51 protein-coding genes (2 of these 51 cut by a window edge) are annotated in these 57,671 nt (G+C 56.3%); 26 read left to right on the top strand and 25 right to left on the bottom strand.

Annotation, left to right across the window (positions count from 1 at the left end):
- The 5 genes in view from V6N04_RS04835 to V6N04_RS04815 are tightly spaced (at most 11 nt apart) and all read right to left on the bottom strand, a layout consistent with a single transcriptional unit that may run on beyond the window.
- Positions 1-1,241 carry the 5' end (the start) of a phosphoenolpyruvate carboxylase gene (locus V6N04_RS04835; RefSeq protein WP_371169002.1) on the bottom strand. It extends 1,390 nt beyond the left edge of the window, so 1,241 of the gene's 2,631 nt are visible here — the first part of the coding sequence; it begins with the start codon at positions 1,239-1,241; its stop codon lies beyond the left edge, outside the window.
- Positions 1,241-2,212, bottom strand: coding sequence for a 2-hydroxyacid dehydrogenase (locus tag V6N04_RS04830; RefSeq protein ID WP_371169001.1), 972 nt, complete (start codon positions 2,210-2,212; stop codon positions 1,241-1,243). Before V6N04_RS04830 ends, V6N04_RS04835 begins: the two co-directional genes overlap by 1 nt.
- Positions 2,209-3,114, bottom strand: coding sequence for a succinate--CoA ligase subunit alpha (gene sucD, locus V6N04_RS04825; protein ID WP_371169000.1), 906 nt, complete (start codon positions 3,112-3,114; stop codon positions 2,209-2,211). Before sucD ends, V6N04_RS04830 begins: the two co-directional genes overlap by 4 nt.
- Positions 3,111-4,310 (bottom strand): malate--CoA ligase subunit beta, encoded by a 1,200-nt coding sequence (locus V6N04_RS04820; protein ID WP_371168999.1) that lies wholly within the window; start codon positions 4,308-4,310, stop codon positions 3,111-3,113. The genes sucD and V6N04_RS04820 overlap by 4 nt, the downstream gene beginning before the upstream one ends.
- An 11-nt stretch (positions 4,311-4,321) precedes the next feature.
- Positions 4,322-5,566 carry a pyridoxal-phosphate-dependent aminotransferase family protein gene (locus V6N04_RS04815; protein ID WP_371168998.1) on the bottom strand — a complete coding sequence of 415 codons (1,245 nt, stop codon included), beginning with the start codon at positions 5,564-5,566 and terminating at the stop codon, positions 4,322-4,324.
- 212 nt (positions 5,567-5,778) lie between these two features.
- On the opposite strand from V6N04_RS04815, the gene V6N04_RS04810 reads away from it, so the two are divergent.
- The 4 genes from V6N04_RS04810 (at position 5,779) to V6N04_RS04795 (ending at position 10,041) form a co-directional block, all read left to right on the top strand.
- Entirely contained in the window at positions 5,779-6,411 is a 633-nt protein-coding gene (locus V6N04_RS04810; RefSeq protein ID WP_371168997.1) for a response regulator transcription factor, read from the top strand.
- Positions 6,412-6,531: 120 nt separating this feature from the next.
- The gene (locus V6N04_RS04805) at positions 6,532-7,506 is read left to right on the top strand and encodes an HpcH/HpaI aldolase/citrate lyase family protein (RefSeq protein WP_371168996.1); all 975 of its coding nucleotides are present in this window, start codon (positions 6,532-6,534) and stop codon (positions 7,504-7,506) included.
- Positions 7,506-8,768, top strand: coding sequence for a glycerate kinase type-2 family protein (locus V6N04_RS04800; RefSeq protein WP_371168995.1), 1,263 nt, complete (start codon positions 7,506-7,508; stop codon positions 8,766-8,768). Before V6N04_RS04805 ends, V6N04_RS04800 begins: the two co-directional genes overlap by 1 nt.
- Before the next feature lie 250 nt (positions 8,769-9,018).
- Positions 9,019-10,041: a GlxA family transcriptional regulator gene (locus V6N04_RS04795; protein ID WP_371168994.1), complete on the top strand. Its 1,023-nt coding sequence runs from the start codon at positions 9,019-9,021 to the stop codon at positions 10,039-10,041.
- A 107-nt stretch (positions 10,042-10,148) separates the two neighbouring features.
- On the opposite strand, the gene V6N04_RS04790 is transcribed toward V6N04_RS04795, so the two are convergent.
- Positions 10,149-10,994, bottom strand: a complete 846-nt coding sequence (locus V6N04_RS04790) for an EamA family transporter (RefSeq protein WP_371168993.1) — start codon at positions 10,992-10,994, stop codon at positions 10,149-10,151.
- A 144-nt stretch (positions 10,995-11,138) separates the two neighbouring features.
- Between V6N04_RS04790 and V6N04_RS04785 the strand changes: the two genes are divergently transcribed.
- The 8 genes from V6N04_RS04785 to V6N04_RS04750 all read left to right on the top strand — a co-directional run bounded on the left by V6N04_RS04785 (position 11,139) and on the right by V6N04_RS04750 (position 20,091).
- The gene (locus V6N04_RS04785; RefSeq protein ID WP_371168992.1) at positions 11,139-13,523 is read left to right on the top strand and encodes a trimethylamine N-oxide demethylase; all 2,385 of its coding nucleotides are present in this window, start codon (positions 11,139-11,141) and stop codon (positions 13,521-13,523) included.
- On the top strand, positions 13,520-13,921 hold the full coding sequence (locus V6N04_RS04780) for a globin domain-containing protein (protein WP_371168991.1): 402 nt from the start codon (positions 13,520-13,522) through the stop codon (positions 13,919-13,921). Before V6N04_RS04785 ends, V6N04_RS04780 begins: the two co-directional genes overlap by 4 nt.
- 210 nt (positions 13,922-14,131) lie before the next feature.
- Positions 14,132-15,868, top strand: a complete 1,737-nt coding sequence (locus V6N04_RS04775) for an ABC transporter substrate-binding protein (protein WP_371168990.1) — start codon at positions 14,132-14,134, stop codon at positions 15,866-15,868.
- Between the two features lie 111 nt (positions 15,869-15,979).
- The gene (locus tag V6N04_RS04770) at positions 15,980-17,041 is read left to right on the top strand and encodes an ABC transporter ATP-binding protein (protein WP_371168989.1); all 1,062 of its coding nucleotides are present in this window, start codon (positions 15,980-15,982) and stop codon (positions 17,039-17,041) included.
- A 10-nt stretch (positions 17,042-17,051) separates the two neighbouring features.
- Positions 17,052-18,143, top strand: coding sequence for an ABC transporter ATP-binding protein (locus tag V6N04_RS04765; protein WP_371168988.1), 1,092 nt, complete (start codon positions 17,052-17,054; stop codon positions 18,141-18,143).
- A complete protein-coding gene (locus V6N04_RS04760) occupies positions 18,140-19,003 on the top strand; it encodes a carbohydrate ABC transporter permease (RefSeq protein WP_371168987.1) in 864 nt (287 codons plus the stop codon). Before V6N04_RS04765 ends, V6N04_RS04760 begins: the two co-directional genes overlap by 4 nt.
- Before the next feature lie 10 nt (positions 19,004-19,013).
- Positions 19,014-19,811 (top strand): carbohydrate ABC transporter permease, encoded by a 798-nt coding sequence (locus tag V6N04_RS04755; RefSeq protein ID WP_371168986.1) that lies wholly within the window; start codon positions 19,014-19,016, stop codon positions 19,809-19,811.
- A 1-nt stretch (position 19,812) separates the two neighbouring features.
- The gene (locus V6N04_RS04750) at positions 19,813-20,091 is read left to right on the top strand and encodes a DUF2160 domain-containing protein (RefSeq protein ID WP_371168985.1); all 279 of its coding nucleotides are present in this window, start codon (positions 19,813-19,815) and stop codon (positions 20,089-20,091) included.
- Between the two features lie 62 nt (positions 20,092-20,153).
- Here V6N04_RS04750 and V6N04_RS04745 read toward each other — a convergent pair whose 3' ends face one another.
- From V6N04_RS04745 to V6N04_RS04725, 5 genes are all read right to left on the bottom strand, one after another.
- On the bottom strand, positions 20,154-21,266 hold the full coding sequence (locus tag V6N04_RS04745; protein ID WP_371168984.1) for a M56 family metallopeptidase: 1,113 nt from the start codon (positions 21,264-21,266) through the stop codon (positions 20,154-20,156).
- On the bottom strand, positions 21,256-21,648 hold the full coding sequence (locus V6N04_RS04740) for a BlaI/MecI/CopY family transcriptional regulator (protein WP_371168983.1): 393 nt from the start codon (positions 21,646-21,648) through the stop codon (positions 21,256-21,258). Before V6N04_RS04740 ends, V6N04_RS04745 begins: the two co-directional genes overlap by 11 nt.
- A gap of 94 nt (positions 21,649-21,742) precedes the next feature.
- Entirely contained in the window at positions 21,743-23,275 is a 1,533-nt protein-coding gene (locus V6N04_RS04735) for a glutamate synthase-related protein (RefSeq protein ID WP_371168982.1), read from the bottom strand.
- A 113-nt stretch (positions 23,276-23,388) separates the two neighbouring features.
- Positions 23,389-24,231 (bottom strand): nuclear transport factor 2 family protein, encoded by an 843-nt coding sequence (locus tag V6N04_RS04730; protein ID WP_371168981.1) that lies wholly within the window; start codon positions 24,229-24,231, stop codon positions 23,389-23,391.
- A gap of 22 nt (positions 24,232-24,253) precedes the next feature.
- A complete protein-coding gene (locus V6N04_RS04725) occupies positions 24,254-24,538 on the bottom strand; it encodes a DUF2218 domain-containing protein (protein WP_371168980.1) in 285 nt (94 codons plus the stop codon).
- Between the two features lie 97 nt (positions 24,539-24,635).
- On the opposite strand from V6N04_RS04725, the gene V6N04_RS04720 reads away from it, so the two are divergent.
- Positions 24,636-25,514, top strand: coding sequence for a LysR family transcriptional regulator (locus V6N04_RS04720; protein ID WP_371168979.1), 879 nt, complete (start codon positions 24,636-24,638; stop codon positions 25,512-25,514).
- Positions 25,515-25,536: 22 nt separating this feature from the next.
- On the opposite strand, the gene V6N04_RS04715 is transcribed toward V6N04_RS04720, so the two are convergent.
- The 5 genes from V6N04_RS04715 to V6N04_RS04695 all read right to left on the bottom strand — a co-directional run bounded on the left by V6N04_RS04715 (position 25,537) and on the right by V6N04_RS04695 (position 33,815).
- Entirely contained in the window at positions 25,537-28,839 is a 3,303-nt protein-coding gene (locus V6N04_RS04715; RefSeq protein WP_371168978.1) for an error-prone DNA polymerase, read from the bottom strand.
- Between the two features lie 81 nt (positions 28,840-28,920).
- Positions 28,921-30,387, bottom strand: a complete 1,467-nt coding sequence (locus V6N04_RS04710; protein WP_371168977.1) for a Y-family DNA polymerase — start codon at positions 30,385-30,387, stop codon at positions 28,921-28,923.
- Positions 30,356-30,907 carry an ImuA family protein gene (locus tag V6N04_RS04705; RefSeq protein WP_371168976.1) on the bottom strand — a complete coding sequence of 184 codons (552 nt, stop codon included), beginning with the start codon at positions 30,905-30,907 and terminating at the stop codon, positions 30,356-30,358. The genes V6N04_RS04710 and V6N04_RS04705 overlap by 32 nt, the downstream gene beginning before the upstream one ends.
- 378 nt (positions 30,908-31,285) lie before the next feature.
- Positions 31,286-33,064, bottom strand: coding sequence for a beta-N-acetylhexosaminidase (locus tag V6N04_RS04700; RefSeq protein WP_371168975.1), 1,779 nt, complete (start codon positions 33,062-33,064; stop codon positions 31,286-31,288).
- A 1-nt stretch (position 33,065) separates the two neighbouring features.
- The gene (locus V6N04_RS04695) at positions 33,066-33,815 is read right to left on the bottom strand and encodes a GntR family transcriptional regulator (protein WP_371168974.1); all 750 of its coding nucleotides are present in this window, start codon (positions 33,813-33,815) and stop codon (positions 33,066-33,068) included.
- 229 nt (positions 33,816-34,044) lie between these two features.
- Between V6N04_RS04695 and V6N04_RS04690 the strand changes: the two genes are divergently transcribed.
- The 12 genes from V6N04_RS04690 (at position 34,045) to V6N04_RS04635 (ending at position 47,462) form a co-directional block, all read left to right on the top strand.
- Positions 34,045-34,977: a carbohydrate ABC transporter permease gene (locus V6N04_RS04690; protein WP_371168973.1), complete on the top strand. Its 933-nt coding sequence runs from the start codon at positions 34,045-34,047 to the stop codon at positions 34,975-34,977.
- 1 nt (position 34,978) lies between these two features.
- The gene (locus V6N04_RS04685; RefSeq protein WP_371168972.1) at positions 34,979-35,821 is read left to right on the top strand and encodes a carbohydrate ABC transporter permease; all 843 of its coding nucleotides are present in this window, start codon (positions 34,979-34,981) and stop codon (positions 35,819-35,821) included.
- Positions 35,822-35,844: 23 nt separating this feature from the next.
- Positions 35,845-37,047, top strand: a complete 1,203-nt coding sequence (locus V6N04_RS04680) for an ABC transporter substrate-binding protein (protein WP_371168971.1) — start codon at positions 35,845-35,847, stop codon at positions 37,045-37,047.
- Between the two features lie 90 nt (positions 37,048-37,137).
- Positions 37,138-38,238, top strand: a complete 1,101-nt coding sequence (locus tag V6N04_RS04675) for an ABC transporter ATP-binding protein (protein WP_371168970.1) — start codon at positions 37,138-37,140, stop codon at positions 38,236-38,238.
- Positions 38,235-39,371 carry a Gfo/Idh/MocA family protein gene (locus V6N04_RS04670; protein WP_371168969.1) on the top strand — a complete coding sequence of 379 codons (1,137 nt, stop codon included), beginning with the start codon at positions 38,235-38,237 and terminating at the stop codon, positions 39,369-39,371. The genes V6N04_RS04675 and V6N04_RS04670 overlap by 4 nt, the downstream gene beginning before the upstream one ends.
- Positions 39,368-40,372 carry an SIS domain-containing protein gene (locus V6N04_RS04665; protein ID WP_371168968.1) on the top strand — a complete coding sequence of 335 codons (1,005 nt, stop codon included), beginning with the start codon at positions 39,368-39,370 and terminating at the stop codon, positions 40,370-40,372. Before V6N04_RS04670 ends, V6N04_RS04665 begins: the two co-directional genes overlap by 4 nt.
- A complete protein-coding gene (locus V6N04_RS04660) occupies positions 40,369-41,433 on the top strand; it encodes an SIS domain-containing protein (protein WP_371168967.1) in 1,065 nt (354 codons plus the stop codon). The genes V6N04_RS04665 and V6N04_RS04660 overlap by 4 nt, the downstream gene beginning before the upstream one ends.
- Complete coding sequence (locus tag V6N04_RS04655) at positions 41,430-42,341, top strand: ROK family protein (protein ID WP_371168966.1); 912 nt, start codon at positions 41,430-41,432, stop codon at positions 42,339-42,341. The genes V6N04_RS04660 and V6N04_RS04655 overlap by 4 nt, the downstream gene beginning before the upstream one ends.
- Positions 42,334-43,575: a class II D-tagatose-bisphosphate aldolase non-catalytic subunit gene (locus V6N04_RS04650; RefSeq protein WP_371168965.1), complete on the top strand. Its 1,242-nt coding sequence runs from the start codon at positions 42,334-42,336 to the stop codon at positions 43,573-43,575. The genes V6N04_RS04655 and V6N04_RS04650 overlap by 8 nt, the downstream gene beginning before the upstream one ends.
- Positions 43,572-44,711, top strand: coding sequence for an N-acetylglucosamine-6-phosphate deacetylase (nagA, locus tag V6N04_RS04645; RefSeq protein WP_371168964.1), 1,140 nt, complete (start codon positions 43,572-43,574; stop codon positions 44,709-44,711). The genes V6N04_RS04650 and nagA overlap by 4 nt, the downstream gene beginning before the upstream one ends.
- Before the next feature lie 196 nt (positions 44,712-44,907).
- Entirely contained in the window at positions 44,908-45,390 is a 483-nt protein-coding gene (locus tag V6N04_RS04640) for a fasciclin domain-containing protein (protein WP_371168963.1), read from the top strand.
- 188 nt (positions 45,391-45,578) lie between these two features.
- On the top strand, positions 45,579-47,462 hold the full coding sequence (locus V6N04_RS04635; RefSeq protein WP_371168962.1) for an SLC13 family permease: 1,884 nt from the start codon (positions 45,579-45,581) through the stop codon (positions 47,460-47,462).
- 3 nt (positions 47,463-47,465) lie between these two features.
- Here the strand turns inward: V6N04_RS04635 and V6N04_RS04630 are convergent, their stop codons facing one another.
- Genes V6N04_RS04630 through bcoG form a run of 7 tightly spaced genes read right to left on the bottom strand, consistent with a single transcriptional unit; the run spans position 47,466 to position 54,893 of the window.
- Positions 47,466-48,269: a carnitinyl-CoA dehydratase gene (locus V6N04_RS04630; protein ID WP_371168961.1), complete on the bottom strand. Its 804-nt coding sequence runs from the start codon at positions 48,267-48,269 to the stop codon at positions 47,466-47,468.
- Complete coding sequence (locus V6N04_RS04625) at positions 48,266-50,311, bottom strand: acetate--CoA ligase family protein (protein WP_371168960.1); 2,046 nt, start codon at positions 50,309-50,311, stop codon at positions 48,266-48,268. Before V6N04_RS04625 ends, V6N04_RS04630 begins: the two co-directional genes overlap by 4 nt.
- Entirely contained in the window at positions 50,312-50,638 is a 327-nt protein-coding gene (locus V6N04_RS04620) for an Rdx family protein (protein ID WP_371168959.1), read from the bottom strand. It abuts the gene before it with no gap.
- A 3-nt stretch (positions 50,639-50,641) separates the two neighbouring features.
- The gene (locus V6N04_RS04615) at positions 50,642-51,802 is read right to left on the bottom strand and encodes an acyl-CoA dehydrogenase family protein (RefSeq protein ID WP_371168958.1); all 1,161 of its coding nucleotides are present in this window, start codon (positions 51,800-51,802) and stop codon (positions 50,642-50,644) included.
- The gene (locus V6N04_RS04610; protein ID WP_371168957.1) at positions 51,802-53,202 is read right to left on the bottom strand and encodes a carnitine 3-dehydrogenase; all 1,401 of its coding nucleotides are present in this window, start codon (positions 53,200-53,202) and stop codon (positions 51,802-51,804) included. The genes V6N04_RS04615 and V6N04_RS04610 overlap by 1 nt, the downstream gene beginning before the upstream one ends.
- A gap of 6 nt (positions 53,203-53,208) precedes the next feature.
- On the bottom strand, positions 53,209-53,985 hold the full coding sequence (locus tag V6N04_RS04605; RefSeq protein WP_371168956.1) for an SDR family oxidoreductase: 777 nt from the start codon (positions 53,983-53,985) through the stop codon (positions 53,209-53,211).
- A complete protein-coding gene (bcoG, locus tag V6N04_RS04600) occupies positions 53,982-54,893 on the bottom strand; it encodes a 3-dehydrocarnitine:acetyl-CoA trimethylamine transferase BcoG (protein WP_371169167.1) in 912 nt (303 codons plus the stop codon). Before bcoG ends, V6N04_RS04605 begins: the two co-directional genes overlap by 4 nt.
- 83 nt (positions 54,894-54,976) lie before the next feature.
- Here bcoG and V6N04_RS04595 point away from each other — a divergent pair, with 83 nt between their 5' ends.
- On the top strand, positions 54,977-55,978 hold the full coding sequence (locus V6N04_RS04595) for a GlxA family transcriptional regulator (protein WP_371168955.1): 1,002 nt from the start codon (positions 54,977-54,979) through the stop codon (positions 55,976-55,978).
- Here the strand turns inward: V6N04_RS04595 and V6N04_RS04590 are convergent.
- The gene (locus V6N04_RS04590) at positions 55,953-56,690 is read right to left on the bottom strand and encodes an NnrU family protein (RefSeq protein ID WP_371168954.1); all 738 of its coding nucleotides are present in this window, start codon (positions 56,688-56,690) and stop codon (positions 55,953-55,955) included. The genes V6N04_RS04595 and V6N04_RS04590 overlap by 26 nt on opposite strands.
- A gap of 39 nt (positions 56,691-56,729) precedes the next feature.
- A protein-coding gene (locus V6N04_RS04585) for a glucokinase (protein WP_371168953.1) crosses the window boundary here: on the bottom strand, positions 56,730-57,671 show its 3' portion. The gene runs 18 nt beyond the window's last position; only the last 942 of its 960 coding nucleotides appear in the window; its start codon lies off the right edge, out of view — the gene reads right to left on this strand; it ends in the stop codon at positions 56,730-56,732.

Below are 57,671 nucleotides of genomic sequence, written 5' to 3'. Positions count from 1 at the left end.
AGCCGCGCAGACCACTCCGCAGTTCCGTATTCAATCTCGTCCAGCTGTTGGTGGGTCCAGATCTCGGACAGGGCCCGGGTCGTGACCGTGGAATTCTGACGTACATCCAAGGTCACGGTACGAAAACCAAAGACCTCGGCACGCCACCGGATCGGTTGGATAAACGCCTTTGCTAGTGATGTAGCGTTGATCGCCATCAAAGCATCCTCGATGGCCTGGATATCTGCAATGAAATCCCGAACATGGCCGTACGAGCTGATTTCCAAGCGGGTTTTGATGGCTCCGATCGACTTGCGAAGGGTCTCGTCGTTGTTGCGGGGGGACGCGGGAACTGCATTGATGATGGTCGCCAACCGCTCGCGATGCTTGGTCGGCAGCGGGCAGATATGGTCCGAGATGCTGATCTGTGCAGCTGCTACATTTAGAAGATCAAGATACTCTGCTAACACCACTGACCGCGAGCGGCGAAGAGCGAGCGCCGTCATGTCCGTGGTCACATTGGGGTTGCCGTCACGGTCGCCACCGATCCAGCTGTGAAACCGGATACATGGCGTGGTTTGGGTCGATAGGATGTCTGTCGCAGCCTCAAAGCGTTGGTACACCTGCGGGACTGCATCGAAGATACTGTCGCGAAAGAACTGAAGCCCCCAGTCGATTTCATCGGAAAGCGAGGGGCGAGTAAGGCGCAATTCTCCCGTAAGCCAGAGAAGTTCAATCTCGTTCTCGATATCTTGCAGAAGGGCAAAGCGTTCAGTAGCGGTCCATCGGTCTGTCTCTAGTTTAACAAGGCAACGATAGATGCGTCGGTGGATCTCAAGCACAGTGACGCGTTTGGCTTCCGTTGGATGTGCGGTCAGGGTGGGACCAACGGACAAGTCGGAAATTGCTTTTAACAAAAGCGCTTTGTCTGTGCTGGCCGCAGACGAAACTGCTTGGGAAAAACTTCCTGCAACGGAGGCGGTCCCCGCTTTTTTCTCTTGCCCGCGCCGTTTCCTGATTTCAGAGTTTTCATCAACAATGCGGCACAGTTGGAACCAAATGGTCATCGCTTGCAGATACGGCGTTGCGGCGTTCCCATGGGGAACTTCCGCATTGGGTACTTCGACCCAATCAAGAACATGCGGGGCGCGACGTTGAAGAACATTTCGCCATAGCTGCGCAACCGTGTCCCGCAGGTTTGCGGCGTAGTCGCTTTCGCGATCCACCTCTGCCTGCTTCGGGTTTGGTTGTGCCGATGGCATCAGATCACGCGATCCCTTGGGGGACGGCCATGAAAGAAATCATCAAGGTTATCGAGCACGCGGAACCCCATCTGCTCGCGCGCCTCGCGGGTGGCGCTGCCAAGATGCGGCAGCATCACCAGATTGTCGCATTGTAATAGGTCAGGGGAAATCTGTGGCTCGCCGTCGAAAACATCCAAAGCGGCGCCGCCGATGGTGTTGAACATGAGGGCCTGAATAAGAGCGTGTTCATTCACGACTTCACCGCGTGCCGTGTTGATGAGAAACGCGTTGGGTTTCATTAAGTCCATGCGGCGTCCATCGATCAAATGCCGGTTCTCGGCACCCCCAGGGCAATGCAGCGAAATGAAGTCGCAAAGCGGAAGAAGATCGTCGACTGATTCAACTTGCCTCGCGCCATACTCGGCCAGAATGTCTGGGGCCACCTTGCTGCGGTTCTGAACGACGATGTCCATCCCGAACCCGAAATGCGCGCGTCGCGCCATCTCGCGACCGATGCGCCCAAAGCCGATGATTCCAAGTGTTTTGCCGCTGACCTTCGTGCCGACCAGATGTGTTGGCCGCCAACCGGTCCAAGCACCTGCACGCAGCTCGCGTTCACCTTCGCCTGCGCGTCGTGCAGCCATTAACAAAAGGGTCATAGCAATGTCCGCGGTACACTCGCTTAGAACATCGGGCGTATTGGTGACCGTCAGGTTCAAGTCGCGCGCAGCTTTTTCGCAGATATGCGAATACCCAACCCCATAGTTGCCCAAGATTTTGGCTTGAGGGCGCTTCACATCCAAAGCCTCGGCGCTGACGGTATCAGTGACGGTCGGTAGAACGGCGTCGAAATTCTTCATCGCGTCGCGTATCTCGGCAGGGGTGAGAGGCTTGTCCGACGTGTTGAACGTCGCTTCATAGTCTGACGCCAGTTGTGCTTCGACGGCTTCCGGCCAGCGCCGTGTGACAAGAACTGATGGTTTCGTCATGCCGTCGCCTCCAGCACGTGGGCCTCCATCACACGGGCGATGGTTTCGCCGATGACGGCCGGGTTTTCAGCCACCGTCACGCCAGCCGCCTCAAGGATTTCAACTTTCTCGCTCGCACTCTCGCCAAAGGCCGAGATGATCGCACCAGCGTGGCCCATGGTCCGACCTTTAGGGGCGGTCAGACCTGCAACGTAAGCCACCACAGGTTTGGTCACATGCTCGCGCACATATTCAGCGGCTTCCGCTTCTTGCGGCCCGCCAATCTCACCAATCATACAGATCAGGTCAGTGTCCTCATCGTCTTGAAACTGCTGAAGGATGTCTTTGAACGAGGATCCGTTGATCGGATCTCCGCCAATACCAACGGATGTAGATATGCCAATGCCGCGTTCTTTCAGCTGAGCGGCCGCTTCATATCCCAAAGTACCCGACCGACCGATGATCCCGACATTCCCTTGCAGGTAAATGTGGCCTGGCATGATGCCAAGCAGCGCTTTGCCGGGGCTGATCGTGCCTGCACAGTTCGGACCAGTCAAAACCATGCGACGCTCTTTCGGATAGCGATACATGTAGCGCTTTACCCGGATCATATCCTGCGCGGGGATGCCGTCAGTGATGCAAACGCAGTACCGGATGCCTGCATCTGCAGCCTCCATAATACTGTCAGCGGCAAAAGGAGGGGGCACAAAGACCAAGCTGGCTTCCGCCCCGGTCGCAGCAACGGCGTCCTTAACGGTGTCAAACACAGGTACGCCTTCCACGGTTTCACCGCCCTTGCCGGGAACGACGCCGCCCACAACATTGGTTCCGTATTGGATCATGTCCTTGGTGTGAAAACGGGCCATCTTGCCGGTGATGCCTTGCACAATGACTTTCGTATCTCGATCCAGATAGATGCTCATTTTACAGCCCTCATTCTTGTGTCTTGAGTCAGGTCTTGTTGCCATGCACCAACCGCGCGCTCTGCGGCTTCCATCAAGGTGTTGGCGCGAATGATAGGCAGGCCAGATTTCGCGAGGATCTTCTGCCCCTCGTCGACATTGGTTCCGGCCAGACGGACGATTACGGGGACATCGACTTGTACTTCTTTCAATGCGGAAACCACTCCTTCTGCGACCCAATCGCAGCGGTTGATCCCGGCGAAAATGTTCACCAGAACGGCTTGTACGTTGTTGTCCGACATCACCAATCGAAACGCTTTAGCGACGCGCTCTGGTGTTGCCCCTCCACCGATATCCAAGAAGTTTGCAGGCTCTCCACCCGCCAATTTGATCGTGTCCATGGTCGCCATGGCAAGGCCGGCACCATTCACGATGCAGCCGATATTGCCTTCCAGACCGACATAAGACAGCCCGCGATCAGCCGCGCGGCTTTCACGCGGGTCTTCTTGGCTTTTGTCACGTAGCTCACTGATTTGCGGGTGGCGAAACAAGGCGTTGTCGTCAAACGTCATCTTCGCGTCGAGCGCCAGAATGCGACTGTCACCAGTGACCACAAGCGGGTTGATCTCAACCATTGTGGCGTCCAGTTCGGTAAACGCGCGATAGCACCCCTGAAGAGTTCGCACCATCTGGGCATTTAAGGCGGGGTCAAGCCCCAGCGCAAATGCGATCTCTCGGGCCTGAAACTCCTGCAGCCCGACGGCGGGCTCAACAATGGCGCGCACAATTGAGTCTGGTTCGTTTTCCGAGATGTCCTCGATCTCCATACCGCCTTCACCGGATGCAACAATCATCACGCGTTGGCTGGTGCGATCCAGAACAAAACCAAGGTAAATCTCGCGATCAATCTGCACACCGCTTTCGACATAAACGCGGTATATGCCTTTGCCTTCAGGGCCGGTTTGGTGCGTGACAAGCTTGCGACCGAACATGTTTTCGCAAGCGTCCTGAATTTCTTGATCTGACTTGCAGACCTTGACGCCACCCACTTTGCCGCGACCGCCTGCGTGGACTTGTGCCTTGACGACCCAGGTGTCGCCGCCCAACTCACGTGCGCGATAGGCGGCTTGCTCGGGGCTGTAGGCCAGCGCACCGGGCGGGACGGCGATGCCAAAATTGGAAAGCAATTCCTTGGCTTGGTATTCGTGAATATCCATCTGGTCGCTCCTTATTCGGCGGCTATTGATGTGCCGTAGCGGCTGTCCAGCACGGCATCGACCGCGTCTTGATCCACATTGCCACCCAACGCGCGGATGGCGTCAGCGAACAGCAAAGTGATTTTGCGAATAGCCCCGCGGTCAAGTTGATTAAGGATGCCGATGCGCACTTGAACGGGCTCTGAGAGGGTGGGCCAAATACCAAACCCGTCAGCACGACAGTTCTGGACCAGCTCCATCTCGCGTCCCGCAAGTTCTTTTGGAAGGTTAAGGACAACGAGGCTTTTCATGTCCGACGTCACTTCACATCCCATGGCGATCACGGCTTCGCGCAGGACTTCTTCGTGCAGGCGGTAGGCGTCGGAACGTTTGGCCAAAGTCTCTTCAAGGGTCAGCCGAAGGGCTTCGTGGAACGCTGCCACCGCGTAACCTGAATGAGTTCTATGATACGTGCCTTTCTCGATATCTTGCCCGTCGACGATGCCCCAGTGGCGGGCTTCGAAGATTGGATGTTGCGCATAGGTGTAAGCGCCGTTTGTCTTCAAAATTTCGATGTATGCATCGGTGAAGCTGACGGGGGCATAGGTCAGCGGCAAGCAGCAAATTCCTTTCTGGGGGCAAGAGGCCCAGCCAACCACACCCGGATAGTCATCGATCGAAAAGTCGTCGACCCCCAGCGAGGATACCGCATCGATCAGACCCATAGCACCATGGCGTTGGCAAGCATCCGAAAAACCCTGAAGGTCGTTGATCCGCCCTGACCCGGTTTCCCAATGCGCCATGAACGCCCATTTGGGCTTGTGTTCGGCAAGCGCTTTGTCGACCGTATGTGCGTCGACTGATGTCCCGTGGGGAATGTCGATGACGATGACCGAGGCGGGCGAAGGATTCATTGGATCAGCGACCAACTCCTCGCGGGTCGAGGCCTTGATACGCAGGGTAAGCGCGTCGATCCCCGAAAAGGTGCCATTTGCGAAAGCGACGACCGTGTCGCCGGGTAGGACCGCCGAAAACATGGCGTCGAGGGCGCTCCACCCAGTACCGGCCACCGCGAACGTGTGTGCATTCCGGGTGCCCCAAATTTGGCGCAGCATGTGTTTGCATTCGACTATGCCGCGCAGAACGTCGCCTTGCATGTGGTCCGCCACCCCGGCCGACGCAAATCGCTCAAGCACTCGGGGGTCGGTGTTGCCCGGTCCGGGACCGGCAGCCAGCGTGTTGGGAATTTCAAGTTGTGGGAAATTTGAGCCGGTCATGGATCGTTCCTCTGTTGGTCTGTCGGTGAATCAATTCACGCTTGTCATTCAGCAAGCCAGCCCTTGAGAAAATCGGCAACATTCGTTAGATGTGCTTTTGGGTATCTAAAAGCATGGTTTAAAACCTACCCATATTGGTAAGTATGCGGCTGTATGCCGGAAAATACCCCACCTAAACGGGTGGTTTATTCGTATTTCTGTAAGGAAATTAGATGCTTAACGAAACTGATCGACCCATTGACGTGATGCTGGCAGACGCAAATCCGCTGGTTTTATCTGCGATGTCTGAGATTTTCGAACGCGATCCGAGATTCTCGTTGGTTGCGACGTCTGCAACAGCGGAAGGCTTTCTTGGCACCGTGATGCGTGTTCCCGTTCAGATCGGGATTATCGACTGGAACCTGCCGGTGCTGGGCGGCGCGAAACTGATCGAGGTTTTGCGCGAACACGAAAGCGCGCCGAAGCTGATCGTCTATGGCGAAGACATCCGCGATTTACCGCGTTTGGCGATGAGCGCGGGGGCGGCTGGATTTGTGTCGCGGTCAGGGGACGTCGAAAACCTGTTGAGCACCTGTGTCGAAGTCGCGGCCGGAAAAATGGTTTTCCCGTTTGTCGACATTCGCGAGCTACAAGCCGACCCGATTCAAAGCCTGAGCAGGAAGGAAAGGTTGATCCTGGAAGCCCTGTCAACTGGGCGCACAAATCGGGAGCTTTCGGAAGAGCTGGGGATATCGCTTAACACGGTCAAATTTCACCTGTCGAACCTGTATGACAAACTGTCGGTGAAGAACCGTGCCCAAGCGATTGCGTTCTACTATTCGTCGCAACTTCCTGGCGGCGATTGATCGCAGAAATAAAGTTCCAATTGTGTACCATTGCACGCAATAAAATTACTTGACTTGTGCTTTTTTCGCCCTTTTGTCTGTCCGTCACGCAACCCGACCAAGCACAAGGAGTGGTCAGACATGAGTTTTCACCCAATCGAACAAGCACCCGCCCGTCTAAATCGCAGCGAGTTGGCCGTTCCCGGCAGCCAGCCGCAAATGTTTGAAAAAGCGGCACAATCAGATGTCGATGTGATCTTTTTGGATCTGGAGGATGCGGTTGCGCCAGATGAGAAGGCACAGGCCCGTAAGAACATCATTCAAGGGCTGAATGAGGTCGATTGGAACACCAAAACCATGTCGATTCGTATCAACGGTTTGGACACGCATTACATGTATCGTGACGTGGTTGACGTCATTGAGCAGGCCGGAGAACGGTTGGATTTGATCATGATTCCGAAGGTTGGAACGGCAGCGGATGTCTATGCGGTGGACATGCTGGTGACCCAGGTTGAAGACGCAATGGGCCTGACCAAACGCATCGGATTTGAGCACATAATCGAGACCGCATTGGGCATGCAAAATGTGAACGAAATCGCAGGGGCTTCGAAGCGGAATGAAAGCCTTCATTTCGGGGTCGCTGACTACGCCGCCTCCATGCGTGCACGCACCACTGTTATCGGCGGCGTGAACGAGCATTATTCGGTCCTGACCGACCCGGACGAAGATGGAAGCCGGCAGGTGCATTGGTCGGATATGTGGCACTCGGCCATTGCCAATATGGTGGTTGCAGCTCGTGCAAATGGACTGCGGCCTGTGGACGGGCCATTCGGGGATTTTTCCGATCCTGACGGCTACAAAGCCGCTGCTTACCGTGCAGCGGTTTTGGGGTGCGAAGGCAAATGGGCCATACACCCCAGCCAGATTGCTTTGGCCAACGAGGTGATGAGCCCCTCGGACGCGGAAGTCGAAAAAGCGCAACGCATCTTGAAAGCGATGGCCGAGGCCGAGGCGGCGGGCAAAGGCGCAGTATCGCTGGATGGACGACTGATTGACTATGCCTCGATCCGTCAGGCAGAAGTGTTGGTGGAGAAAGCCAAACAAATTGCAGCGTGATGGACGACGTGAAGCTTAGAAATATTGCCCGCACCCTTTTTACAGAAGGGGTGCGGGCGGCCGACCCTGGGAAGGCCGTATCTCGGGCATTGGTGGAACAACCTTTGCCAGACCTGAATGCAGGAACGCAGTATATTATTGCGATAGGCAAGGCGGCGGGGGCTATGATGAAAGCCGCGCTAAGCTGCGTACCTTCGGGGCAGAAGTGTCGAGCCATCGCAGTCACCAATTATGAGAACGCGTTCGAATTGCCAGGGTGTGAAGTTTACACCGCGGCCCATCCGGTGCCGGACGAAAACGGACTGAAAGCTGGGATGGCGGTAAAGGAACTCGCGGCTTCCGCGGGTCCGAATGATCACGTTCTTTGCCTTGTTTCGGGTGGCGGTTCTGCTTTGTTGCCGGCCCCCAAAACGGGGATGACGCTTGCGGACAAAGTAGAGGTAAACAAGATATTGTTGGCGAACGGTTTTGATATCATCGAGACCAACCTCGTCCGTCAAAACCTTTCGGAACTGAAGGGTGGGGGGCTTGCACAGCTGGCGTCTCCGGCCAAGATCCGGACCTTGATCCTGTCTGATGTGATTGGCGATGATCCATCTGCCATCGCAAGCGGTCCAACGGCCAAGCCCTTGGGTTCTGCACAAGAGGCGATTGATACCCTGAAATCGCGCGGTGTTTGGGAGGCAATGCCAGAGCGCGCGAAGGTGGTTCTTGCGGGGGGTATGGACAAGGAAACAACCGATATCGACGTTGTTAATAGTGTCATTTGCTCGAATACGCACAGCTTGGAGGCTATCGCAGATGCGGCAGACGGATTGTCGCCTCGTATAATCACGGCACAGCTGGGTGGAGACGTAAATGACGCGGCGAACAGTATTCTATCGACTATCGATTCCATGCGCGGGACAGGCCCAAAAGTGCTTATTTGGGGCGGTGAGACGACTGTTACGTTGACGGGAAACGGGAAAGGTGGGCGCAATCAGGAGCTTGCGCTGAGGGTTGCCTTAAAGGCTGAGACTCTGCCCGGAAATTGGGTGTTTCTGAGTGGCGGTACGGATGGCCGGGATGGCCCCACACACGCGGCAGGTGGAATTGTTGATGCAAACACGATCAAGCGCATTTCAGAGCGCGGCGAAGATGCGGCGGCCCTTCTCAGAAACAACGATAGCAACAAAGCGCTCGATCTAGCGGGTGATCTTTTGACGACTGGGGCGACGGGAACAAATGTGGCCGATATTCAGCTTTTCATGATGGGCAAATGAACGCAACATAAGTCCAAGCCGTGTTGGAGCCACTATGAGGAGTGGCCGGTGCTCATCAATCCTTGTCTAGGGAACGTAGGTTTGGTATTTTTCCCAAAATGAATAAAAATTTATGCGTGGGAATATGTGTACCTTGCTCACGGGCCGTTTGAAGAAACAGCGGCTGTCTGTAAAATGAAAGACCTCTGGAGGCTCTGATTTTTCCGGGATAACCTTTGATAGGACCGCCTGGCAAAGCGGAGGATGGTAGATGCAAAGTTTTCAACCCAACTTCAAGCCCAAGCGCTCGGCTGGTCATGCAGAGATCGTGGACAGCGACGCGGTGACGGTCGAGATTTTCGTCGGTCCCGATTTCGACAGTCTTGAAACATCCAGTATCACCCGAACACTCCGTGAGGCAAATGAACTGCTTCAGAAAAAGGCCTTTGATTGGCGCTTTATTTCCGACCAGCCCGGGCTTGTTGATGCGCGCGGTGGGATGATTGTCCGGGCAGAGCCGGCAATTGATGAGCACGGTTTCTCGGACATCATGTTTGTTGTTGGGGGTGACAGTGGTGCGTCTGCCGTGTGGCTTAAGCGAGCGCGCCAAGCGCAAAGGCAATCGCGAAAGGTGGTTTTGTTTTCCGATGCCGCAACGGCCTATATTCAAAATACCCAAAATCCCAAGGGGAATGTGACCACCCATTGGCGGGATGCCGCGACATTGCGCGAGGCCGGGTATCATCCGAAAATCACCGACCATCTGGCCGAAGTGTCTGACGGGCTGGTTACCGCCGCGGGCGCAGGTTCCACAATAGAAATCGTATTGGGCATCATTTCGGCCTATCTGGATCCGTTAGCCGTCGCGGAACTGGCCAATATTTTGCTTCTTGAGACCATTCGAAAAAGCAACGCGGACCAACCAAAAGATTTGGCGGCCAGTACATCACTTTGGAATTCGCGTGTGACCAAAGTCATCCGTGTGATGGAAGATAACATCACCGACCCCTTGGATATGCAGTCTTTGACCCGCGAGGTTGGAATGTCCTCGCGGCAGGTGGAGCGTATCTTCCGCGAATTCTTTGATCAGTCTCCGGCCAAATTTTACAAGCAACTCAGGACCAAAAAGGCGTGGGCGCTGGTCGAAGCGACGCCCTTGCCATTGGCAGAGGTTGCCGTGGCCACGGGCTTTGGATCGGTCAGCACGCTGTCGCGCGCTGTGCGCGACCAATATGGTGTGTCTCCTGCGCAGGTGCGTGCGAGAAAAGATGTGTCGTTGATGAAGATCGGGTGAGCGGGGCGATCATTGCACATAGATGTGCAATAAATGATTTGCGACCAAACCAGTTGGTTGTCGAGAGTGTCTCATAATCTGGTGTTAGCTGCACGTTCCCGAACACACTAGGTCGCGAGGTACCCGATGCCTGCAAAGGCCAATATACACCCGAGCCATTGCGACGGCGTCATCTTTTCCTTCAGAAATAACCAAGCAAGGATGATTGTGATCAGTCCGAATATTGACGAGGCCACCGACGCATAGTGCGCGGATGGCAAATTTCCCGCCGACAAAACCAAAAGCAGTGCAATGCCGTCGAGAATACCCAACACGATAATATAGGGCAGGGCCTTCCGACCGGGCCATAAGGGCAATGAAAGTACAAGCAATATAGGTACCAGCAAGAGCACACCTGTCATACGGGTGATCAGGATTGTGGGAAGGTCTTGGGCAATTCGAGCGGCCTCTTGCCCCAGTGCAAACGTGGTCGCAAACCCTATAGCCGCGACAACGGACAGCGCAATCGTCGGCCCCTTGGCAGGTGTGTGATCCTCTTCTGCGTGCGAGAATACGGACACGATCGCAATCCCAGCGACGACTAATAACACCGCGCCCAGCTGGGTTAAGGAGACCTGCGCCCCCACCAAACTCGCGAAGGCAACGGACAGGATCGGAAAGCTTCCGATCACAGGCGCAACGATCCGCACGGGTCCTCGGTGAAACGCGCCATAAAGGGCCATACTGCCAAACAAGAAAGCGACCCCCGCCGACATCGAATACATTATCGCGGTTGTCGGTACAGGTTCGATTCCGCCAATGATTCCCATCGCGATGATCTGGAATATGGCACCAATTGACAGCACACCCAGCAAGGTTGCCATCAATGGTGTGGATTGGCTGAGTTTGCGAATTGTCACATCGTGAATGCCCCAGCACAATGCTGCAATAAGGCCAAGCGTGATGGCATTCATGTTTTGAACCTCAGTTCTTCGGACATGTGCAAATACATCTCTGGCCGGTGCTGTTTTTCTTGCGGATTCGAATTGGCCGAACTATTCTTACCATTAAACAAAGTTTCCACTCATGCAACGCCATCTGTTGCGAAGGAGGCCATGATGCTGGACGACAATATCGCAAAAGTGGTGCCTGGGCCGCCTAGACCTAGCGTCATTATGCAGCCGAGTATATTTTCTTTGCCGCCAGGTACAGAAAGATATGCGGTCGAAGGCTGTGGTGCGGTTCTGGTCCGGGTGGAGCAGGGCGACAAAGTTAGGGTGGTCAACACTGAAGGCGGCCAGCCGTGCGAGATCGTTTGTGCTGGGCCAGATGGTAAGGCCGATAACGGGCTTTTGGATGCACCTGCACAAGGCCCCGCGCGCGGGTTGATGGGGCTCCTTGCCAGCACGAATGATCAGTCTCTTCGGGGATTGCGCATTGGACTTGAGGCCCGCGATATTGACCTATCGTCGGGTGTGGCCGTGCATCTGTTTGACAGTGCTACACCTGCCGGGACCGAAGAAGAGTTTATCGCTACACGCGATGGCGTAATCGTTGTCGTGGCCCCCCATCCAAACCCAACGGGTGTAATGGATTATGAGGCGCAAGACACTGCCACGCCGTTAACACTTTGGGTCAGGCGAACTGTGATAAAGCAGGTTGCACGGTTTGAATTGCCGGACCCGTTGGCGGACCCTTTGGCCGACATTCGCGTCCATAGCCAGACCGCCGAGGCCTATTTTGTTAAGGCCGGTGATTACATCCAAATCCTCGATGTGGACGGAAGGCAATGCACTGATTTTGAATGCTTTTCTGCGCGAAAACTTGATAAGGGGATCGAGCATGCGCTCGATGTGACGACCACGCGGACATTGATGGGTCATGCCTATCCGATGCCCGGACTGCACGCAAAGTACTATGATCAAGAAATGCTGCCGTTGGTCGAGGTCGTGCAGGATACATGTGGACGTCATGATGCATTCGCACTGGCATGTTCGGCAAAGTACTACGATGATATCGGGTATCCTGGGCATGTAAATTGTTCAGACAATTTCAATGCCGCGCTGGCTGACTTCAATGTCACTGGTCGACCGGGTTGGATGGCCATCAATTTTTTCTTCAACACGTTTTTAGACGAACACGGTGTGATGTATTCAGACGAGCCTTGGTCGCGACCTGGCGACTATGTGCTCTTGCGTGCTTTGACCGATATCGTGTGTGTAAGTTCGGCCTGCCCGGATGACACCACAGCCGCCAACGGCTGGAACCCAACAGATATCCACGTTCGCACCTATTCGGGCGAAGAGAAATTCCAACGCTCGGTTGCGTATCGACCGACCCCTGATGCGGACGCAAAGATGACCAAACAAACCGGATTTCACGATAGTTTTGCAAAACACACGCGCAATTTTATCGAGTATAATGGCTATTGGCTTGCCAACTGCTTTGCCGAGGCCGGCCCGATCGAGGAATACTGGGCGTGCCGGCAAAAAAGCGTGATCATGGACCTGTCACCCCTGCGCAAGTTCGAGATCACCGGTCCTGACGCAGAAGCTCTGTGCCAGTATATTTTCACTCGCAATATGAAGACGCTCGCCGTGGGAGGCGTGGTCTATACCGCGATGTGCTACGAGCATGGCGGCATGATTGACGACGGAACTGTGTTCCGGCTGGGTAAGGACAATTTCCGCTGGATTGGTGGCAGTGACTATGGTGGCGAATGGATCCGCGAGCAGGCCGAAAAACTTGGGTTGAAGGTACTGGTGCGGTCGTCGACTGATCAATTGCACAATGTCGCCGTTCAAGGGCCGGAAAGCCGCGATCTGTTGCGCAAAATCGTATGGACAGCGCCGCATAACCCGGAGTTCGATCAACTTGGATGGTTCCGGTTTACGCCAGCACGGCTGAACAATGAAAGTGGCACGCCTTTCGTTGTCTCGCGCACAGGATACACAGGGGAACTGGGCTACGAGGTAATGTGTCATCCCAAACATGCCTCAGAGATTTTTGATGCAATATGGGAGGCCGGGCAAGATCATGGTTTGAAGCCGATGGGACTTGAAGCTCTGGACATGGTCCGGATCGAGGCGGGTTTGATTTTTGCAGGCTACGACTTTTCTGATCAAACCGACCCGTTCGAAGCCGGGATCGGGTTTACGGTTCCGTTAAAGTCCAAAGAGGATGACTTTATCGGACGTGATGCATTGATCCGACGCAAGGAACATCCAATGAAAAAGCTTGTCGGCTTGGATATCGACAGCAACGTCGCCGTTGATCATGGTGATTGTTTACATATCGGACGCGCGCAGATCGGAGAGGTGACCTCTTCGATGCGGTCGCCATTGCTAAGCAAAAACATAGCATTGGCGCGGGTGGATGTCGCTCATGCCGAGGTCGGGACGCAGTTGGAAGTCGGCAAGCTGGATGGGCATCAGAAACGGTTACCGGCCACGATCGTGCCCTTTGCACATTACGACCCCAAGAAAGAACGACCCAGATCATGAGCGTCCTGGAGGAGATCGGCGGCGAGGAGGGTCTGCACGAACTGGTGGAGCACTTCTATGATCTTGTCGAAAGCACCCCGGAGGGCCGGAACATCGTTCGTTTACATATGGACGGGCACGGCATCGCGCAAACACGGGTTGAGCAATTCAATTTCATGTGCGGGTTCTTTGGAGGTCGCCAATACTACAAAGAGAAGCACCACCATATGAACGTGAAACTCATTCACGAGCACGTCCCGATTTTTCAGGAAGACGCTGAGAATTGGCTGGCGATTATGGATCGAGCGCTGAATGATCTTGGTCACGAAGGTCCACATATCGACCGAATTCGTCAAACACTTAGACGTGTGGCTATGCTGTTGGTGAACGATGGAGATGTGCCCGTGGTGCGGATTTAAGGCTTTCATAATAAAGAGAAAATAGGTTTCCCCCGCGGCAGTGCCGGCCCGTTATTGCCGGCTTTAGGCCTCGCGGATGCGGCGTATTTAACCTTGTTAGAGGGGACGAATGAACGTTCCTACTAATTTATTAGTTGACTGTTTGCACCGTCTTTGCAAACGTAACATATCCGGCGGGGAGCCGGCTTAAGAAAAAACTGGGAGGACAAGATGCGTAGGTATCTTATGTCTGCAGTTGCGGCGACTGCCGTGATTGCGGGAACAAATTCGCTTTATGCGGACGAAGCGGCAGCGACACGTTGGATTGACAGCGAGTTTCAGCCTTCGTCGCTAAGCAAAGACGAACAAATGGCCGAGATGAAATGGTTCATTGATGCGGCAAAACCTTATGATGGCATGGAAATTAACGTGCTTTCTGAAGGCATTCCAACGCACAGCTACGAGTCAGAAGTGTTGGCCAAGGCGTTTGAGGAAATCACCGGCATCAAGGTCAATCACCAGATTCTGGGTGAGGGCGAGGTTGTGCAAGCTGTGCAGACGCAGATGCAGACCAAGCGGAACCTTTATGATGGCTACGTGAACGATTCCGACTTGATTGGTACGCACTCGCGCCTGCAATTGGCCTATAACCTGACAGATCAGATGTCTGGTGATTGGGCGGCAACCACGTCGCCAACGCTCGACCTTGCTGACTTTATGGGCATTCAGTTCACCACCGGTCCGGATGGCGATATTTATCAGCTGCCCGACCAGCAGTTCGCCAACCTTTACTGGTTCCGCAAAGACTGGTTCGACCGTGAGGATCTGAAAGCCGCTTTCAAAGAAAAGTACGGCTACGAGCTTGGTGTGCCGGTTAACTGGTCGGCGTATGAGGATATCGCTGAGTTCTTCTCGGACGATGTTAAGAACATCGACGGCGTCGATATCTATGGTCACATGGACTACGGCAAACGTGCGCCTGACCTTGGCTGGCGGATGACCGATGCCTGGCTGTCCATGGCGGGCACTGGGTCCAAAGGCGAACCGAACGGTGTGCCGATCGACGAATGGGGTATCCGCATGGAAGGCGGAACCTGTAACCCACAAGGTGCAAGTGTCACCCGTGGTGGTGCTGCCAACGGCCCGGCAGCGGTTTATGCGATCCGCAAGTGGGACGAATGGCTGCGTAACTACGCCCCTCCGGGCGCGGCGAGCTATGACTTCTATCAGTCGCTACCCGCTTTGGCACAAGGCAACGTGGCCCAGCAAATCTTCTGGTACACAGCGTTTACGGCCGACATGGTGAAGCCGAAGTCAGAAGGCAACAACACGGTGGATGACGACGGAAATCCGCTGTGGCGTATGGCGCCAAGCCCGCACGGCCCATATTGGGAAGAAGGCCAGAAGGTCGGATACCAAGATGTTGGGTCTTGGACTTTCCTGAAGTCGACACCATCGGATCGCGCGCAGGCCGCTTGGCTCTATGCACAGTTCGTGACCTCGAAAACAGTGGATGTGAAGAAGTCGCAAGTTGGTCTGACGTTCGCGCGCGACAGCACGGTGAACCACGAAAGCTTCACCGAACGCGCCCCAAAACTTGGTGGTCTGGTCGAGTTCTACCGTTCACCTGACCGCGTAGCGTGGTCGCCAACCGGTGTGAACGTACCTGACTATCCGAAGCTGGCCCAAATCTGGTGGCAGCAGATCGGTGACGTGAACTCGGGCGCCTTTACACCGCAAGAAGCGATGGATCGTCTGGCCGAAGAGATGGACATCACCATGGCCCGGATGCAGCGCGCTGATGAGGCACAGAACGTCTATGGCGGTTGCGGCCCACGTCTGAACGAAGAGAAGGACGCAGACTGGTGGTACGCCAACGGTGGTGCCAAGCCGAAGCTGGCGAATGAAAAGCCACAAGGTCAGACCGTCAACTATGACGAATTGGTCAAACGCTGGAACGACCAGTAAGCTTCTCCCGTGTCACGGGGTCCTTACCTCGTGACCTGACAATGGCTGGGGCCTTAACAGGCCTCAGCCTCCCTGTCCGCCCTCTGGCGCTTATTCAATCAAGGACGAATGATGGCACTTGTGCTGAAAGATATCACCAAGGTGGTGCAAGGGGTGACGCATATCAAACCCACCAGCCTGACGTTGGACAAAGGACATTTCAATGTCCTGCTAGGGCAAACCGGAGCCGGTAAGACCTCTCTGATCAAGATGATGGCTGGGTTGGACCCTATTGCCTCGGGTCAGGTTCTGATGGACGGCGCGGATGTGACGAAACTGTCGACGCAAAAGCGCAAGATCAGCTTGGTGCACCAGTTTTTTGTCAATTACCCCCATATGACGGTTTACGACAACATCGCCTCGCCGCTGAAAGTGGCTGGACTGGCGAAATCCGAAATTCAAGGCCGCGTGGAAGAGGCCGCCGACATACTAAAGCTGCGTCCGATGCTGCATCGCCGCCCGCACGAATTGTCAGGCGGCCAACAACAACGCTGCGCGCTGGCGCGCGCGATTGCCAAGGACAGTCAGGTGGTGTTCCTGGATGAACCATTGGCCAACCTTGACTACAAGCTGCGCGAAGAACTGCGTGAACTACTGCCCGAGCTTTTTGCGGGTCGCGGTGCGGTCGTTGTTTATGCCACGTCTGAGCCGGAAGAGGCGCTTTTGTTGGGCGGTCAAACGGCCCTTATGAACGACGGTGTCGTCGCCCAATTCGGCCCGACTGCGGACATCTACCGGGCACCCGCGACTTTGGCTGCCGCGCGCATATTTTCTGATCCACCGATTAACTATGCGTCTGTGACGAAACGAGGCGACACATTTGAAATGGGGCGGGTGAGTTGGCCTGCCAACCCTGAAACACAGGGTTTGACAGACGGAACCTACACCGTCGCCGTGCGCCCCAATCACATAGTACCGCATCCAAGCGCCGCCGCGCGTGTCCCGCTAGAAGGTCGCATCGCTGTGACCGAGCTCAGCGGCTCTGAAAGCTCGGCGCATTTCGAATTTGACGATCACGCTTGGGTCTCGCTGGCGCATGGGGCGCACCCGTATGAGATAGGCGAAAATCACACTTTCTACATGGATGCCAACGCGTGCCTTTACTTTGCACCCGATGGCAGCCGAGCCGTCTGAGGGGGGCGAGATGGCCAAGATCACACTAAAAAACCTGCGGCATTCCTATATGCCGGACCCGAAAGGGCCCGAGGATTATGCGCTGAAACACCTTGATATCGATTGGGACGATGGCGGGGCCTACGCGCTGCTTGGTCCGTCAGGGTGCGGAAAATCCACGCTTTTGAACATCATTTCGGGGCTTCTTGTGCCGTCAGAAGGTCAGATTCTGTTTGATGACCAAGACGTTACACCGTTCCCACCGGATCAGCGCAACATCGCGCAGGTGTTCCAGTTTCCGGTCATCTACGACACGATGACGGTCTACGACAACTTGGCGTTCCCGCTTCGCAATCGCGGGCGGGATGAAGATACCGTGCGCGAGCGGGTGCTTGAGATCGCCGAGATGTTGGAGGTCACAGATATGCTGGACCGCCGTGCTGCGGGGTTGTCGCCGGACAACAAGCAAAAGATCTCGATGGGGCGCGGTTTGGTGCGCAATGACGTGAATGTCGTGATGTTTGATGAGCCGCTGACGGTGATCGACCCCCATCTGAAATGGAAGCTGCGTTCGAAACTGAAAGAGCTTCATCAGCGTGTCAAAGCGACCATGATCTACGTCACTCACGACCAGACCGAGGCGTTGACCTTCGCGGATCAGGTTGTTGTGATGGAGGAAGGCGAAGTGGTGCAGATCGGCACGCCGGTTGAACTGTTTGAACGACCGGCCCACACTTTCGTGGGTCACTTCATTGGCTCGCCCGGTATGAATGTTCTTCCGGCCGAGCTGCGCGACGGAGGGGCGTTTTTTCACGGCCAGAATATCCCGCTGGAAGGTGCAGTGAAGCCCGGCACGGATGGGCGCATCGAAATCGGCGTCCGCCCAGAGTTCGTAGCGGTCGGAGACAGCGGGATCGAAGCGCAGGTGAACCGCGTGGCCGATGTTGGTCGTCATAATGTGGTCGAGGCGATGGTGGGGGATCAAAAGGTCTCGGCCATTTTGAATGGCCCTGCTCCTGCAAAAGGCGACCGCGTTCATCTGCAATTCCAACAAGACCAAACCCGCATTTATTCCGACGGCTGGATCGCAACCGATCCGGCCTCGCAGGAGGCTACGGCATGAAAACCGAAAACCAAAAAGCGTGGTTCTTTGTGCTGCCAGTGCTGATACTGGTGGCCTTTAATGCGCTGATCCCAATGATGACTGTGGTGAACTACTCGGTGCAGGAAACCTTCGGTGACAACCTTTTCTTCTGGGAGGGGCTGACGTGGTTTGAACAAATCTTACGATCCGAACGGTTCCATGCCGCCCTTGGTCGGCAGTTCCTGTTCACCTTTCTGGTCCTGATCATCGAAGTACCTTTGGGTATCGCCATCGCGCTGTCCATGCCGCGCAAAGGGTTCTGGGTGCCGGTCTGCCTTATCCTGATGGCTCTACCAATGTTGATCCCGTGGAACGTGGTGGGCGCGATGTGGAATATCTTTGCTTTGCCTGACATTGGCTTGCTTGGCTATTTCATCAATCACGTGCTGGGTATCAACTACGATATGACCCAAGACCCCGTGGCTGCATGGGTGACGATTATCACAATGGATGTCTGGCATTGGACATCGCTGGTCGTGCTGCTGTCCTATGCGGGTCTCGTCTCGATCCCGGACGCCTATTATCAGGCCGCCAAGATCGACGGGGCATCCAACTGGTCGGTGTTTCGATACATCCAACTGCCCAAGCTGAAAAACGTGTTGACCATCGCGATGCTGCTTCGGTTCATGGACAGTTTCAATATCTATACCGAACCGTTTGTCCTGACCGGAGGGGGGCCGGGCAACTCGACCACGCTCCTGTCCATCGACCTTGTCAAAATCGCGCTGGGTCAGTTCGATTTGGGGCCGGCTGCGGCGATGTCGCTGATCTATTTTGCAATCACGCTTCTGGTGTCTTGGGTGTTCTACACCTTGATGACCAAAGACGACCTGAACTGAGGACGAACACATGCAAAAACGATATCTCGTCCCACTTATCTACATCATCTTCCTGTTGCTGCCGATCTACTGGCTTGTCGCGATGAGCTTCAAGACAACGAATGAAATCCTTGCGGGCTTCTCGCTGTTCCCGCAGACCTTTACGCTGGATGCATACAAAACGATCTTCACCGACCCCACATGGTATTGGGGTTACATCAACTCGATCCTTTATGTGTCGATCAACACGGTGATTTCGATCGTGGTGGCGCTGCCTGCGGCCTATGCGTTTTCGCGCTATCGCTTTCTGGGCGATAAGCATCTGTTCTTTTGGCTCCTGACCAACCGGATGGCCCCGGCGGCGGTGTTTGCCCTGCCGTTCTTCCAGCTTTACTCGGCTGTCGGGATTTTCGACACACACTTGGCCGTGGCATTGGCGCACTGCCTGTTTAACATCCCACTGGCCGTTTGGATCCTAGAAGGTTTCATGGGCGGAGTACCGAAAGAGCTAGACGAGACCGCCTATGTCGACGGCTATTCCTTCCCGCGCTTTTTCGTGTCGATCTTTATACCCACAATCAAAGCCGGCGTTGGTGTGGCCGCGTTCTTCTGCTTCATGTTCTCGTGGGTGGAACTGCTGCTGGCCAAAACGCTGACAGCGGTCGCGGCCAAGCCCATCGCAGCCACTATGACCAAAACCGCATCAAGCGCTGGGTACGAGCTGGGATTGTTGGCGGCGGCTGGAACGCTCACGATCATTCCGGGTGCGATTGTGATCTATTTTGTCCGTAACTACATCGCGAAGGGTTTCGCGATGGGGAGGGTTTGATATGCTAAGCTGGATGGCATGGACGTGGCCAACTGCGTTTGTCTTTATCGGTATCTTTTCAGGTATTGCGATCCTCACACTGGTTGAGATCAAGTACCCCGGTGGCGCAGAGCGTCAGGGCGTTCTTGGCCTGACAACCACCCGAGGGGACCGGTATTTCCTGAGCCTGCTGGGCACGAGCTTTATCTTCATGATCTGGTTGGGCCTTATCGGAATGCCGCTTTGGGGACCGCTCGCAATATCACTCGTTTGGGGCTTCTTTTGTTTCTGGAAGGTTTGAACAGTTCGAAATAACAAGCGGCCCCGAATTCAGGGCCGCTTTTTTCTATCAGATCGGCGTGATTACCAGCTGCGTTGCGCCAAGGTATTCAACTGGTTCAACCGCTCAAGATTGGCGACCGTGGACAACATAATTCGTTCGTGGCTCCAACCGGCAGGCTGCGCCAACGACGTCGCACCCAACAGCACACAAGCCGACATCACGACCGACATAGCAACACCGATGAAACGCCGCTCGCGGGTTGGGTTGGATTGATCGTGCGCGATCTCAAGAATGCGGTCTTTCAACATAGACCGCCGCCCGATTAGAGGAACAGAGCGCCCAACCAAAGGCACACCGAATGCGCGCGGCTGACCGCGTGTGTTTCGGTTGCGGCGCGCGATGGTCAAAAGCCGTATGGAATACCCGTGCGCGTCGAACCGGCGTCGCGCCAGATATGCCCGGTCACATGCCAACTCGCCCAGCTTGCGAAGGCGTCCCGACAGGAACCAGAAGCCTGGATTCAAAACAACCAGCGGCGAGATCAGCGAAAGAACCACTTCTGCATCAACATCGCCCTGACGGATGTGTTGCATCTCATGTCCGATGGACATCTGCATCGCATCCCGGTCCCGATACAGGTTTTCCGGCAGTACGACGTAGTAGAACCACAGGCCGCGCGTGGAAAAAGGCACCGTGATCTCGGGGCTCACCACAACGCGGACCCGGCGGCTTTGGCGCATCACATGTCCGGCCTGAATGGCGCGGCTGATACGCGATACATTGACGAGCAGATAGACACTTCGCGCGATGAGTGCGGTCAGAAATGCCGCGACCAGCACCATAACCGGCCAAGATCCACCCGTTGCAATGTGATCTACGAACTGCGTCTTCATTGAAATAAGCGAGCTCATTTCGCTGGCGCTGACGGACAGGTTACCTTTTAGATACTGCGCGACGATGGCGTCCGTTGCATTCACTGAAGTCGCCAGCGGCGAGGACATCAGAAGTGGTAAAACAAACGGCAGCACAGCCAGACTGAGGCAGGCACTTACACCCAGCCGACGACGCGTCAGAAAACATCGCCGTTGTCCGCACAGCATGAATGCTGCTTCGAATACGGCAAAGACCAAGGCGGCCAGCAAGATCATGGATTGGATCCAGATCACCCCCCCTACGATTTGTTCAATCGTCATCCTTTCTGATCCTTGTATCAATGATCTCTTTTATTTCCTGGATCATTTCGTCCGTCAGATCTTCGTTATCCACCAACCTTGCAACAAGCGCGGTCGGTGTTCCTCCAAACAAAGCATCTGACAAGTTCTTGAGGGACCTCCCCTCATACTCATGCCTTTGGATGGCGGGCACATACACCAGGCTTCTGGCCTGCCGCTCGGATGTGACATACCCTTTGTCATCCAAAATTTTCATGATCGTCGCCACCGAAGTATAAGCCCGTTTGGTGGTACCCTTCAGGGCCCCCATAACATCACGCACCGATCCGGAGCCTATGCTCCAGAGTGCAATCATGAATTCCAGCTCAACATCTGTGAGCAATTCGCTGCGTCGGCGCGCCACGGCAATTCTCCGTCAGTGACAACTATAGAATTAGTATAGGAGAAACTCGGTAGCACAAAGTGAAAAAGGCCATTGTCGCTTATTTGGACCTCGTTTAACTTGCCACACCGGCAAATCTAACGCCGGACAAATCTGCCATCTCGCGTTTCCAGGTCGTGATGTCATTTTTACGAAAGTCCGTCAGGTTGTTGTGTCCGCATGCGCGCGCGAGAACCTGCATCAGTTCAACACTCGCGCCGAAGTAACGGGCGAGTTTTTCTGCGCCAACCTGGACGTCCAATCGCTTGCGCAACTCGGGTTTCTGGGTGGCGACTCCGACTGGGCAGTTGTTCGAATTGCACATCCGTGCTGCAATACAGCCAACGGCCTGCATCGCTGAATTGCTGATTGCGACCGCGTCAGCGCCAAGCGCCATAGCTTTGATGAAATCCTCGGGCATGCGCAAACCACCCGTGATCACCAGCGTGACGTCGCGCCCGGTCTTGGCGTCCAGATGTTTGCGGGCGCGGGCGAGGGCGGGGATGGTCGGGACCGAGATGTGGTCGCGGAATATCAGCGGGGCAGCACCTGTGCCACCGCCACGGCCGTCGAGTATGATGTAATCCGCACTTGCCTCCAGCGCGAAATCGATGTCGTCCTCGATATGATTGGCAGACAACTTGAACCCGATGGGGATGCCGCCGGATCGTTCGCGAACTTCATCGGCCAGCTTGCGAAAGTCAGAGGCTGTGTGAAGGTTGGGAAAGGTTGACGGTGAGATTGCGGCTTGCCCAGGTTCTAGACCGCGCACATCGGCAATCTTGCCCTGCACCTTGTCGCCCGGCAGATGTCCTCCGGTACCAGTCTTGGCGCCTTGGCCACCCTTGAAATGAAAGGCCTGGACCCGCTCGACCAACTCCGGTCGCCAGCCGAATTTTGCAGAGGCGAGTTCGTAGAAATATCGGGAGTTCTCGCGTTGCTCTTCGGGAAGCATTCCTCCTTCACCCGAGCAGATACCAGTGCCCGCCAGTTCTGCGCCGCGTGCTAGAGCGGTCTTGGCCTCCTCGGATAGCGCGCCATAGCTCATATCCGACACAAACAAGGGGATTGATAGCTCCAAAGGCGCGCGGGCTCGGGGACCGATTGTGACGGATGTCGCAACATCTACGTCGTCTAACAGCGGTTTGCGCGCCATTTGCGCAGGCAATATCTGGATGTCATCCCAATGCGGCAAATCTTTGCGCGGCACGCCCATTGCGCCCATTTCGCCATGATGACCAAGCTTGCTTAACCCGTCGCGAGCCAACTCGTGAATGCGCGCCACGGTTGGTTCTTCGGGCGTTGCTTTGGCCGTGGGGATTTCTGACTTTGGCTCCGGAGCGGTATCGCCCACTTCAAGGTTACCTAACGTCGCGTGCGTGCCATCGCAAAACGGACCGTTCGCGGTGGCCTTACATTGGCAAAGCGCGGCTTGTCCGCTTTTCTCTGCAATGTACTTGAGTGGCGTCACGTCCGTGCCCGCATGCGAGCCGTCGCAAAAGGGCTGAGTTTTGGAGAGACCGCATTGGCACCAGAAATAGCTCTTCCCCTTTTCAAGTTCAACTTTGGCTGGGAATTTCGCGGCGATAACTGGAACTTGCTGGCTCATGGGTTTCCTCACTGGCTATTGGTTAGTTAGAATCAGAACGTATCGTTTCACGCTAACACGGTTGTCTAGGTTTCGGGCAAGCGGCGGGGCTGTGTTAACAGCCCCGCGAAAGATCAGAACTTACCCGGATATCCACGGGGCAAATCCCCCGACGGCATGTCGGCGATGACGTCCCAATGTTCGACGATCCGGCCATCTTCAAGGCGAAAAAGATCGAAATATGCGGTGGGTTGATCACCAAATACACCTTTGGACGCTGTGAATACATAGTTCCCCTCGGCCACAATTATTGCCAGGTCGGAATAATAGAAAGCGATATCGTTTTCGGCGAGATGGGCAAGAAACGCGCCTAAGCCGTCGAGCCCATCGCCGGCCGCCGTGTTGTGCTGAAGATATTTCTCCGGATTGATGTAGTTGGAGAAGTCCACCTTTTCGCCATCGATCAAGACGCGTGTGACAAAATCTTCGACCAGCTCCTTGTTCTTGGTTGTGGCATCCAGATCCGTGATCTCGGTACCACCGTCAATTTGGGTGCGACCAGATGGGTTCGGTTTATCCGCAACAGGTTGGAGGTTATCCCAATGTTCGACGATTTTACCGTCTTCATTGAACCGAAACACATCAAAGGCAACCATCGGAGTGGGTCCGAAACCTTCCCACACGTTATGCATCACAACCATATCACTGGCTCCGATCATGCGCACAGTCTCAAGCTCAAATCCTAGCCCTTGTTTGGCGTGTTCCACCAAACCGCGCAGCGCATCGACTCCGGACCCCGCCACTGGATTGTGTTGGATATAGGGGTCGGCGAAATATGTGTCGATCCTGGACGCATCCAGATTGACCAACACGTCATTCATTGCCGCAACCGCAGTCGCCTTGTTGGTTTCGACATCGGCAAGTGCTGCCGATGTACTTAGGGCAATTGCACTGAGTGTGGTTAATGTCTTTTCCATCATCGTATCCTTTCAAGATTATTCAGACAGCGCGCTGCCAGGCTAGAGTTGGGTTTTCCCGGAATGCGAAGCGCGAAAGATGGCTGCTTATGAACTGTTCCAGACGTCCGATCTCGTCATGTTCGCCGGAGACAGTGATTGATAGGGCGCTGTCGGATGCGGTCATCTCGCAATGGCCAAATGGCAGCGTGACATTGCCTTGCGATGAGGTGAAGGTGGCGGGAACCTTGTGGCCAAAATGCTTGCCAAGCTGCTGCAAATACTTGGATGCGTGATTGGTCTTTAGGTGCAACTTACTGTGGGTCATCGATCTCTCCTTGCTACGAAAAGCAGATGTAGACAGAGATTGACCTTTCGATTATCCCACTATTATCGAAGGCACTGTTCTATAAATTGGAAAGATGATGGATGAATACCGGGGGCTGGCGGTGTTTGTGGCCGTTGCGGAAGCAGGCAGCTTTAGTGGGGCAGGGCGTCGTTTGAAGTTGTCGACATCGGTGGTTAGTCATCACATCTCGAAGTTAGAGGCGAAGATTGGTGCATCGCTGTTCTTTCGATCCACCCGGTCTCTGTCGTTGACGGCCGAGGGGCGTGCTTCTTTGCCGGCGGCGCGCGCCATGGTCGATGCCGCCCAAGAGGCGATGGATGTTCTAGCTGAAACCAGTGATCAACCAACTGGGGCCTTAAGGGTCACGCTGCCGGCTTTTGGAGATCGAAGCCCGCTGCATCGCGCCATATGGCGCTTTGCACGTAAGTATCCGATGGTTGCGGTGTCGATCCACGCTAACGACTATCCCGTTGATCTTGTGAAAGAAGGATATGATTTGGCCATCCGCCTTGGCGTCTTAAAAGACAGCACAATGATGAGCAAACGTATCGGAAGTTTCAGGCGAAAACTGGTTGCCAGTCCCGAATATCTAGCTTCGCGCCCCAAAATCAGATCGGTGGAGGACTTACTGGCCTGTGATTTCATCTCGATCGCAATGTTGTCAGACAAAATCACACTTTTGAAGGCGGATGAGCAGTTCAGTTTCGAGCCCGAGAACGTGCGGGTCGAAGTACACTCTTTGGCGTCGGCTAAGTCGGCGATCCTAGAGGGTCTTGGCATTCAGCATCTGCCGGACAGCGAAGCTGATGATGAAATTGCTGCGGGTATGATGGTCGAGGTGTTGCCGCAATGGTCGTTACCGGAACTGGGGATATATGCCGTTTGGCCAGATATCGGGCCGCAGAAAAAACTGACACGCAGGTTGATAGATTTTCTGAAAGAAAACCAAAGTTAGCTTGGTCGGCCTTGTTTCGCGGTCAATGAAAATCCCGCGATTTGGGGATGATCCTGACATCACGGGGATGGCGCCGGGAGGGGTGTGCCACGGGCCTGCGAACTTCGTCGGCGTGGGCCAACGGCGTGTCCATGGTGCCATTTGACAACCGATCCAATGCATCACTGCGGTCTATCAACTTGTGCACCACAACATGGATTACGTCTTCATCACGCTGAACGACACCACGTATGTCGATAAGGCGTGATTGCATAATGGCCTTACGGTAGGCTTTCATCACTTTGGCCCAGACCACCAGATTGGCGATGCCGGTCTCGTCTTCGATTGTGATAAAACACACGCCCTTGGCGCTGCCGGGGCGTTGCCGGATCAGGACCAAACCGGCCAACGAGACAAGCTGTCCGTTGCGCATTTGAGGGAGGTCGCCTGCTGGGGTATAGGCTTGGCGCGTCATGCTTTGGCGCAGGAATGCCATCGGGTGTGCTTTCAGCGATAGCCTTAAGGTCTGATAATCTGCCACAACATGCTCACAGCTGGGCATTTTGGGTAAGATGAACTGAGGCTCGCATCCTTCTTCGTCGGCATCTCGAAAGAGTGGTAAATCCGGTGCATCACGTAAGGCTTGTGCATCCCAGAGCGCTTGTCTGCGGTCCAGACCGACGGACCGGAACGCGTCTGCGGCAGCGAGCTTGCGTATTGTGCTGGTGTCCAGTTTTGCACGGCCTTTGAGGTCCTGTAAGCCATTGAACGGTATATCGCGCGCTTGCATTAACCGTTCTGCCATCCCTTGCCTTGTTCCATCCACCTGCCGCAGGCCCAGACGCACTGCAAAGTATCCCGGCTCAATCGGCTCCAGCGTGTTGTCCCACAAGCTGTAATTGACGTCTGGCGCGCGCACTTCCACTCCGTGTTCGCGTGCGTCACGCACGATCTGAGCGGGTGCATAGAAGCCCATTGGCTGGGCATTCAGCAAGGCGGCGCAAAACACATCCGGGTAATGGCATTTTATCCAACTGGAGATATAGACCAGCAACGCAAAGCTCGCCGCATGACTTTCGGGAAAGCCGTAATCGCCAAATCCTTTAATCTGGTTGAAGCAGCGGCTGGCAAACTCTGGATCGTAACCGCGCGCAATCATCCGCCCAACCATCTTTTCCTCAAGCTCGCCAATTGTGCCACGCGACCGAAAGGTCGCCATGGCCTTGCGCAACTGATTTGCCTCTGCGGGGGAAAACTCTGCTGCCACCATTGCGATTTTCATCGCCTGTTCTTGAAAAATGGGTACGCCGAGGGTCCGGTGAAGCACCTTTCGCAGCTCGTCGGGGTCATGATCGGGGCCGGGCGCGGGATAGTCGACAATTTCCCTGCCACTGCGCCGCCTAAGATAGGGATGTACCATGTCGCCTTGAATGGGGCCGGGACGTACGATGGCGACCTGAATGACCAGGTCATAGAACTCGCGAGGTTTCAAACGTGGAAGCATGTTCATTTGTGCCCGGGATTCTACCTGGAACGTACCCAGACTGTCGCCCTTGCAGAGCATATCATATACTGCCTGATCCTCTTTAGGGACGGTCGCAAGGTCAAATCGCTGACCATGATGTGCGGCAATCAGATCGAACGCCTTGCGAATACAGGTCAGCATTCCCAGCGCAAGCACATCGACCTTAAGGATACGTAGCTCGTCAATATCATCCTTATCCCATTCTATGAAACTGCGATCAGCCATGGCGCTGTTGCCGATAGGCACAATCTGAGTCAGCGGTGTTTCGGTCAAGATAAAGCCACCAACATGCTGGCTAAGGTGGCGGGGCATGCCGATCATCTGGTCCGCCAGTTTGATGGTGCGCGACAAAAGCCGGTCTTTCAGATCCAACCCAGCTTCGGCGGCCTCTTTCATGCCGATGTCACGGCCCCAGCTGCCCCATATCGTCTTGGAAAGTGCGGATGTGACATCCTCTGAAAGCCCCATGACCTTGCCCACCTCACGCACGGCCATACGGGGACGATAATGGATCACGGTCGCGCAAATACCGGCCCGGTCGCGCCCGTATTTTTCATAGATGTGCTGAATAACTTCTTCGCGCCGCTCATGTTCAAAATCAACATCGATATCGGGTGGCTCGCGGCGCTCTTCCGAGATGAAGCGTTCAAACAAGAGGTCATTTTTGTCGGGATCCACGGCAGTGATCCCCAACACATAGCAGACAGCTGAGTTTGCAGCAGAACCGCGCCCTTGGCACAGGATCGGTGGATCACATTCATAACGAGCAAACTGGATAATATCGTGGATGGTCAGAAAATACTGAGCGATATCCAGTTTGCCAATCAAGGTCAGCTCTTTGTTCAGAGTTCGGCGCACGTTATCGGGGATACCCTTTGGGTAATGGGCAGCCGCACCTTCCCATGTAAGCTTGGACAGATAGTCTTGGGGGCTATGGTTTTGGGGAATAACCTCTTTTGGGTATTCATAGGACAACTGACGCAGGTCAAATCTACAGGCGTCTGCAACCAATCGCGTGGCGCGGATGGCGTGCGGCCACTCGGCAAAGAGGGCGCACATCTGGGTAGGGGATTTTAGATGTCGTTCGGCATTAGCCTCTAACAGAAATCCTGCCTTGGTGATCGTGGTCTTATGCCGGATGCAGGTCATCACATCCTGCAAAGGCCTGCGGTCAGGCGCGTGGTATTGCACGTCATTTGTGGCCAAGATTGATAAGTTGCGCTCTCTGGCGAGGCGGTCCAAAGCGTTTATTCGCGCCCGATCATCGCCGCGATAAAGATAACTGACGGCAATATGCCGCAAAGTGGGCAACGCGGTGATCAATCGAGGTAGGTTGGCGGCAAAGATTGGAATGTCATAGCCGGGCATGGCGATCAGCTGTACATCTTCTGCATGCTGCGCCAGATCGTCGAGCGTAATGTCGCAAGCTCCTTTCTCTTGCCAGCCGCCTGCAGTGTCCTGCATCTTGCCTTTGGACAGCAACTGACAAAGCCGCCCGTAAGCCGCCCGATCCTTTGGATAGGCCAGAAACTGCTCGCCACTGACCAACTCGATCCTGCTCCCGATGACGGGGCGCATCTTCGCCTTCAATGCTTCGGCGTGTAATCTGACCACACCCGCCATCGTGTTCAGGTCTGCCACGCCAATTGCGTCATAGCCTTGTGCCCAAGCCGTCGCGGACAGATCTACGGCGTCGGACGCGCCGTGTAGAAAGGAAAAGCATGTGGTGATCCCAAGTTCGACAAAATCGGCTTTTGGGTTGGGGGTGAAACCATCGTCTTCAAGTGTGCGTCTTGGGCGCTGGTTGTCCATCTCAGGCATGCAAGGCTCCACAGTGGTTCGGGGTGCATTGACCCGATGTGGAAGTAATCAACCTGACTGTTTTTGCGTCGTGCCGGGTCATCAGGCAAACATCCCGTGCACAAACCAACGCGGATCTCCGCCGCGGCCGTCTTTATGTAGCCCTTCGCGATAAAGCCACAGACGCTTGCCACTTTGATCTTCAATTTTGAAATAATCACGCAACCGCGTCCCGGGACAGTCATGCCACCATTCCGGGGCAATGCGTTCAGGGCCAGCGTAGCGAGCCACCCGATGTGTTTGTCTGCGCCAGGTGAATTGTGCAGGCGGTCCTTCGGGAACGGCATAAAGCACACGTATCTCTTCCGGCGTGCTTAACAGACGAAGTGGGCGCTCTCGTGCAACGGGCTGGGCCATCTTTTGGGTGGGTCTCAAGGCTCCTAGCGCCTTCTCGGCCCGTTCCGGGACATGGCTTTCACGTAGAACCGGGCGTTTTATGGAGCGACCGCCCAACCTGGCCGTCAGGCGATCCAGAAGTTGCGGCAGTTCGACATCGTCTTCGGCCTCTCCCTCCAGCCGGGTTTGGACAAGCTCCACAGGTTCGATCACGTCTGCTTCGAGCGTGATCAAATCGAAACCGTAGCCGGGGTTAATGCGCTCAAGCTTGTCGACAAAAAGGCGGTGTAAATGGTCGGGGTCGCGTGAGGGGGCGGCTGTGGCGGCCCCAATTGTGCTGGCATCACCGTCGGTATGATAGACGCTCAATTGGATGCTTCGGCACCCAAAGCCATGGTTGGCCAGTTGCAGGCACAGGTCCGCACAAAGCCCCGGAAGATAAGAAGTCGGGTCTTGGATTGGTTCGGGCAAGCGGGCTTGTGCCTTGAACCTCGGGTGGGTCTCCTCGCTTGCGACCGGTTCGGCAAGATGCCCCATGGCCTGATCCAGTCGCAAAAGCGGATTGGTATGTGTGGCAACCCGGGCAAAGCGCCGGGCCAGAGAAAGGCGTGGCACATCGCTGATCTCGCCCACCGTCTTTAGCCCGAGGCGGTGAAGCAATAACAAGGTGACCGGGTCAAGCCGCAGACCTGCCGCAGGCAAAGGCCCCAGCATTGATGTGGTTTGTCCGGCATCACAGATTGCACGGACCGGCCCATAGCGGGCCAGCGCCCATGCCGCCCCCCATGTGGGGGCAACGGCCAGTTGCGCGCTAAGTCCCAGCGATGATAGGCGGGTTTCCATATCAATTAGCATGGCCGCTTCGCCGCCAAGCAGATGATCAGCCCCTGTTGTATCCAAAATCAAGCCGTTTGGGCCGTCGATCACCGTCCAGGGACACCAGCGCCGCGACCAGATCATCAACCGTTCCAACGCGGCCTTGTCCCCTGCGATATCCGCATATTCGACTTGTAAATCAGGGCTGATCGCTTTGACATCCACCACTCTTGCGCCGGTTGTCGCCCCGGCCATTCGGGCTGCGCGATTTGTGGCGTGGACGATTGGCCCATGCGGCCCCTCGGTGGCCAGGACTATCGCCACATCATCCGGTGGGGCGCTGCCGTTCTGCTGCATTACCCGCTGCCATCGTTCTATCGCGAACTGGGGTAGAAAAATTGATACGATCCGTCGATTGGTCATATGTTACCACCCATGTTCCGGGCCGAGAACCGCGTGAGCGGAACAGTTCCACCTGCCAGCGTGGATCGCCTGGAGTTTGCGGGTCGTGTGGGTGCGGCAGGGAAGGCAATGATGTGACGCGCCATCGATTGCGTGCAGCACTTAAATTTGGGGAGACCGCGCGCCGGACCAGCCAGCAGGGCCGTTTGTGGTATTCTGCCCTTAGTGCCAGACGTTTGGTGGCTGTGAAATCCAGCACGCTTGGATCGCCCCAAACCTCGCCGATAACGCAACTCAGAGCTTTGCAGCGCAGCCCTTCCTCCATCGCCCACAGCACATCCGCCGCCCGGTTCACATCGACACGTATGATGTTCTTGTGTGGTAGTCCGGGCAAATACGGATTGCCTGTTTCCTTTTGTGACACCCGATCCTGCACCCAAAGCAATGGCGTGCCGCCTTTCCCGAGTTGCGACATAATGAACCCCAAAACCCCCATATCGGTTGCCACGGCCGGAAAGGCCTCGGACAGAATCTTTGTCTTCTGCTGCGCGGGGATTGGGCCTTTTCTGATACGTATTTTGGGATTGTTTGATGTCATGCACGCAAAACGACTCTCACAAATGTTCATGTTATGTTCTACATTAATGCAAGCGCTTCTGGCAAGAGATTCGCGACACAGCGATCCCAGTATCTTTGGGTAATGCCGATGCTGGCCAGGGTTGACGAGACGAGAGAGAGGCGGCGTGCCGCCGCGTCCTGACACCCATTCAATGTGAAATCGCGCAGTGTCAGAGCCCCCGCTACAAGGGGCTCAAGACTTCTCAGACGTCATGGTCTCAAGCGGGAAGCCTATCTACTCCGACGCCTCCACCGGCCAAATATCCTGATAACACACCGCCAAACGTGACAAATCATTCGCGGCCATATCCGCGTTTTGCCACGCTTTGACGGCCACCCCCAACATACGCGGCATCAGCATGGGCCAGAGCTGGCTGTCATGGGTGGTGAACTCGGACCAGAAGGTGCTTTGGATGCCGATGATGCGATCTGACAGGGTGGGGTCGGGGACGGGGTTCCAATCAATCGTGTCAGCCAACCCGACCGCAGCGGCCCAGCCTGCACCCCAGTCGTCCACATCGTCGGTATGGGCCATGTCCAGATACACATGCTGGGCGGGCGACATCACGACATCATAGCCTGCGCGCGCGGCGTCAAGTCCGGGGCCTTGGCCGGTCCAGCTGAACAAGATCGCGCCGTTGCCGATGCCTCCGTTCGACCCTTTGGCGGCTTCCTCCCAAGCGGCAGGGCGTTGGCCGTTTTCGACCACCTTTGCGGCCAGCCGGGACATCATCCAACCTTGCAGGTCGTCCGTGGTTTCAAGCTTTTCATCCGCCATCAATTCGCGCGCTTTGGGAGAACCGAGCCACGTATCTGCGGGCAGTTCATCGCAGCCCAAATGCAGATGTCCAAAAGGGAAAAGATCGCCCACTTCCTTGGCGATACCTTCCAGCACCTCCCATGTTTTTGGCATGGCTGGGTTGAGCGCATTGCCGCGATAGCCCTGAACGGATCGCTCCGCGCCATTATCGGCGGGATCGCGCGTGTCCGGATAGACATGCGTGATGGCGATGGCGTGGGCAGGGGCCTCGATTTCCGGCAAGACCTCGATGTTCAGGGCGGCGGCATGGGCGATGATCTGGCGGGCGGTGTCTTTTGAATAGCTGCCGCCTGACACCAGTGATCCAGTGAACAGTCCGGGTAGAAGCTGGCCCACACCACACTTTTCGGTTTTCTGCCAAAGTTCGGGGAAACTGTCGATTTGCAGACGGAATGCCTCGTCGTCGGCGAAATGCCAATGAAAGCGGTTCATTTTCAACAGCGCCATCAGGTCCAGCAGTTCCAGAATGGTCTGCGGTTGGTAGTAATGGCGTGCCGTATCCAGATGTTGTCCGCGCCACGAGAAACGGGGCGCGTCCTCGATAATGCCACAAGGGACGGGGCCGTGCCGCATCAGGGTCAACAGCGTGACGCCTGCGTAGAAACGCCCACCATAAGAACTTGCGGAAATTTGGATGCCATTGGGCGTGATTTCAAGCCGATAGGCATCGTCGGCCATCTCAGCAGGTTTGATAGTGACTGGAAATGTACCAGAAAATGCCCATCCGCGCCGTTTGGCCAGATCAGAGACAGCGGCAAGGGCATCATCTTTGCAATCTACACCCGAGATTTCGACCACCGTACCTGTCATCGCATGATTGCTGGGCTGCGGGACAAGCGCGAGCCCGTCGACTGGACCGAGATCTGGCAATACTTGGGGGACGCAACCTCCGGCATCGAAGGGCAAGGGCACGGCGTCTCCATCAACCTTCAGATAGGGGCCGATGGGCAGCCATGCGCGGTTCTTGGCGCTGTGCCCGTGCGTGTATTCGATCGTTACGTTATGAGGCGCGCCAGCAGTCAGATCAGGCAAGGCCACCTCGGTGAAGCTGCCTAGCCCTCCTACAGGAATGCCGCCGGCTGTGACGGTCATCGGGCCAATCCCTGAAAAGCAGAGGATCGGGGCTGTCAGGTCCCGATCCGGTGTCAGTGTTGCGATGATTTTACCGTGTTCGATACGGCACGTATACTGCATGTCAGTCTAACCTCAATTCAGAGACAAAGTCATATATATCAGAGCGGTAGAGCCCGCTCGTAAACTCGATTGGGCGACCTGTTGCCAAGTAACCCGTGCGTTCGATTTTCAAAACGGCGGCCCCGTCTGACAAATGAAACATCTCGGCCTCGGATGCGTTTAGATTTGCTGCAGTCACCCTTTGAATGGCGCGGGTCGGGGCCTGGCCGGATTTGCGCAACAATGCGTAAAGAGAGACGTCGACCTTCTCTGGGTTGGGCAGGATGTCGGCCGGAAGCGAAGACCGTTCCAGCGCCATAGGCGTGCCGCTTGCGCTTCTCAGACGGGTGATGCGCGCCACATGATCGTTTGAGGACAGGCCAAGTGTCAGCATCTCATCGCTGGTTGGGCGAAACAGGCCCGACGACAAGGTTTCGCTGGTCGATGTCATGCCGCGCGCTTGCATGTTCTCTGTGAAGGACACCAGCGAGGAGAGTGACTGCTCCAATTTTGGCGCAGCGGAACGTACAAACGAGCCAGCCCCTTGCCGTTGTTCGATCAAGCCGTCGCTGACCAATTCAGCGATGGCATTGCGAACAGTGACACGACTGACTTGGGCCGCATCAGCGATGTCACGCTCGGGCGGCAATTGGTCGTCGGGGGCAAGCACATCAGTGTGGATTGCCGACCGAATATGGCGGTGCAATTGCAGGTAACGCGGTCCGCGGCCGGGGCGAAACCATTCGCTTGGATCAAGCCATCCTGTGTTCATTTGCGTGCAACTTTCCGTGAATTTGGTATCTAAAAGTAATACCAAAGAAAACCAAATTGCAATCTCTCATTGAGGTTAGTGAGTTGGATAATCCCATAACTGTTTGAAAATTAACAATAGAATTAATGCTGTTGAAATTTGGTATTGCAATGGTAGTATTTTATATGCGTATTTGGTATCAAATGGTATGTGCCACGATTCGTCCGGCGCATCACAGGGGGGAACTATCTTGGTAGACGTAACGCAGGTTATGGATCCGATGGCCGAAAGTGGCTCTCGTAAAACCATGTCAGAAGCACTTTTTGCCTGGTTGTTGATGGGGCCGGCGATGTTGTTCATCGCGGTGATCGTCGCGTGGCCGCTGGCTGAGACGGTCCGTCTGTCCTTCATGGAAGCCGGTCTTGGTGGCGAAAAGTATATCGGCTTGGCCAATTACCAAGAGCTTGTCGACAGTCGGAAGTTTCACCAAACCATCGTACGCACCTTCTATTGGATGTTTTTGTCAGTCAGCTTGAAGCTTGTGCTGGGGCTGATTGGCGCGACGCTGCTGAACGCGGCCATCCCGGGCCGGGCGCTGTTTCGCGTTTTGGTGATGCCGCCTTGGGTCATCCCGATTGCGATCGGCTGTATTGGGTGGCTATGGCTTTATAACGGTTACTTCGGTGTGCTGTCCGGCACGATGATGAAATTGGGCATTACCGACGCGCCGTTCGAGTTTCTTGCACAGAAACAATCTGCCTTTTATTCGGCCATTGTTACCGACGTGTGGGTCGGTGTACCCATGGTGACGCTGTTCTTCCTTGCTGCGATGCAAGGCGTCAGCCGCGATTTGTACGAGGCCGCCTGGGTCGACGGGGCAGGGCGCTGGTATCGTTTCCGCCGCATCACGATTCCGCAGATTATGCCGGTCATCATCTCGATGTCGCTTCTGTCTGCGATCTTCACCTTCAACAGTTTCGAGATCATCTGGATCCTGACCGAAGGCGGGCCGCGTGGCGCCACCACCACCTTGATCGTCGACACCTATAAAACCGCAATCAGCAACTACAAATTCGGCGAAGGGTCGGCCCGTGCGGTGATCATCGTTGTGCTGCTTGGACTGTTCTCGCTGGCCTACCTGTTCTTCCTGAACAAGGTGAACAAGAAATACGGAGTGAAGTAAGATGATGGATCGCTATACCAAACTTCAGATGGTTGGCATCTATGCCTGTCTGGCTGTGTTCCTGACCTTCATCCTGTTGCCGTTTTTCGAGATGTTCATGGCGTCGCTACGCCCGCTGGAACACCTGTTCCGCAGCCCATATCAGTTCTGGTCCGATGACTTCTCGTTTCAGGCCTATAGCGACATGTGGGTCACTGTGCCTTTGCTGGGCCGCTATATCTTCAACTCGATCTATATCGCCTTCATGGTGACCGGCCTTACGATGATCTTCGTGGTGCCTGCGGCTTATGCCTATGCGCGGCTGGACTTTCCGTTCAAGAACGCCACGCTTGGCATCTTTCTGGGCGTCAACATGTTCACCGGCGCGGTGCTTTTGATCCCGCTTTACCGCGTGCTTCGCACGATGGGGCTTTTGAACACTTATTGGGCGATGATTGTCCCGGGCGTGGCGTTCCTGATCCCGACAGGCATCTGGCTTCTGCGCTCGTATCTGGAAAAAATCCCGCGCGAGCTGGAAGAGGCGGCCTTTGTTGATGGTGCCTCGCGTCTTTACACCCTGCGCCGCGTGGTTCTGCCCCTTGCAGTGCCGGGTCTGATCGTCGTCGGCGTCGCCGTGTTCATTGGCGCTTATGCACAACAATTCCTTTTCGCCATCACGTTCAACCAAAAACGTGAACTTCAACCCCTGCCAGCCGGTCTTTACGAATTCATCGGCTATCAGGACGTAACCTGGAACCAGATGATGGCCGCTGCATTGGTGGGTGTTTTGCCCGTCATGGTCATCTTCTTGTTCTTGCAAAAATACCTTGTCGCAGGCCTGACGGCTGGTGCGGTCAAGGAATGACTTCAACCAAGGGAGAGATAAAAATGAATGTAACCAAACTGTCATTGGCGGCGCTACTGCTGTCAGGATCAGCAATGAGCGCAAGTGCGGCCGAGGAACTGCATTTCATCATGTGCGGTGGCGAAGTACGTGAGGCCGACCAGAAGATCGTCGACCAGTTCGAAGCCGACCACGAAGGCGTGACCGTCAATCTGGAGGCTGTGCCGTGGGGCACATGTCAGGACAAGTCGCTGACACTGGCTGCTGCTGGTGACCCGCCCTCGATCGCTTACATGGGCTCGCGCACGTTGCGTCAGCTGGCCAACAACGATTTGATCGTTCCGGCGCAAATCTCCAGCGAAAACCCTTATCAAGAGGGCGTTCTGAACACTGTGTCCATCGAAGGCGAGACCTGGGGCTACCCCCATGCGTTCTCGACCAAAGCGCTTTATATCAACTGTGATCTGGTGGAAGCATCGGGTCAGGAATGCGTCGCGCCCAAAACATGGGACGAGATGTATGCCATGGCGAAAGGTGTAAAAGACAACACTGACGCGGCTGGCGTTGGTCTTGCCGGTAAAGACTTTGACAACACGATGCACCAGTTCCTGAACTACCTCTATTCAAATGGTGGCGTGGTGATTGATCCGGCGACCGGTGAAAACAAGCTCGACAGCAAGGAAACCCGCGAAACGCTGGAATTCTACGGTAAGCTTGTTGATGTGGCCCAAGAAGGTCCAACCGCTTGGGAACGTGATCAGCTGAAAGACCTGTTCAACGACGGCAAGATTGCCATGTATGTGCAAGGTCCTTGGGGCTATGGTCAGCACAACGAAGACATCAACCAGATGGTGGCACCCGTGCCCGCAGGTCCTTCGGGCGAAAGCGGCACAATCTTGATCACCGATAGTATCGTTGTCTTCAAAGGGTCTGGCCATGAAGAGCTGGCGCAGGAACTGGCGCAGCGCATCACTTCGGGCGACAGCCAGTATGATCTGGACAGCAGCTGGGGTCTGACACCGATCCTTGATTACTCGGCGCTGGGTAAATCGGATCTGTACTATGAAGATGGCATTTGGCCAAACTTCACAGCGACAATTTCAACAGGTGGCCCAGAGCCGCTGGTCGAGAACTTCAAGTCGCTGCAACCGGTATTCACCAACATGGTTCAGGGCATCATTCTAGAGGATGACACCGTGGACAACTTGGTGACGCAAGCCGGTCAGGAACTGAACGACGCGCTTTGATCGTTAGCGATCAAGACTAAACAGTCCGGGCTGGACACAGTTTGGCCCGGACATGACTTCTCAGACATTTAATCACGGGATGGCAACGTCATGGCTACACTTGATCTTCAAGCGATCAGCAAATCCTTCGGCTCGGCCAAAGTGCTGCACGACATCAGCCTAGCAATCGAAGACAAAGAGTTTGTTGTCTTTGTCGGCCCATCAGGTTGCGGAAAATCTACGCTGCTTCGCATCATTGCAGGGCTGGAAGAAACCACCTCTGGCAAGATCATCATCGGTGGCGAGGACGTCAGTAATGCCCATCCGGTGGATCGCGGTATCTCGATGGTGTTTCAGTCTTATGCGCTCTATCCACATCTCAGCGTGTATGAAAACATTGCATTCCCTTTGCGGGTCCAGAAAATGGATGCCGCCGCGTTGGATAAAAGCGTCAAGAAGGCCGCGGAAATCCTTCAACTTACGGATAAATTACAACTGAAGCCCGGGCAGCTTTCTGGCGGACAACGCCAACGTGTTGCTATTGGTCGCTCGATTGTACGAAACCCGAAAGTTTTCCTATTCGACGAACCTTTGTCAAACCTCGACGCCGCGCTGCGTGGAGATATGCGCGTGGAGCTGAGCCAGCTTCACCGCGATTTGGATGCAACCATGGTTTACGTCACTCACGATCAGGTTGAGGCGATGACAATGGCCGACCGCATCGTCGTCCTGAACGCGGGTCGGGTCGAGCAATTCGGCTCTCCGATGGAGCTATACCACCACCCAGCCACCAAGTTTGTGGCCTCGTTCATTGGCCAACCTAATATGAACTTGATACCGGCGACAGTTGCTGGCGTTGACGCCAAAGGCGTGTCGGTTGAATTGGATGGCGGGCACAGAATGGCACTGCCGGTCGATGCAAGCTCGGTCCGAAAGGGCGACAAAGTTGAGGTCGGTATCCGGCCCGAGCATGTCGATATGGGCGACAGCGGACTGGATATTTCGGTCAATGTGTTGGAACGGCTGGGTGGCGTGTCGATCACCTATGGCACCGTTGGTAATGGAACACGCTTCTGTGCCTCACTACCGGGTGATGCCCCCATTGAAGAGGGTCGCAACCTGACATTGGCGGTGGCCCCTGAGAACTGTCACGTCTTTGATGCCAATGGCGACGTGTTGCGCCGTCAGTCCGCTCCGGAGATGGTTGCATGAGAGTTGTAACAGCGGGCATCGGCCACCGTGCTGGGAACGTGCTTTCAATCCTGAAAGAAGCCATGCCCGAGGTCGAATTTGTCGGGTATTACGATCCTCAGCCTTCGCGGCTAGATATGATCGGAGAAGAGACGCCGCGTTTCGATGATATTGCCGAGATGTTGGGCCAAGCGAAGCCGGATCTGTTTTTCGTGGGTTCTCCGAATTCGTATCACCTTGAGCATATCAAGCTCGGGTTAGAAGCAGGCGTGCGCATTTTTACCGAAAAACCGGTGGTCACGACGCGCGAAGACACATTTGAACTGGCGCGCCTACTGGCCGAACATGGCACCGACAAGGTGATGGTAGGACTGGTCCTCCGCTATTCTCAGCACATGGTCGATCTACGCGCTGTTTTGGACCAGCTGGGTCCAATTGCATCGCTCGAAGCGAATGAACATATCGCGCCCTATCACGGTTCGTTCTTTATGCGCGACTGGCGACGGAAAACGGCGCTTTCGGGTGGCTTTATGCTGGAAAAATGCTGCCACGATATTGATATTTACAACATGGTAACCCACTCACGGCCCACGCAGGTTGCAAGCTTCGGGGGGAGCCGGTCGTTCCTGCCCGAGTTTGCGCCGAAAACCAATGCAGAAACAGAGATTTCCCAGCGCAAAGCCAGCGTTTGGGAAAGCACCTCGGACCCGTATCGGTCGGATGGTGACATCATCGATTTTCAAACGGCGATCCTGCAATATGAAAGCGGGGCGTCAATGTCCTTTCACACCAATTTGAATGTGCCGGATGAACACCGCCGGTTCTGTGTGATAGGTGCGTTGGGGATGGCCGAAGGTGACTTTGTGCGCGGTTATCTGAAAGCGACCCTTCGGGATGGAACGGTTATTGCGGATCACGACTACTCAAACATGGATCAGAAATTTGCGTCGGCGCATTACGGGGCCGATCATATGATGGTCGCCGATATTGCCGCGTTCCTGCGCGGTGATACAGACAGTTTACCTGTGGGCGTGGTTGATGCGCTCGAGGCCGGATTGGCGGCCATCGCATTGGACGAGGCACGAACAACAAACAGCGTGGTCGATCTGCGCGAAACTTGGGAAGAATTCGACAGCTATGGACTGCGCGCATGAGCATTGAGACGAAGCCACATGGACAACTGATGGCCCGCGAAAGCGCCGAGGCGATGGATGTGTTCTGCCACGCAGCAAGCCAATCGGTTGATGCCGGTGCTCTGTCAGGGGTCCGCGCTATTTACACAATCGCACGGGGGTCATCCGACGCGGCCGCGAACATCCTGTCCTACGAGTTGATGCGCGAACTATCGGTGCCCGTTACCTCGCTGCCTCCATCGGTCTTTTCGTTGGGCGGCGGGGTTGCGATGGATGGGGCAGGTGCGTTGGTGATCAGCCAATCCGGTGCCAGCGACGACCTTGTGCGCGCGGCGAAAGGTGCGCGTGCCAGTGGTGCCTGTGTCATGGCGATTACCAACCAACCTGACAGCCCAGTTGAAAACGCGTCGCAAGTCACGGTGGCGATCGGGGCAGGGCCTGAATTGGCGGTCCCCGCTACCAAGACGGTGATCGGTTCGGTCGCTGCTGGTATGGCGTTTTTGGGTGGGCTGGTGCCTGACTATCAAGCGCGTGCGAAGGCGTCCGTTGATGCTTTGAAATCGGTCAACACCAACCATCCGCGTGCTAAGGCGGTTCAGGCTGCCCTTCTCAGGGCGCGGAACGTCTATGTGATCGGGCGGGACACCGGATACGGTGCGGCGCATGAGGTTGCGCTGAAGCTTAAAGAATGCTGCGCAATCCATGCCGAAGCATATTCGTCTTCCGAAGTACTGCATGGACCTTTGCAACTCGCCACCAATCCGCTGATGGTGTTGATCCTTGATACCGGGGCGGACCACATTCAGGACAGCCTGAACCAAGCCGAGGCGCGGTTCAAAGGCGTTGGCTGCGATGTGCATCGTATCTCTCCTACGGATATAGGTGCGTCTGGTCTTACGCCGGCCGCCTCTGCCGCTGCGCTTTTGGCCGTGATGTACCCCATCATTCTAAACACCGCGCTCGCGCTTGGACTTGATCCCGACGCGCCGGAAACTCTGTCGAAAGTGACACAAACCACATGACCAGCACGCTGAAAGAATGGGCCACATGGCAGGAAATTCACCGCCAGCCAGAGATTTGGGCTGCATGGGGAAAAGCCCTTGATGTTGAGGGATTGCGCGCATGGATCAGTGGTCTGGACCATGACGAGGTCTGGTTTTGTGGCGCCGGCACCAGCGCCTATATCGGCGACATAGTTACAGCCGGTGTGACCGGAATGCAGCCCAGATTGCGATCGGTGGCAAGCACCGATTTGGTGGCCGCCCCGAAATCATTCTTGAACGGTGTGAAACCTTTGGTCGTTAGCTTCGGGCGGTCCGGCAACAGCACCGAAAGCATCGGCACGCTGGACGCACTGGACGTGCTGGCACCCAATGCGCCACGACTTCACATCACCTGCAATAAAGACGGCGCACTGGCGACTCGCAGCTCAAAAGGGCCCATGAAAGCCATCGTGCTGCCTGATGCCACCCATGATGCAGGCTTCGCCATGACCAGCAGCTTTTCGACGATGCTTCTGACAGCGCTGGCATTGTTTGATGCGCCCTGCAAAGTTCCCGCCCGATTGTCTGCGATGGCCGGTCAGATGGCGGCGCTGCTTCCGCATCTGGAAGACGCAGCGCGACCAGAACGCGCGGTCTATGTGGGCTCGGGCCCTCTGGCCTACGCGGCGCGCGAAGCGGCTTTGAAGGTTATGGAGCTGTCTGCCGGGCAAATCCCGGCCCTATGGGACAGCACGTTGGGTTTTCGCCATGGTCCGAAATCTTTCGTGACAGATGGTACGGCCATCACTGTCTTCACCAGCCCTGATGCGCCTACCAAAGATTATGACGGCGACCTTGTGGCCGAGCTTCGCCAACAATTCCCAAAGGCAAAGGTCACGGCGATTGGGCCGGGTGGGGATATCGACATTGCGATGCCATTTGGGCCGACATGGGCGGCTCCGCTTTGTGTGGCCGTCGCGCAAGTCACAGGTGTCATTTGGGCCGATCAGCTTGGCCTGAACGTGGATGATCCCTTCACTGGACAAGGTACGCTCAGCCGCGTTGTGTCGGGCGTTGTGCTCTATCCGGTGGCTTCATGAGCGCCGCTGGCATAGATCTGGGCGGCACGAAGATCGAAGTGCAACTCTTTGACAATGATTGGAAAATCATTGCGAGGAACCGTGTACCTACGCCTAATGACTATGACCAGCTTGTACGCGCCATTGCAGATCAAATCCGCTGGGCAGATGACAAGGCGGGTGGTTCTGTACCCATCGGCGTGGGCGCCGCAGGTCTTTTGCATCCCGAGACCGGCCTCGCACTTACGGCCAATCTTGTGGCCTCTGGCAGACCCCTGAAAAAAGACATCGAAGACGCAATTTCGCGCCCCATCACTTATGTAAACGACTGCCGCGCCTTGGCTTTGTCCGAAGCGATATTTGGCGTTGGCCAAGGGCTGCGCACGGTTGTCGCGCTGATCTTGGGCACGGGCATTGGCGGCGGGATTGCTGTTGACGGGACGATCTTACAGGGGCCAACCGTGACCGGGGGGGAGTTTGGCCATACCGCCGCGCCCGCGCACCTCGTCCAAAAATACAATTTGCCCGTCGTGACCTGCGGTTGCGGACGCCAAGGCTGTGTTGAGACCTATGTTGCAGGCCCCGGCATGGTTCGGTTGGCCAAGGCGTTGACAGGAAAGGACGTTACACCACCCGAGATTGCCGCGCGCAAATCCGGCGACATGGCGCAGGTCTGGGCGGTTTGGTGTGAATTTGCGGCGGAACTTCTGCACAACCTCACCCTGACTGTGGACCCGGATGTAATCATCCTTGGTGGAGGTTTGAGCCAGATCGACGGGATCGTTGATGATCTGACGAACGCCGCTGCGAATGCGCAGATCGGAGATTACGGCACGGCCAAGCTCATACTCGCCGAAGGGGGCGACACAAGCGGCGGTCGCGGTGCGGCCTATGCGGCTTGGCAGGCGCAGGGGGAAGATCATGTCTGATCCACTTCGCGATATTGTAACCCGAAACCGGGCAGGGGCGCGGGCGGCGATCCCGTCTGTCTGCTCAGCGCAGCCGGACGTGCTGCGAGCCTCTCTTCTGCGGGCCGAAGCACTGGACCGCAGTGTTGTGATCGAGGCGACAAGCAATCAGGTCAACCAGGACGGTGGGTATACGGGCATCACCCCGGCGGGCTTCATCGACTATGTACATGGCATAGCTGACCAAGCGCGTGTTGACCGAGACCGGATCATCTTTGGCGGTGACCATCTTGGACCACAGGCGTGGCGATCTATGCCCGCAGATGCGGCGATGGAAAAAGCGCGGGTGTTGGTGAACGACTATGTCTCCGCAGGTTTTCGCAAAATCCACTTGGATTGTTCGGAAGGCTGCGTCGGCGAGCCTGCCCAGCTGGGCGACGCCCTTACCGCGTCTCGTTCCGCCGATCTGGCACAGGTCTGTGTCGAGGCGTGTGACGGCAACACCGATGGGCTGTTGTTCGTTGTTGGAACAGAAGTCCCGCCGCCCGGCGGTGCCCGTGCGGACGAGGAGGACGATATCCCCCCAACCGATCCAGCGGCGGCAAAGGCGACGCTTGCCGCCCATGGGGACAGCTTTGGTTCAATGGCATCCATGATTGGCGGTCTGGTGGTCCAGCCGGGGGTCGAATTTAGCCCCACGGATGTGCACCATATGCCTCTGGATCGTGACCCCCACCTGCTGGATGCGCTCGAGGGTTGGCCGGGCGTTTGCCTTGAGGCACACTCGACCGATTATCAATATCCAGAAGTATTCGCGCGTTTGGCCGAGCTTGGATTTGCCTTTCAAAAAGTCGGCCCGGCCCTGACCTTCGCCTATCGCGAGGCGCTTTACGCGTTGGACAAGATCAGCCCGATGCCCGGTGCGCTTGAGGGGGTGATGGAGCAGGTGATGTCTGCCGATCCAAAATATTGGACCGGTCACTATCACGGGGACGAAGCCGCTTTGCGCCACCAACGCCACTTTGGGCTTGCAGATCGTATTCGCTATTACTGGCCAAACCCGGCGGCGCTGGCCGCTGTTGCCGCGCTGCGGGACGCGTTCAACGGACCCATCCCTGATCGGATTGCACAAACCGTGTTCAGCGAAGCCGTGCTGACGCGCGCCGAAACGCTAGGCGGTGATCCCGTTCAAAGGTTGATTGATGCGCAGATACAACTTGCGCTTGACCCATATTTCTTTGAAGAGGCGGCATGATGGACCAATGGGTATCTCCTGACCGCTTGTTCGACGGACGCGATGTGTTGACCGGCAAGGCCTTGCGCCTTGTTGACGGTCGCGTCGTCGATATGGATGAGACACCAGCAGAGGCCATTCGCGTGCGCGGAATGATCTCGCCCGGCTACGTTGATTTGCAAGTCAATGGCGGCGGTGGGGCGCAGTTGAACGACAGGCCGACAGTTGCGGCGATGGACACCATCTCGGCAGCGCACCGCCAGTTTGGCACAGTGGCGTTGTTGCCAACCGTGATCACCGACGCACCCGACGTGCTGGAAGCCGCCGCAGAGGCTGCGATTGGCGCAAAGGGCCGGGAAGGGGTCGCCGGTCTTCATATTGAAGGACCACATATATCGTTGGCTCGACGTGGAACGCACGCGCCGGGTCACGTGCGCCCGTTTGAAGCCCGCACGCTCGACACTGTTGCGCGACTGCGAAAAGCGGGTGTTGCCGTGATGATCACCCTTGCCCCGGAAGCGGCAACGATGGACGATATCTCGGCCCTAGCAGGGCTTGGGGCGATCGTCTCGCTTGGCCACACCGACGCGGATGCTGGACTTATGCGGCAGGCGATTGAAGCGGGCGCGACATGTGCCACGCATTTGTTCAACGCCATGTCCCCGATGGTGGGTCGCGCACCGGGGGCCGTGGGCACAATCATCAATTCCGATTGTTATTCAGGCATCATTTGTGACGGGCATCATGTCGCAGACGAAATGGTCGGCATGGCCATTCGCGCACGCCCAGTCCCAGACCGAATGTTCCTTGTATCCGACGCCATGGCCACGGTTGGGGGCCCAGATCATTTCGAACTTTACGGCAAGACCATCACCTTGCAGAACGGTCGTCTGGTCAACGCCGAGGGCAGCTTGGCTGGTGCGCATGTCACCCAGGCTGAGGGGGTGAAGCGTCTGGTGGATCACACTGGTACGAGCTTGACGACGGCGTTGCGGATGGCGACATCAATCCCTGCGACGTGTATCAGGCGACCAGAGCTTGGGAAGTTGGCCGGGCGCCCCATAACAGATCTGATCGTATTGAATGATGACTTGACGGTGCGTGGGGATCTCGCATCTGTCGTCGACTTTACATTAGATGAGATGACCGCAGGATAGCCTACGGTCTACGATACTCAGAAGTGCGAGTGGATCGGTAACACCGCTTCTGATGGTGTTATATGATATATAACAGGCACTTACTTCTCGATATCAGCGTTTCCATATAAGAAACAATAGCGCAATATGATCCAATTGCGCACTTTCCGCGTACCCTTAATACAACTTCAAAATGGTACATCGAAAAGGACAGATTATGTTTCGCAGAACCTTCCTCTCTCTCACCACAGCAGCTCTTTTGGCGTCGCCCGCATTGGCGGACGGCCACTCGAAAGACATCGTCGATACGGCCGTAGAAGCCGGCAGCTTCACCACGCTCGTCGCAGCCGTTGAAGCCGCTGGGCTTGTCGAAACGCTGAAGGGCGAAGGCCCGTTCACCGTGTTTGCACCGACCGACGAGGCCTTTGCAGCCCTGCCAGAAGGCACGGTCGAAATGCTCTTGATGCCCGAAAACAAGGACAAGTTGACGGCTGTTCTGACCTACCATGTTGTGCCCGGTAAGGTCATGTCTGGTGACATCGCAGGCAAAAGCATGGAGGTCGCCACCGTCAACGGAGCGATGGCCATGGTTGATGCCACATCAGGCGTCATGATCGACGGCGCAAATGTCGTTCAGGCCGACATCGAAGCATCGAATGGTGTGATCCACGTGATTGATGCAGTGATCTTGCCGAAGTAAACCGATTACTCCGCGAGAGCCCCGGTGACAGGATATTGTTGCCGGGGTTCATGCAATCCACCTCCACGGGTAAAATTCAGAGTTTCCACACAAATTTGATTTTGAAATCGCTTTGCTCCTAAACTCGTAAGAAATCGCAGCTTGATATCGAGTGTTGAAAAAGTTGCCGTCGGGGGTTTGGGGACAAAATGGAACCAATTGCATTTTCGCTCGAAATGGGCGTCGTCTGCGCCATGTTGGCGTTTACAGTGTTTTTATTCGTTTCCGAGATCGTCCGAATAGACCTTGCCGCAATTCTCATCCTCGTCATCTTGGGTATCCTTAGTTACCTGCCTGCGATGTCTAACCTTGCAGAGGTCAACAACCTTTTCGATGGGTTTGCCTCGAACGCCGTGATTTCCATCATCGCGGTGATGATCGTAGGGGCGGGCCTGGACAAAACCGGGCTGATGAACAAGGTGGCTGCCACGATCATGAAGCGTGGTGGCTCGACCGAGGCACGCATCCAGCCGATCGTGGCCGGGACAGTCGGGATTATCTCCAGCTTCTTGCAAAATGTTGGTGCGGCTGCGCTTTTCCTGCCGGTGATCAGTCGGATTTCAACCCGTTCGGGCATTCCACTAAACCGTCTGGCGATGCCAATGGGATTTTGCGCCATCCTTGGTGGCACGATGACCATGGTGGGTTCTTCGCCGTTGATTTTGCTGAATGACCTGATCACGACGGCGAATTCCGGCCTTCCGGAAGACCTTCAAATGGAGCATTTTGGACTGTTTTCGGTCACGCCGATTGGCGCGGCCCTTATTGTGTCCGGGATCCTCTATTTCTTGCTTTTGGGTCGTTGGGTTCTGCCCGGCGGCGGCGAGGCAAGCAGCGCTTCAGTGGGTCACGGCATGTCTGCCTATTTGAAACGAGTCTACGGCATTCGCGCCAAAGTCTATGAGGTAGATGTACCTGCGGACAGCCCGCTGGTTGGGCAAATCCTGGCGGATGTGAATCTTGAAAACAACCTATACATCATCTCGACATTCTATCGCGGAAAGACGTCGATGGTGCAGGTGTTGACGGCCGAGATTGCGGCGCCTTGTAGATTGGCCATCATCGGCAAGAAAACCGTGGTCGACGCATTTGCCAAAAAGTTTGGTCTGACGGTCGCGCCCGATCTGGACATTTTTGCCGAGGAGTTTGCCCCCACCAATGCGGGCATCGCCGAGATCGTGATCCCACCAGAAAGCCATCTGATTGGGAAAAGCCCCCGTGAGCTGTTGCTGCGGAAGACCTATGGCCTGTCGCTGCTTGCCATACACCGGGGCGAGGAAACCCTAAGCCATGTTGAAACAGATGAACATGAACCAACGGCCATCGGGTTGGTGGAATTTAAAGTCGGGGACATGTTGGTCGCACACACGCGCTGGGACAACCTTACGCAACTGAAAGACAACCGGGATTTTGTGATCATCACGTCTGATTTCCCACAAGAGGAATTACGGCCCCACAAAGTCGGTTGGGCACTTTTCTTTTTCGCAATATCGCTTTCGATGATCCTGTTCACCGATGTGCGCTTGTCTTTGTGCCTTTTGACAGGGGCCGTGGGGATGCTGTTGTCCCGTGTCCTGTCAATTGATGAAGCCTATCAGGCGGTTGGATGGAATACCGTGTTCTTGTTGGCAAGCCTCATACCTTTGGGGCAGGCCGTCCAGAACACGGGAACCGCCGCTTGGATTGCCGAGCAAATATTGTACCTGCTGGATGGCTGGCCCATATGGGCGTTGCAAGCTGGGATCGCGGTTTTGGCGACCGCGTTTTCGCTTGTTATGTCGAATGTTGGCGCCACAGTTCTGTTGGTGCCATTGGCTGTGTCCATTGCGTTCGCGGCTGGGGGCAATCCTGCTGTGTTTGCATTGACAGTCGCCATCTCGACCTCCAATTCATTCATCATTCCGACCCATCAGGTGAACGCGCTGATCATGGGACCGGCGGGTTACAAGGTGAAGGATTTCGTCAAGTCCGGGGGGATCATGACGATCATCTTCCTTGTCGTGTCGCTGGTGATGCTAAACATCGTCTTCTAGGTCCTATTTGCCTTTCCAAACCGGATCGCGTTTTTCCGCAAACGCGCGCGCGCCTTCCAGTTGGTCGTCCGAGCGATAAAGCTTCTCGACCGTTTCGAACTGGCTTTTGGTGATCTTGTTCAAGGCGTCTTGGAACTTCATGTCCTCAGCTTCGCGCACCACCTCTTTGATTGCGGCGTAGACCAGCGGCGGACCCGAGGCCAGAAGGTCTGCAAGCTTGCGTGCCTCTGCCATCAGGTCGCCTGCAGGATAGACATGATTGATCAGCCCCCAGCGTGCTGCTTCTTCGGTATCGATCCAGCGGCCTGTTAGCAGCATCTCGATCGCGATATGATAGGGGATGCGCTTGGGCAGTTTGATCGAGGCTGCATCGGCCACCGTACCGGACCGAATTTCCGGCAGGGCGAAGCTTGCTTGATCGGCGGCCAGAATGATGTCGGCAGACAAAGCAAGTTCCAGCCCGCCACCGCAACAGATGCCGTTTACGGCGGCAATGACCGGTTTGTTCAACCCGCGCAATTCCTGAAGCCCGCCAAACCCGCCAACGCCATAGTCGCCATCCACCGCGTCACCGTCTGACGCCGCCTTCAGATCCCATCCGGGGCAGAAGAACTTCTCACCAGCGCCTGTGATCAGTGCCACACGCAAATCGGGATCGTCCCGAAACGCGGTAAACACGTCGCCCATGATCCGGCTCGTGGCCAGGTCGATTGCGTTGGCCTTGGGGCGATCAAGCGTCACCTCAAACACGTGTCCACGGCGTTCAGTCTTGATCGGTCCGTCTTGTAGGTTGGTCAGGTCGGTCATGAGTTGTCTCCGGTGCGAATAAGGGCGTCTGCGGCCACGGCGCGGTCTGGTGTGGCGATCAGTGGGTTAACCTCGATCTCGGCCACGGGATTTTCCTGTACAAATGTCTGCACAGACATCACGGCGTCAAGGATGGCGTCGATATTTGCGGGTGGGGCACCGCGATACCCGTGCAGAAGTGGCGCGATCTTCAAGCGATTTATGGCGGCGTCCACGTCTTGTCGCGTCGACGGAACCAAAAGCGTTTGACTGTCTTGCAGGATTTCCGTCAGCGTGCCGCCTGCGGCCACGGTCAACAAATATCCGTGGGCCGCATCATGGGTGACGCCGATCAACAGCTCAGCCACGCCGCCGGTGATCATCTCTTCGATCAGAAAGCTGTGGGCGCACATGGTGCGCGCGGCTTCTTGCACGGCAGCTTCATCTATCAAATTCAAAACGACGGCCCCGGCCTCGGTCTTGTGGGCCACGCCTTCGCCTTTCAGGACAATGGGAAAGCCGACCGAGGCAGCGATCTGCGCAGCCTGTTCGGGGGATTGCGCATGGCCCGATTGCGGCACTTGAAGCCCATAAGACCGCAAGGCGTCTTTCGCCTTGGCCTCGGTCAGAACGCCCCCCGCCATCACCGGAGGTGTCAGGAAGACTGGCGCGGGCTGGGGGCAGGGCTTGCCAAGCCACGCAGCGCATTCGATGGCCGCCATCGCTGCGCGCATACCGGAAAATGGCATAATCCCGGCTTGCATCAAGCGCTTTGCTGTCACTTCGGGCATCGTCTCGGGAAGGGAGGCGAGGATGCCGATGGGGCGTCCCGTTATGCGTTGCGCCTCGGCGACGGCCTCGATCACTTTGTCCCATTCTGCCGCGTCGCACCGATCTGCACGCGGGAAATCCAGAACGACCATGCCCATCGCCAGATCGCCCTGCATCAATGCAGCAAACGTGTCGGTCAGTGCTTTGACATCTCCCCAAATATATGTGTGGTAATCCAGTGGGTTGGCTAGGGCGACCTTGGGTCCAAGGGCTGTTCGCAGGCCGGATTTCTGACGATCATTCAGGGTGGGAAATTTGACCGCGTGATCAACTGCGGTGTCCGCGATCAGACTGGCTTCGCCCCCTGAACACGATGCCGACGCGATCCGATCCGAAGCGAGCGGCCCCACAACATGAAGAAGTTTCAGGGTTTCAAGCAGGTCGGACAATTGCGACACTTGCGCGATACCAAGACGTGAAAGGAAGGCCCTCGCGCCAGCATCACTGCCCGCCAGAGATGCCGTGTGCGAAATGGTGGCAGCGCGCGCCTGATCCGACCGTCCGATCTTGAGTGCTACGATGGGCTTGCCAAGATCACGCGCGCGGTCTGCCAACGCCTCCATCGCGCGCAAATCGCCCATCCCTTCGATATGCAGGCCGAGCGCTGTGACGCGCGGATCCTCCAGCACGGCGGTTCCGATATCGGCCAACCCGGTTTGCGCCTGATTGCCAGCGGTGACCACATAGGCCAGTGGCACCCCACGGGTCTGCATGGTCAGATTGATCGCAATATTCGAGCTTTGGGTGATCAGCGCCACACCATTTTCGACCCGTTCTGCACCATGCTGGTCGGGCCAAAGTGCGACGCCGTCCAGGCAGTTGATCAGACCATAGCAGTTCGGTCCGATGATGGGCATGTCGCCCGCCGCGTCCAACAAAGCGTCCTCTAGATGATCACCGTCATCCAGCTCGGCCTTGGCTTCACGAAAGCCAGAGGCAAAACAGATCGCACCACCCGCGTCGGCCGTTGCAAGGGTGCGGACAGCGTCGATTGTAATGTCGCGATTGACGCCGATGAAACTGGCGTCCGGCGGTGATGGCAAGGCTTCGATCGAGGGGTAGGCTGCAATGCCTCCGACCTCGGGTTTTGACGGATGGACTGGCCAGATGTCTCCGGTAAACCCAATCTTACGGCACTGATCGATCACGTTGGCACACCAGGTGCCACCACCGATCACTGCAACAGAACGCGGTCGAAGAAGCCGGTCAAGCGTTTGGCGTTGTCGCGCCATCTAGCCTTCGTCCTGATCCGATGTGGCGCGGTCGATATGGCCCAGATCCCTGTCGGGGTCGATTAGGTCACGCACCTTCGACTTCAAGACCCGCGCATCAGGGAACCCGCCATCACGCTTGCGTTCCCAGATCACATCACCGTCCAACGTAATTTCGAAGATGCCGCCGATTTCTCCGGGGACAAGGGTTACGCCGCCCAAATCCGTGCCAAAACTTTGCAGAAGTTCTTGTGCCATCCAGCCTGCACGCAACAGCCAATTGCAGCCGGTGCAATATGTGATGATGACCTGTGGTTTGGTCAAATCTGATGTTTGTTCATGTGCCATTGACTAGGCTCCCAATGGCCGGAACAGGTCGCGGCTGATGATATGGCGCTGGATTTCTGACGTGCCGTCCCAAATACGCTCGACACGGGCGTCGCGCCAGAAGCGCTCGATTGGGAAGTCGTTCATCAAGCCCATGCCGCCGAAGATTTGCAAGGTGGTGTCGGTTACGCGGGCGAGCATTTCGGAGGCGTAGAGTTTGGCAGATGCGATCTCTCGGTTGGCCGGAAGCTCTTGGTCCAGACGCCAAGCGCCAGAGAGGGTGAGCCAGTCGGCAGCGTCAATCTCGGTGATCATGTCGGCGACTTGGAAGCTGACGCCTTGGAACTTGGCGATGGGTTGGCCAAACTGCTTGCGCTCGGCGGCGTAGTCCAGCGCCATGTCAAAACAGCGACGTGCGCGACCGACACAGAAGGCGGCGACGGTCAGGCGCGTGGCATAGAGCCATTCGTTCATCACAGCGAACCCGCCATCGACCTCGCCTAATACCTGCGCGTCGGGAAGGCGGCAGTTGTCGAAATCCAGCACGTAATTCTTGTAGCCCTTGTGACTGACCGAGGCGTAGCCCTCGCGGACCTCAAAGCCCGGTGTGCCGCGATCAACAAGGAAACAGGTGATCCGCTTCTTGGGGCCTTTGGGGGTTTCGTCCACGCCGGTTGCGACGAAAACAATAAAGAAGTCAGCATGTTCCGCGCCAGAGATAAAGTGCTTTGATCCGTTCACAACCCAATCTCCGCCGTCGCGCACGGCAGAGCATTTCATGCCGCGCACGTCTGATCCAGCGTCAGGTTCAGTCATCGCCAGCGCATCCATCCGTTCACCGCGCACGGCGGGAAGAAGGTACTTCTCACGCTGCTCACCCTCGCAGGCCATCAGGATATTCTGGGGTCGCCCAAAGAAATGGGTCAGCGCCATGGACCCACGCCCAAGCTCGCGTTCTACAAGTGTGAAATCGAGGTGGCTAAGACCCGCGCCGCCGACCTCTTCGGGGAAGTTACAGGCATAGAACCCCAGATCGACGCATTTCTGTTTGATCTCTTGCCCAAGCTCATCGGGCACCTGGCCCGTGCGTTCGACCATGTCTTCGTGCGGATAAATCTCTTTCTCAACAAAGCTGCGGACGGTTGAGACGATCATTTCTTGTTCTTCGGACAGACCAAAATGCATCACGCATCTCCTTTGGCGTGTAGGGCGGCCAATGCTTCGACCTTGGTTTCCACGTCCGCGCGGGGCGGGCAGGATTTGCGGGTGTTCAGGTCAACATGCAGCAGGAATTGATCGCAGGTCGCGAGCAGTCCATTATCGGATGCGCGCTTCATCTCGTGCCACAGGCGCAGTTTTTTGCCTTCGCCAAGTGTGACGGTGCTGTCCACGTAGACGGTTTCGCCTGCGTGGCATTCATCGATGTATTTGATGTTGGTTTCCGCAGTGAAATAGCTGAGGCCCGAGGCGATATAGTCGGCATTTGCGCCTACATGGATCATGATGCGGTCGGCGGCGTCGGAAAAGACCTGCCCATAGCGCCCTTCATTCATGTGGCCGTTATAGTCCGTCCAGTCGATGGGGACGTCGCGCGCGACGGTGCGCATCGGTGTTTCCTCCCTCGTAGAAGGCCACAGCCCCGTTTCATGGTCGCGGATCACCCGACCCGCACCGGACCCGTCGCCGCGTGCTTTCAGGGCCCGCAGCATCGAAACGAGGTTGTCATCGCGCAGGCGCTCCAGCTCTCGGATCGACAAGTGGCCTGATTGGGCATCGGATTGGCCTGCGATCAGGTCGACCAGTTCATCGGTGAACTCGGGCACATCCATCAGCTTGGTCCATGGCCACTTCAAAGCCGGGCCGAACTGGGCCATGAAGTGCTTCATGCCAGCCTCGCCCCCCGCCACGCGGTAGGTTTCAAACAGCCCCATCTGCGCCCAGCGGATGCCGAAGCCCATGCGAATTGCCTCGTCGATTTCCTCAGTCGTGGCGATGCCGTCTTTGACCAACCACAGCGCCTCGCGCCAGACGGCTTCAAGGAAGCGGTCGGCGATATGGGCGTCGATTTCCTTGCGAACTTTCAGGGGATACATGCCGATGCCGCTTAGGATATCGGCGGCGCGGGTGCAGGTGTCTGCGTCCCCAACCAGTTCGATCAACGGCAAAAGATAGACCGGATTGAACGGGTGCGCGACGATGGCATTCGCGCCTTTTTCGTTCAATTCCGAGGGCTTGAAGCCCGACGTTGATGAGCCAATAATGGCGCTTTCGGGGGCGAGGGCCATGAGGTCGGCAAACACTTTGTGCTTCAATTCCAACCGTTCCGGCACGCTTTCTTGGACCCAGTCCGCATCCGCAACAGCTTCGGCCAGATCTGTGTGATAGGTCAGTTTCCCCTCGGTCGGCAGCGCTGTTTCATACAGCCCGGGCAATGCGCGGCGTGCGTTGGTCAGGACTTCGCTGATCTTGCGTTCGGCCTCGGGGTCGGGATCGAATACCGCCACGTCCCATCCGTTCAAAAGGAAGCGCGCGGCCCATCCGCCACCAATCACGCCACCGCCAATAATCGCTGCTTTTTGTGTCATCTGTCTTTATCCAACTAGAGATTCTGTGTGGCCATCGACGGCCAAAGCCTGACCCGAAACCTTGCAACTGGCGTCTGACGCCAGAAAGATCGCCGTATCCGCCAGATCGTCTGCCGTGACCCAAGTTTTCATCGCCACACCAGTGACATAGCGCTTGCGCAACTCGTCCGGGTCCAGCCTATGGGCCTCGGCTTCGCGTGCAATCACTCGTTCCATGCGCGGGCCTTCGACGGCACCGGGGCAAAGCGCATTTACCCGTACACCATAAGGGCCAAGCTCTGAGGCCAGCGTTTTCATCAAGCCGATCACGCCCCACTTCGCGGTGGCATAGGGCGAGCGCATCGGATAGCCCCATAGACCGGCTGTTGAGGATGTCAAAAGCATGCTGCCACTTCCCTGTGTCTTCATATGGCGCGCAGCCCAGCCACAGGCCAGAAAGGCGCCGTCCAGATTGGCCGAGAGGCAGGCGCGCCAGTCGTCCAGCGACAAGTCCTCGATCGCACCTGCTGGACCGCCTGTCCCCGCGTTGGCGCAGAGCAGGTCGATGCCGTCCCAATCCCGGTCCAACTGGTCAAACAGCACCTGTATCTGGTCGGGTTGGGTCACATCCGCCGCGACTGAGATCACGCCGGACAGGGCGCTGGCGGTTTGTGCCAACGCGTCCGCATCCATGTCACAAATGGCAACCCTGGCACCTTCGGCATGGAATCTGCGGGCGAAACAAGCGCCGATGCCGCTGCCGCCCGCCGTGATCAACACGCGTTTGCCGTCAAGGCTGTTCATGCAGGGGCCTGTTTGGTCAGGCCGAGCTTTGCGCGAACCTCTGCCGGGCCAATAACCCGTGCGCCCATGCCCTCGATGATAAAGCGCGCGCGTTCGACCAGCTGAGCGTTGGTGGCAAGGACACCTTTTTCCAGCCACAGGTTGTCCTCAAGCCCGACGCGAACGTTGCCGCCCGCCAAGACCGACGCCGCGACATAGGCCATCTGATTGCGCCCAAGCCCAAAGGCCGAGAAGGACCAGTCATCCGGCACGTTGTTCACCATCGCCATGAAGGTATTCAGATCATCCGGCGCGCCCCAAGGCACACCCATGCAAAGCTGCACAAGGGCAGGGCTGTCCAGAACGCCTTCTTTGACCAGTTCCTTGGCAAACCAAAGGTGGCCGGTGTCGAACGCCTCGATTTCAGGTTTCACGCCCAGATCGGTCATCATTTTGCCCATGGCGCGCAACATGCCCGGAGTGTTGGTCATGACGTAATCGGCTTCGGCGAAATTCATTGTGCCGCAGTCCAACGTGCAAATCTCGGGCAGACAATCCGCAATATGGGCCACGCGTTCGGTGGCACCGACCATGTCTGTTCCAGCATCTTTCACCGGGAAGGGCGCTTCGGTAGGGCCGAAGGTGATATCTCCGCCCATGCCAGCGGTCAGGTTCAATACCACATCCACGTCCGCGTCACGAATGCGGTCGGTAACTTCGCGGTAGTATCGCAGATCGCGCGACGGTGTGCCGGTTTCGGGATCACGTACGTGGCAATGCACCACTGCGGCCCCCGCTTTGGCGGCTTCAATGGCGCTGTCTGCGATCTGTTTGGGACTGCGCGGGACATGAGGAGACCGGTCTTGCGTCGACCCGGACCCAGTGACCGCGCAGGTTATGAAAACGTCTTTGTTCATGGCAAGCGGCATCGGATCCTCCCTGAGATGCGCAATGTTGATCTTTGTATGATGCGCGGGATTGACGGTCATGTTGTGCTGTTTTATGCAAAATCATGCAGAATTGGTCAAAATCCAGCACAAAAACGCACAAGATCAGCTTTCTGCTGTTTGATCGCTTTTCGAACCTTGCTTTGGCCAATCTGTTAGAGCCGTTGCGCGCGGCCAATACGCTTTTGGGGAACGATGCCTATCAATGGCAAATCGTCACGCCGGATGACGGAGTGGCGAGGACCTCAAGCGGGTTGCCGATCATGCCGACTGTACGTGCGTCAGAGATGACGGGGGGCGACATGATCTATGTCGTGGCAAGCTATGACCACGAGCGCCACGCAACCGCCACCAACGCCGCGGTCCTGCGCAGGCTTGCGGGGCGGTTTGATACTGTTGCGGGGGTCGATGCCGGGTGCTGGCTTCTGGGACATGCTGGGCTTCTGGATCAACACAAAGCCACGATACACTTCGATCTTCTCGACGCATTTGCCGAGCGATTTCCATCGGTTGACGTGGAACGTGCACGTTGGGTGCGGGATGGCGCGCGGTTAACATGTAGTGGTGGGATGGCCGCGTTCGAACTGACATGCGATCTGATCGGGCAGCATCACGGGGCGGCGTTGATGCTGGAAATCACGCAGATGTTCATGTCGGAAAACCCAACTGCGGCTCAGGCGGCATCTCACATACGGGCAGATAAGCGTGTAGATGCCTGTTTGCGAGAGATGACTGCTAATATCGAAGCACCTCTGCCGATCAAAGAGCTTGCGCGCAGGGTGGGCTGCCGCCAGCGTGATCTGGAGTTGCGGTTTGATCGGCATTTTGGGGCGTCACCGCGACAGGTTTACAAACGGCTTCGGCTGAACGCGGCCAAACGTATGTTAGAGGCCGGAGGGCTATCTATCGCCGAGGTCGCCTTGCGCGCAGGTTATGCAGATGCGAGCGCCTTTGCCCGCGCATTCCGCTCGGAATTTGGGGTCACACCGCGCAGCGTCGTCCGGGGAGAAGGGCGGCCAGCAGATGGCGCCATGGCTGGGGTCAGGGAATGGGCACCACGCCGATGATGGGACCGTGCAGCGTGATCAAAAGCGCATAGACGAAAAGGCCGATCACAACGCGCATGATGCCGTTGGACGTGACGCTGAGAGTGCGCTTGGTTTGGGCCAATGCGCCCCATCGGTCTTGCCCCATTACGCGCTTTTGACGCCGATCAATGATCCGCATCCCGACAAGCGAGAACACCGCAAACACGCCAAACAGGATGACATGGGCAAGATTGCCATTGGGCACCAAATGACCCGCTGCCCAAAGCAGCAGCGCCACCAGCAAGGGATGGCGCATCCAGCCGATCAGGCCCGGACGGGTCGGGTCAAACTGGTCGTTATGCGCCCCGCCGAATGACAGCGGGTTCGGGCGGCCAATGGCGAGCGCTGCGATCAGGCAAGCCGCCAGCATGCAGGTCAGCGTGACGTGGTTTTGCCAAGGCTCCCAATCCCATAGGCCGATAAAGGGCGCGCGCCCTGCGGCCACGATCACCCAAACAAGCATCGCGATTGAGAGGCAGGAATATGCGACGGTGAACCCACGTCGTCCGATTGCCGCGACAATACGCGCTTTGACCCTCGGCCTGACTGGGACTGAGTGGGTTAGAAAGAAGGCGGCGAAGGCCAGCGCATATTGGGTCCATCCAGTCATTGCCGTGTACTCCAGGTGATTGGCGTCGGATTGCCAGTGTATTTCCTGCGTATCTATGCCTGCGCTTGGGCGGTCATCCATGACGTAGGTCAAGACAGAGCCTACGCGGGACGCGCTGCGTTACTGGTCGTCGGCACTTGCCAGAAAATGCGCGCAGCCTGATAAGGCGGCATAGTCGTCTTCGACCAGATGGATCGCGAAGGCATCAAGGAATTCGCTGAACCTGCCTTTGTCTGTAAACGCATGGTGGAAACCACATGTGTCAAACCAAGGCTTGACCGCGCGCGCCATGCCGCCGACCAGATAAATGCCACCAAAAGGCAAAAGCGTCAGTGCCAAATCACTGGTGACGCCACCCAAAGCTTGTACGAAGGCCGTTATGGCTTTGATCGCGACGGGATCGCGCGCGTCGGCCAAAGTGAATATCTCGGCGGTAGAGGCCGTCTTGTTTTGCCCCAACCTGGCCGAGGCCCATGCATAGCACCGCTCTAGACCGCGTCCCGACAAAACGTCCTCGACCCCGACATGGCCGAGCTTCTCGTCAAGGTATGTGGACAAGTCCCACAGGTCATCGCCACGTGCAGGGAACGTCAGGTGACCGGCCTCTGACGGGGGCACAAAGCGGCCTTTCGCGGTTTGGAATACCGGTGCGCAATTGAACCCGGTGCCGATGCCGACCACCAGCATCGCCGCGTTCGGGTTGCTGTCCTGTCCTGGTTTGATCAGGGTCAGGTCGCTATCTGCGATGTGCCCCAATGCATGTCCCTGCGCTTGCAGATCATTCAACACAGCTGCCCGTTCTGCGCCCGAAACAGCGGCCAACGTGTCCTTATCAATGCTCCAATTGAGGTTCGTCAGTTGACCCGCGCCGTCCTTCACAGGCCCTGCAATGGCCACCGCTGCGCGATCACAGTTCGGCTGGCCTTGGCCCTTCAAATAGGACGCAAGCAAGCTATCCAGCCCGCTATGGTCCGTGTTGCGGTGTTTAACGATGGTGTCGCCCAACAACTGGGTGCCTTGTGCCAGCGCGACACGGGTATTTGTGCCACCGACATCAGCGAC

The organism is Aliiroseovarius conchicola (assembly GCF_041403445.1).
Lineage (GTDB): Bacteria > Pseudomonadota > Alphaproteobacteria > Rhodobacterales > Rhodobacteraceae > Aliiroseovarius > Aliiroseovarius conchicola.
Note: the sequence above shows the minus strand (reverse complement) of the source record. Positions and strands in the feature narration are given on the sequence as shown.

Coding starts and splice junctions, on each gene's coding strand:
- V6N04_RS04830 (WP_371169001.1), bottom strand. CDS start 2,212: ATGACGAAACCATCAGTTCTTGTCACACGGCGCTGGCCGGAAGCCGTC.
- sucD (WP_371169000.1), bottom strand. CDS start 3,114: ATGAGCATCTATCTGGATCGAGATACGAAAGTCATTGTGCAAGGCATC.
- V6N04_RS04820 (WP_371168999.1), bottom strand. CDS start 4,310: ATGGATATTCACGAATACCAAGCCAAGGAATTGCTTTCCAATTTTGGC.
- V6N04_RS04815 (WP_371168998.1), bottom strand. CDS start 5,566: ATGACCGGCTCAAATTTCCCACAACTTGAAATTCCCAACACGCTGGCT.
- V6N04_RS04810 (WP_371168997.1), top strand. CDS start 5,779: ATGCTTAACGAAACTGATCGACCCATTGACGTGATGCTGGCAGACGCA.
- V6N04_RS04805 (WP_371168996.1), top strand. CDS start 6,532: ATGAGTTTTCACCCAATCGAACAAGCACCCGCCCGTCTAAATCGCAGC.
- V6N04_RS04800 (WP_371168995.1), top strand. CDS start 7,506: ATGGACGACGTGAAGCTTAGAAATATTGCCCGCACCCTTTTTACAGAA.
- V6N04_RS04795 (WP_371168994.1), top strand. CDS start 9,019: ATGCAAAGTTTTCAACCCAACTTCAAGCCCAAGCGCTCGGCTGGTCAT.
- V6N04_RS04790 (WP_371168993.1), bottom strand. CDS start 10,994: ATGAATGCCATCACGCTTGGCCTTATTGCAGCATTGTGCTGGGGCATT.
- V6N04_RS04785 (WP_371168992.1), top strand. CDS start 11,139: ATGCTGGACGACAATATCGCAAAAGTGGTGCCTGGGCCGCCTAGACCT.
- V6N04_RS04780 (WP_371168991.1), top strand. CDS start 13,520: ATGAGCGTCCTGGAGGAGATCGGCGGCGAGGAGGGTCTGCACGAACTG.
- V6N04_RS04775 (WP_371168990.1), top strand. CDS start 14,132: ATGCGTAGGTATCTTATGTCTGCAGTTGCGGCGACTGCCGTGATTGCG.
- V6N04_RS04770 (WP_371168989.1), top strand. CDS start 15,980: ATGGCACTTGTGCTGAAAGATATCACCAAGGTGGTGCAAGGGGTGACG.
- V6N04_RS04765 (WP_371168988.1), top strand. CDS start 17,052: ATGGCCAAGATCACACTAAAAAACCTGCGGCATTCCTATATGCCGGAC.
- V6N04_RS04760 (WP_371168987.1), top strand. CDS start 18,140: ATGAAAACCGAAAACCAAAAAGCGTGGTTCTTTGTGCTGCCAGTGCTG.
- V6N04_RS04755 (WP_371168986.1), top strand. CDS start 19,014: ATGCAAAAACGATATCTCGTCCCACTTATCTACATCATCTTCCTGTTG.
- V6N04_RS04750 (WP_371168985.1), top strand. CDS start 19,813: ATGCTAAGCTGGATGGCATGGACGTGGCCAACTGCGTTTGTCTTTATC.
- V6N04_RS04745 (WP_371168984.1), bottom strand. CDS start 21,266: ATGACGATTGAACAAATCGTAGGGGGGGTGATCTGGATCCAATCCATG.
- V6N04_RS04735 (WP_371168982.1), bottom strand. CDS start 23,275: ATGAGCCAGCAAGTTCCAGTTATCGCCGCGAAATTCCCAGCCAAAGTT.
- V6N04_RS04730 (WP_371168981.1), bottom strand. CDS start 24,231: ATGGAAAAGACATTAACCACACTCAGTGCAATTGCCCTAAGTACATCG.
- V6N04_RS04725 (WP_371168980.1), bottom strand. CDS start 24,538: ATGACCCACAGTAAGTTGCACCTAAAGACCAATCACGCATCCAAGTAT.
- V6N04_RS04720 (WP_371168979.1), top strand. CDS start 24,636: ATGGATGAATACCGGGGGCTGGCGGTGTTTGTGGCCGTTGCGGAAGCA.
- V6N04_RS04715 (WP_371168978.1), bottom strand. CDS start 28,839: ATGCCTGAGATGGACAACCAGCGCCCAAGACGCACACTTGAAGACGAT.
- V6N04_RS04710 (WP_371168977.1), bottom strand. CDS start 30,387: ATGCAGCAGAACGGCAGCGCCCCACCGGATGATGTGGCGATAGTCCTG.
- V6N04_RS04705 (WP_371168976.1), bottom strand. CDS start 30,907: ATGTCGCAACTCGGGAAAGGCGGCACGCCATTGCTTTGGGTGCAGGAT.
- V6N04_RS04700 (WP_371168975.1), bottom strand. CDS start 33,064: ATGCAGTATACGTGCCGTATCGAACACGGTAAAATCATCGCAACACTG.
- V6N04_RS04695 (WP_371168974.1), bottom strand. CDS start 33,815: ATGAACACAGGATGGCTTGATCCAAGCGAATGGTTTCGCCCCGGCCGC.
- V6N04_RS04685 (WP_371168972.1), top strand. CDS start 34,979: ATGATGGATCGCTATACCAAACTTCAGATGGTTGGCATCTATGCCTGT.
- V6N04_RS04680 (WP_371168971.1), top strand. CDS start 35,845: ATGAATGTAACCAAACTGTCATTGGCGGCGCTACTGCTGTCAGGATCA.
- V6N04_RS04675 (WP_371168970.1), top strand. CDS start 37,138: ATGGCTACACTTGATCTTCAAGCGATCAGCAAATCCTTCGGCTCGGCC.
- V6N04_RS04670 (WP_371168969.1), top strand. CDS start 38,235: ATGAGAGTTGTAACAGCGGGCATCGGCCACCGTGCTGGGAACGTGCTT.
- V6N04_RS04665 (WP_371168968.1), top strand. CDS start 39,368: ATGAGCATTGAGACGAAGCCACATGGACAACTGATGGCCCGCGAAAGC.
- V6N04_RS04660 (WP_371168967.1), top strand. CDS start 40,369: ATGACCAGCACGCTGAAAGAATGGGCCACATGGCAGGAAATTCACCGC.
- V6N04_RS04655 (WP_371168966.1), top strand. CDS start 41,430: ATGAGCGCCGCTGGCATAGATCTGGGCGGCACGAAGATCGAAGTGCAA.
- V6N04_RS04650 (WP_371168965.1), top strand. CDS start 42,334: ATGTCTGATCCACTTCGCGATATTGTAACCCGAAACCGGGCAGGGGCG.
- nagA (WP_371168964.1), top strand. CDS start 43,572: ATGATGGACCAATGGGTATCTCCTGACCGCTTGTTCGACGGACGCGAT.
- V6N04_RS04640 (WP_371168963.1), top strand. CDS start 44,908: ATGTTTCGCAGAACCTTCCTCTCTCTCACCACAGCAGCTCTTTTGGCG.
- V6N04_RS04635 (WP_371168962.1), top strand. CDS start 45,579: ATGGAACCAATTGCATTTTCGCTCGAAATGGGCGTCGTCTGCGCCATG.
- V6N04_RS04630 (WP_371168961.1), bottom strand. CDS start 48,269: ATGACCGACCTGACCAACCTACAAGACGGACCGATCAAGACTGAACGC.
- V6N04_RS04625 (WP_371168960.1), bottom strand. CDS start 50,311: ATGGCGCGACAACGCCAAACGCTTGACCGGCTTCTTCGACCGCGTTCT.
- V6N04_RS04620 (WP_371168959.1), bottom strand. CDS start 50,638: ATGGCACATGAACAAACATCAGATTTGACCAAACCACAGGTCATCATC.
- V6N04_RS04615 (WP_371168958.1), bottom strand. CDS start 51,802: ATGCATTTTGGTCTGTCCGAAGAACAAGAAATGATCGTCTCAACCGTC.
- V6N04_RS04610 (WP_371168957.1), bottom strand. CDS start 53,202: ATGACACAAAAAGCAGCGATTATTGGCGGTGGCGTGATTGGTGGCGGA.
- V6N04_RS04605 (WP_371168956.1), bottom strand. CDS start 53,985: ATGAACAGCCTTGACGGCAAACGCGTGTTGATCACGGCGGGCGGCAGC.
- bcoG (WP_371169167.1), bottom strand. CDS start 54,893: ATGCCGCTTGCCATGAACAAAGACGTTTTCATAACCTGCGCGGTCACT.
- V6N04_RS04595 (WP_371168955.1), top strand. CDS start 54,977: ATGCAGAATTGGTCAAAATCCAGCACAAAAACGCACAAGATCAGCTTT.
- V6N04_RS04590 (WP_371168954.1), bottom strand. CDS start 56,690: ATGGATGACCGCCCAAGCGCAGGCATAGATACGCAGGAAATACACTGG.